The organism is Chlorobium sp. (assembly GCF_036528655.1).
Lineage (GTDB): Bacteria > Bacteroidota > Chlorobiia > Chlorobiales > Chlorobiaceae > Chlorobium.
The window spans coordinates 57,230-102,605 of sequence record NZ_JAIGND010000033.1; the positions used below are offsets into that span (position 1 = coordinate 57,230).

Below are 45,376 nucleotides of genomic sequence, written 5' to 3' on the forward strand. Positions count from 1 at the left end.
TTTCCAGAAACCGCTGATCGGGTAGACCAGTGAGGTCAGTACGGCAGAGTAGATCAGATATGACTTGAACTGCATCCTTCCAGCCACTGCGCCGGAGACGATCGTTGCGGCAGTTGCGGCAAAGGCTACCTGAAAGAGGAAGTCCACTGCAGGGTGCAGATTGCCACCGGCAATTTCAGGGGCGTCGGTGCCGATGCCGAAACCGCCGAAACCGAACCAACCTCCGCTGAAGGCTTCGCCGGGGTACATGAGGCCATAGCCGACGAAGTAGAACAGAATGGCACCTATCGAAAGGTCCATGAGATTCTTGAACAGGATGTTGACCGTGTTCTTTGCCGCATTGAGGCCGGTCTCCACCAGCGCGAAACCTGCCTGCATGAACAGGACAAGCACTGCGCAGATGAAGAGGAAGAAGTTGTCGATTGCATAGGCGTTGACGGCATCGGCCGTTGGTTCTGCTCCGAAAAGGGGCGGACTGAACATTGCGGCACCGAGCAGTACTCCCGGCAGGAGCATTCCCGGTTTCAGGTTGAGACGTTTCATACTGATGACGGTTTACTGTTAAGAAGTCTTTTATGTGTTGAAAATTCTTGTCGAATCCCGAAGTCAATATAAAATTATAATACAAAAATACAAATAAGTAATAAAAGTTAAATCATGTGTAACTATAAGACTTAAAAATTAAAGTCCTGATCGGAAACCTCTAATTGTTGTGAAGACTCTGGTATTGTGGTAAATTCACGGGTTGATCCGTGATTCATTCATCTGTTTATAAAAAATGGGAAGCCGCATCGTTGTGCTGAAAAGTCAGGACGCGGAATATGAGGCATTGCATCGGGAGATCGCCGATATCTGCCATGCATCAGGGTTCGGAGAGGATTTCCGGGCGATACTGGAGCTGACAGTGAAAGAGGCGTTCGTCAACGCTATAGTCCACGGCAATCGCAGACAGGCAGCGCTTCCGGTCGTCGTGACCTTTTTTGTCGATGCATCGGGCGGACTGCGGGTGAGTTTCAGAGATTGCGGCAACGGATTCAATCCGGAAGATATGCCCGACCCGACAGAAGCGGACTTCCTGCAAAGAACCTCGGGGCGGGGTGTCCATATCATTCGACGCTACGCCGAAATCATCGAAGCCCGCAGGGATGCGGACGGTTTTACCCTTACGCTTCGCTGTTCTCCTTGTTGATTTATAATTAATGTTAAACCGTTAGCCTGTACCTCTATGAATATTTCGAAAAGTGCCGCCTGGAACTCCCTGCAGCTTCACAACAAGGAAATTGCTTCTTTGTCGATGCGTCAGCTGTTTGCTGATGACCCGGCCAGATCCGAACGTTTTTCGCTTCAGGCAGCGGGAATTATGCTCGACTACTCGAAGAACCGGATTACGGATGCCACCATGCTGCTGCTTATGGATCTTGCGCGCACGGCAGAGGTCGAAGAAAAGAGAGAGAGGATGTTCGGGGGAGATCCGATCAATATAACCGAAAAACGGGCCGTGCTGCATACTGCACTGCGCAGGCCTTCGGGCTATAATCTTGTGGTGGAGGGGATCGATGTCTCTGCGGAGGTGGCAGACGTTCTCGATCAGATGAAGTCGTTTTGCGACAGGGTTGTTTCGGGAAACTGGACCGGGTATACCGGCAAACGGATCACCGATGTGGTCAATATCGGCATAGGTGGCTCCGATCTCGGTCCCTATATGGTTACCGAAGCGCTCAGGCCCTATGCGCATGGAGCGATAAGGGTGCATTTCGTCTCGAATATCGACGGAACGCATATTGCCGAAACCCTCAAGGCTCTCGATCCCGAAACATCGCTGTTTATCATCGCTTCTAAAACGTTTACAACCCAGGAGACCCTTACCAACGCCCTGAGCGCCCGGAAATGGTTTCTCGGCCATGCCGGAGAAGAGCGGCATATCGCCCGGCATTTCGCCGCAGTGTCGACAAATCGTGAAAAGGTCGCGGAGTTCGGTATCGATCTGTCGAACATGTTCCGTTTCTGGGACTGGGTCGGCGGCAGGTACTCCCTCTGGTCGTCGATAGGGCTTTCAATCGCGCTGTTTCTTGGTTTCGACCGGTTCTCGCAACTGCTTGCAGGCGCCTGCGCAATGGATCAGCACTTTCTGCATGCGCCGCTCGAAGAAAATATGCCGGTAATCATGGCTATGCTCGGAGTCTGGTACAACAACTTCTTTCAGACCGCTTCCCATGCGGTCATTCCCTATGACCAGTATCTGCACCGGTTTCCTGCCTATCTGCAGCAGCTCGATATGGAGAGTAACGGCAAAAGGGTGGACTGCAGCGGAAATATCGTCGATCATGCTACCGGTCCGGTGATCTGGGGAGAGCCGGGCACGAACTCCCAGCATGCTTTTTTCCAGCTTCTGCACCAGAGCCCCGCATTCATTCCTGCGGATTTCATTCTGCCGCTCAAGAGCCTCAATCCGCTTGGCGAGCACCATGACATGCTTGTTGCAAACTGTTTTGCGCAGACCGAGGCGTTGATGAAGGGAAAGAGCGAGGAAGAAGCGCGCCGGGAGCTTGAATCAGCCGGATACGATGCCGGAGCAATCGCCATGCTTGCGCCGCACAAGGTCTTTCCCGGAAACCGTCCCACGAACACGCTGGTGCTTGAGGAACTCAATCCCTTTACCCTCGGCAGCCTCATCGCGCTCTACGAGCACAAGGTGTTTGTTCAGGGTGTGGTCTGGCAGATCAACTCGTTCGATCAGTGGGGGGTGGAACTCGGCAAGCAGCTCGCAAAAGCCATTCTTCCCGAACTGCAGGGATCGCTGGATGTTACAGGTCATGACAGCTCGACCAACGCGCTGATAAACCGATACAGGAAAAGCCGTCAGAAACCGGTCTGATTGTCGAGGATTGCGATATACCGTCCGAGGTTCGGGCTTCGCAGGATCCGGTTATCCTTATCGATGAGAATGAAAGCCGCTTTGGAGTCCTTTCCGATAATTTCAAGCGCCTTGTCGTAGCCAAGGATGAAGAATGCGGTTGCGTAGGCATCGGCTTTCGCGGGATCGTCGGAAAACACCGTGGCGCTTTTGATCCCCTCCGCCGGATAACCGGTTGAGGGGTCGATGATGTGGTGGTAGCGCTTTCCCTGCCATACAAAGTAGTTTTCGTAGTTTCCGCTTGTCGCTATGCCGCAGGGTTTCAGTATCCGGAATGCGATGACGGGTTTGCCGCCTGTTTTATTGTCCGGGTCCGTAATTCCCGAACTCCAGGAGCTGCCGTTTTTGCTTCCGTGCACGTAGAGGTCGCCTCCCGCATTGATGATGAAATTGACGATGCCGCGATCCTTCAGCAGTTCGCCCGCCTTCCAGGCGGCATACCCTTTGGCGATGCCTCCGAATCCGATTTCCATTCCGGGTTTTTTCAGGAAGATGGTGCTGCGGAGGGTATCGAGTTCGATCAGCCGGTAATCGACAAGCCGGGCGATAACGGCGATGCTGTCCGCTGGTGGCGGCATTTTACGGCTCCTGATGTTCCAGAGTCTGCCGAGTGGCCTGAAGGTGACGTCGAATGCGCCATCGGAGATGAGTGCGATCTCCAGGGATTTGCGGGTGACCGTTACAACCGGTTCAGGGACGGCGACCGGATTTATGCCGGCATTCCTGTTGACCAGCGATACCGGACTGGCTTCCTGCCATTCGCTCAGGTCCGATTCGAGAGCGGCGATAAGCCTGAATGCATCGTCGAATGCTTCACGGGTTTTCATTTCATCCTGTTGAAGAGCTTCGGCCTTTATTTTCATCACCGTGCCCATCAGCACCTTTTCCTGTTCATAGATCCGATGGTCGAGGCCTTTTTGTTCGCATGCAAGCAGTAACAGGCAGAACAGGAAGATCGGGCAGCGTTGCAGTGAGCGGATAAGCATGTCTGAATGTATTTTATTGCCATGGCCGACGGCATTGAAAATAACAAATAAAACCGCTCATCGGCCGATTTGCATCGATTTGGAATGTATGTTATTATATTCAGGTAACTTCATGTTTATGTACCGAACTATAGGCTTGTCATTACGGGTGTTCCTCCCAGGGATCTTCTGACGCAATCAGGACGGTATTGCACGGGATCTTCAACGGAGCGCCGCCCATTCGACTATGGAGGAGATGCTTTTGTTTTATCTGCTGCTGACCGGGTTTGTCGTTTCTGCCGCCATGCCGTTCCTTTACGGGAGGATAAGGAGGTATTTCGGATTGGTTGCAGTGCTGCTTCCTCTTCTGCTTCTGTCCGGTTTTATTTCTTACTATCCTCGCATTGCCGCCGGAGAGATTGTCCGGGAAACCATTTTCTGGGTGCCTTCGCTCGGCGTCAACCTCTCTTTTCTGCTCGACGGGCTGAGCTTCACTTTCGCCCTGATCATCACTCTTGTCGGCGCAGCCGTTTTTCTCTATGCCGGCACCTACATGCAGCACTACAAACAGGCTCCGAGGTTTTTCTTTTCGATCTCTCTTTTCATGACCTCGATGCTCGGTCTCGTCCTCTCCGACAATATGGCGGCCATGTTCGTTTTCTGGGAGCTGACCAGCATCAGTTCGTTTCTTCTTATCGGATTCAGCCATCATGAAGGGCAGTCCAGAAAATCGGCGCTGCAGGCGCTGCTCGTCACCGGCGGCGGGGGACTGGCGCTTCTTGCAGGTCTGATCCTTCTTTCCGGCCTGTCCGGTACGATGGAGATCTCCGAACTCTACCTGCAGCACGATAGCATCGTCTCCTCTCCGCTCTATCCCGCGATTGCTCTTCTCTTCATGATCGGAGCGTTTACGAAATCCGCCCAGTTTCCATTCCATTTCTGGCTGCCGAACGCCATGGCGGCACCGACGCCGGTGAGCGCATACCTGCATTCCGCCACGATGGTCAAAGCGGGCATCTACCTGCTTGCCAGGATGAACCACGTGCTCGGCGGCACGGTGTTCTGGCAGGACACTCTGCTCGTCGTCGGCGCGCTGACGATGATCGGTTCGGCTGTCCTCTCATTCAGCCAGACCGACCTCAAGAAGCTGCTTGCTTATTCCACGGTGAGCGTTCTGGGAACTCTCTGCATGATGATCGGTATCGGGTCGGAGCATGCAATCAAGGCTTTTTTTATCTATCTGGTTGCGCATTCGCTCTATAAAGGCACGCTTTTTCTTGTTGCCGGCACCATCGATCATTCGGCCGGCACCAGGGATGTCGGTTTGCTTGGCGGATTGGGACGTGCGATGCCGTTTACCATGGCGACGGCAATGCTCGCCTCATTATCGATGATGGGAGTTATTCCTCTTGTCGGGTTCATCGGCAAGGAGACGCTCTATGCCTCGATCCTTGAACTCGAGGATTGGGGCCGGTATCTCGTTGTCGCGGCTGTCGCCGCAAACGGGCTTCTCGTCATGATTACCCTGCTTGCGGGCATACGCCCGTTCGCAGGAAAGATGCGTCAGCTGCCTTCGACACCTCACGAAGCGCCACTGACCATGCTTGCCGGTCCGGCATGCCTTGCCCTGTTTGGTCTTCTGGCAGGCCTTTTTCCCGATTATTTGATGGGTTCCATGCTCGACCGGTTCGCATCCGTCGTGCTCGCCGATACGCTCACCTTCAGGATAAAACTCTGGCACGGTTTCAACGAGGTGCTCCTCCTTAGTTTTGTGACGCTCTTGTGCGGTATGTTTTTCTATTTTCTGCGCGGCAGGATGCTTCCGTATCTGAAAGATCGCCATATTCTCCCGATCCTGAAACCCTCCGCGTGGTATGATGCTGCGCTCGATGGCCTGCAGCGATTCGCGAGGACGCAGACCCGTATCGTGCAGAACGGCAGCCTTCGCAATTACGTTATCGTCATCGTCGTCACTGCGGTGGCTCTCGGAGCTTCGGCCATTGCCGGAAACGTTTCCGTACTGCCGCCATTTCCTGCGGGTGAGGTCACCTTTTACGAAGTCGCAATCGTTTCGATCATCCTTGTCTCGATTCTGCTGCTGATTACCTCGACTTCAAGGCTGAAAGCCGTTATCGCTCTGGGCGTCATGGGCTTTTCGATAGGCATCATCTTCATTCTTTACGGTGCGCCGGATCTTGCCCTTACCACCTTCGCAATCGAAACGCTCAGCGTGATCCTTTTTGTTCTCGTGCTCTACCGGTTGCCACGCTTCTCCACCTATTCCTCGACACTCTCACGTATCAGGGATGCTGTCATTGCCGGTTCGGCAGGCATCTTCATGACGATCATGGTATTGCTGACGGCATCGGGAGAACTCGATTCCGGCCTGAAACGCTATTTTGCCGAAACAAGCCTGCCTGAAGGGAAAGGTCGCAATATCGTCAATGTCATACTCGTGGATTTCAGGGCTATCGACACGCTTGGTGAAATAACCGTGCTCGCAATTGCCGCAATCGGCGTGTTCGCCATGCTCAAGCTTGTCATAAAAGGAGAGCGTTCCTGATGTATTCTATTATTCTTGCAACGGCTTCGAAGTATCTGCTGCTGCTTTTGCAGATGTTTTCCGTTTTTCTTCTTTTCAGGGGCCACAACGAACCCGGGGGCGGTTTTGTGGGCGGGCTCGTCGCCGCAGCGGCATATGCCCTCTATTTCATCGCCAACGGTATCGGCAAAGCCGAGAAACTGCTTGCCATCGATCCGTTTCATCTGATTTCCGCGGGATTGCTGCTCGCGCTTTCAAGCACATTGCCCGGTCTTGCTTCAGGAGGCAGCGTTATGACAGGCATCTGGATCGACACGGGCATTCCCCTGCTGGGAAAGGTAGGCACACCGCTTGTTTTCGATACCGGGGTCTATTTTCTTGTTCTTGGTATAACCCTCAAAATCATTTTTTCACTTGCCGAGGAAGACCGCCAATGACGCTCTTGTTAGCTTTGGTTATAGGATGCCTGTATGCCGCCGGAATTTTTCTTATTCTGAGAAGGAGCATGGTCAAGGTGATTTTCGGCCTGATCCTGCTCGGTCATGCGGCCAATCTGCTCATATTCACGGTCGGCAGGCTGACGAAGGGGATTCCGGCATTCGTCCCCGAAGGATCCGCCTTGCTCGGCGGCGAGTTTGCCGACCCGTTGCCCCAGGCACTTATCCTGACGGCGATCGTTATCGGTTTCGGCGTGCAGGCTTTTACCATCGTGCTCTTCAAGCGTACCTGGCTCACGCTGGGAACCGAGGATCTCGATCTGATGAAAAAAACCGATGAACTGCCCAGGGAGTGAGCGTTGAACCAGATGAACCAGATAATCATTATTCCCGTACTGCTTCCGCTTGCAAGCGCGATCGCGATGCTGCTTTTCCGCCGCTCTGTGCCGATGCAGCGCATCATCGGTTTTGCATCTTCGCTCCTGCTGCTTGTATCGGCTATCCGGATTCTTGGAACCGTCATTTCCGGAGGCATGCTGACGCTGCAGGCCGGAGGTTGGCCAGCTCCATTCGGCATCACTCTGGTTGCCGATCCGCTTTCAGCCGTCATGATCGCGGCTTCCGCCCTGATAGGGCTCACCACCGTGATCTACTCGTTTGCCGTGATCGATCAGGAACGGGAGAAGTTCTTCTATTATCCGCTTCTCCAGCTGCTCATGATGGGCATCAACGGGGCATTTCTTACCGGTGACGTTTTCAATCTTTATGTCTGGTTCGAGGTCATGCTGATTTCATCCTTCGTACTGCTTGTGCTTGGCGGCACGCCGGCGCAGCTCGAGGGTGCCATAAAGTATGTTACCATCAACCTTCTCTCGTCGTCGGTTTTTCTTGCAGCAGCAGGTATTCTCTACGGTATTGCCGGTACCCTCAATATGGCGGATCTTGCACGGATCTCTCCGCAGCTTGAGCAGAAGGAACTTCTTGCCGTCGTATCCATACTGTTCATGGTCACGTTCGGCGTCAAGGCAGCCGTCTTTCCGTTTTTTTTCTGGCTTCCCGCTTCCTACCATACGCCACCGATTCCTGTATCGGCTATTTTTTCCGGCCTCCTGACCAAGGTGGGCGTTTATGCGCTGATCCGTTTCTTTACCACGGTTTTCCCGCACGAATCCGGTTTCATCAACGGCGTGCTGCTTGCCGCCTCGGCCCTGACCATGCTCATCGGCGTTCTCGGAGCCGTCGCGCAGTACGATATCCGCAAACTGCTCTCCTTTCATATCGTCAGTCAGATCGGCTATATGATTTTCGGGCTTGCCCTGCATTCGCCGCTTGCAATTGCCGGCGCTCTCTTTTATATCGTGCACAACATCATAGCCAAAACCAATCTGTTCTATATCAGCGGCATGGTCGAGCGCATTACCGGCACCTTTGACCTCAAAAAGTCAGGAGGAGTATATGCCCGTTATCCGTTTGTCGCTGTGCTTTTTCTTGTCTCAGCGCTCGCTCTTGCCGGAATTCCCCCTCTTTCGGGTTTCTGGGCGAAATTCGTCGTCATCAGGGCAGGTCTGGGGGCAGAAGAGTACATTGTTACCGGTGTCGCGATTTTCGTCAGCCTGCTGACTCTGTTTTCGATGATGAAAATATGGAACGAGGCGTTCTGGAAGGAACAGCCGCAGGCCCGGGAGGCAGATGCCCCGAACCGCTATGCATCGATGGGTACGGCCGGTAAAGTGATGCTTGTATTTCCTGTCGTCCTGCTCGCTCTTGCGAGTATTCTGTTCGGGATCTTTTTCGAACCGGTTTTCCGTATTGCCGAATCTGCAGCCGTCCGGTTGCTCGATCCGGAGTCATACATCACGCCGATACTCGGGAGGAAGGAATGAACCATCTGCTCTACAACATTCTTCTGGCCATGGGATGGACGCTGCTGACCGGTGACGCCTCCATTCCCTCATTTGCTGCCGGCATGGTCATCGGCTATTTTCTTCTGTGGATATCGCGTCCGGCATTGGGCGGCGATGCCTATTTCAGGAAAATTCCTCTTGTTTTCATGTTTCTTCTGTTTTTCATGAAGGAACTGATCATCGCCAATCTCAAGGTGGCTTATGATATTATTACGCCGAAGGATTATATGGAACCGGGAATCATCGCTTTTCCTCTCGATGCCCGGACGGATATGGAGATTACCCTTTTCGCCAATCTGCTTACCCTCACTCCGGGTACGCTCAGTCTCGATGTCTCGCGGGATAAAAAAACGCTCTATGTCCATGCGCTCTACGTCACCAATGCCGATGCATTCCGCAGGGAGCTGAAGGAAGGTCTTGAAAAACGATTGCTCGATCTGCTCAGATGACTATTATCGATTTCTCGGTAGACACGGCTGTGGCTCTGATCGGCCTGTCCATTCTTGTCATATTCGTCCGGCTGGTCATCGGCCCGTCCATTGCGGACAGGGTAGTGGCGCTTGACCTCCTGTCTGCCAACGCCATTGCCTTCATAGCAGTTTATTCCATAAAAAATAACTCGACAACATTTCTCGATGTGGGCATTATCGTTGCCATTCTGGCGTTTCTCGGAACGGTGGCGTTCGCATTTTATCTCGGTAAAGGAAAAAAACGATGAGAGAGATCCTCGGAGGCATACTGCTGCTGCTTGGTACGGTTTTCATTCTGCTTTCGGCAATAGGCATTTTCAGGATGCCCGACCTCTATACGAGGATGTCGGCCACGACCAAAGCCTCGACGCTCGGCATCGGTCTGGTGCTTGCCGGTACGGTGCTCTACTGGTTCGATATTGCCATAGCGGCGCGGGCAATATCGATTATCGTCTTTCTTTTCCTTACCGCACCCGTTGCCGCACATATTATCGGCAGGGCTGCCTACTACGATCGCGTTCCGCTATGGGAACACACCAAAATCGACGAGCTTGCCGATGATCCTGAAAAGATGAGGAGTGAGGATAAGTGAACCTGAGGTGCTCTCAGGTTCATATCTCTGCGGGACTTATTTGACGAGACCCGAAAATCCCATGAAGGCAAGCGAGAGAATAGCCGCCGAAATGAACCCGATCGGCACGTTTTTGAACGGTGCCGGTACGTCCGCCTCTTCGAGTTTGATGCGGATACCTGCGAACATGACGATGGCCAGAATAAAGCCCATGGCCGAGAAAAAAGCGAAGACTACCGAGGTAAGGAGATCGTAATCTTCCTGGATGGCTATGAGCGCCATGCCGAGGATCGCGCAGTTTGTGGTGATGAGCGGCAGATAGATGCCGAGCGAGCTGTAGAGTGACTTGCTGACCTTTTTGAGGACGATTTCCACGAGCTGTACCAGCGAGGCGATGACCAGAATGAACATGACGGTCTGCATGAACTCGATCCCGAAGGGAACGAGCACAGCCTTCTGCAGGACATACGTGATGGCTGTAGCAACAGTCATGACGAAGGTGACAGCAAAGCCCATGCCTATGGCAGTATCGAGGTTTTTCGAGACGCCGAGATAAGGGCAGATGCCGAGAAAGCGCGCGAATACCACATTGTTGACGAATACCGCGCTGATGATGACCAGAAACAATTCCTGCATTATTTACCCCCCTTTTTCTTTTCAAGTGCGTTGAGGCCGGCAATGATCAGTCCGAGGCCGGCAAAGGCTCCCGGAGGCAGCGCAAAGACCAGAATGGTGCTCGCATCCTCTCCAACCAGCGGCATGTTGAATATGGTGCCGGAACCGAGAACTTCCCTGAATGCCGAAAGTACGAAGAGGGCAAGCGTGAAGCCGATACCCATGCCGACAGCGTCGATGACGGAGTACCAGATGCCGTTCCGGCTGGCGAAAGCTTCGGCCCGTCCGAGTATCATGCAGTTGACCACGATCAGCGGGATAAAGATGCCGAGCGCCTGGTTGAGTTCGGGAGAGTATGCTTTGATCAGCAGATCGACGATTGTCACGAAGGTAGCGATCACAAGCACGAAAGCCGGGATCCTCACGGTATCCGGAATAACCTTTGCAGTAAGGGAGATGACGATGTTCGAGCCGAGCAGCACGAAGGTCGTCGCAAGACCCATGCCAAGCCCGTTGACCGCCGAAGTGGTAACGGCAAGCACGGGGCAGAGGCCGAGCAGCATTTTTGTGACCGGGTTTTCGCGGACAAATCCCCTGGTGAGAATATTGAGTGCTTCGTTCATTTTCCTTCGCTGTTTGGATATTGCTCGTTGATGTATTTCAGACCGCGCTCCACGGCATCGGTGACCGCTCTCGAAGAGATGGTTGCTGCTGTGAGTTCGTCGATCTCGCCGCCGTCTTTTTTCACTTTCCAGACGGTCCCCTCAAGAGCCCTTCCGCGGAACTGCTCCTTGTACTTCGGCTTGTCTATCTTGTCGCCGAGGCCCGGCGTTTCGAGGTGATAGACTACCTTATAGTCGAAAATCTTCTTTTCCGGCGAGACGCCGAGCAGGATTTCGATTTTTCCGCTGTAGCCGAGGGTCGTGGCCGATTCCACTGCTATACCTTTCAGTACCCCTTTTTTATCGTAGGCTTCGTAGAATTTCGTTTTCGGAGTCTCGACGTTCTTCAGGCTGTCGATGCCGAAAGGAAATATTTCCTCGATAGCCTTCCGCTTCATTTCGGCTTTTGCAAGCGCAATGGGTTCGCGGGTCAGATCCTCGACTGTTGCGAGCAGAGCCGCCGCGATCAGTCCGACTATCGTAAGTGTAATTATGGGCCTCATGTTGTTTGTAACTTCTTATGATGGATTGCCTTTCTGTCGTTGAGATCCCAGCTGTCGATGAGCGGCACGAAACCGTTCATGATGAGGATGGCAAACGAAATGCCCTCCGGGTAACCTCCCCAGAGGCGGATGACAGCCGTCAGGAGGCCGCAGCCGAGACCGAAAATAATCTGTCCGCGAACCGACAGGGGCGAGGTTACCATATCGGTAGCCATGAAGAAAGCTCCGAGAAGGAGTCCGCCGGTCACCATGTGAAAGAGAGGCGGAGCGTAGGCCGCAGGGTCGATCAGGTGAAAAATCGCGGTGAAGAGAAATACGGAACCGAGCAGGGTGAACGGTATATACACGGTGATGTAGCGTTTGTAGAAGAGCCATCCGGCGCCGACGAGCAGAGCGAGCGAGGATGTTTCGCCCATGCTGCCGTTCATGGTGCCGTAAAAACCGCTCATCAGATCGAGCGACTTCATTGCGGCTTCCACGCCGTCGGTTTTCAGGATGCCGAGCGGGGAAGCCGCGGTTTCCATATCGACAGCAAACGGAACGGGCCAGCTCGTCATCGCCGCGGGGAAAGAGACAAGCAGAAAAACCCGTGCTACGAGTGCCGGATTGAAAACGTTGTGTCCCAGTCCTCCGAAAACATGCTTGGCGGCGGCAATGGCTATGAAGGAGCCGACAACGAGCATCCAGAGCGGGAGATTCGAAGGCACGTTCAGGGCAAGCAGGAGTCCGGTAACGAATGCGCTGCCGTCAAGGCAGGAGGCCGGCTTTTTTCTGATGGTATCCATCAGCCATTCGAACCCGATGCAGCTTGCGATGCAGACGAGGTTCACCAGCAGCGCCCGCATGCCGAAAAGGTAGACTGACATGACGGTTGCCGGTGCAAGCGCAAGGGCGACGTTGTACATCACAGACTCGATCGAGTCTTTCGTGCGTACGAACGGCGCATAGGAAACTTTAAGTTTGACTGATTGCATGAGAGTGGACTGTGGTTTTACGCTGATTTTCTTTTCTGCCGGTTGGCGACGAGCGCTTTGGCATATTTTATCCAGTGGACGAGCTCGCGTCTCGACGGGCAGACATAGGTGCAGCTTCCGCACTCCGTGCAGTTTGCCAGGCCGAGAGTCTGTATTTCGTCAAAGTGACGGAGCTGCGCGACGTTGGCCAGCAGCCACGGCGCAAGTCCCTGGGGACAGACCTCGACGCACCGGCCGCACCTGATGCAGGTTCGTTCCATCGATTTGCCGAGAGCCAGGTTATTGATGAACAGGATGCCCGATGTCGTTTTTACGACCGGAACGTCGAGCGAGAAGACAGCCTTGCCCATCATCGGGCCGCCGGAGATGACCTGGTTGGTTTTATCCGACATGTTGCCGCAGAACGCTATGATGTCGCTGAAACTCGTGCCGATTCGTACGGTGATGTTTTTTTTGCGGGTAATCTCCATGCCTGAAACAGTAACCACCCGTTCGATCAGCGGTCTGTTTCTGCAGACCGCCTCACAGACGGCTACGGCGGTACCGATGTTCTGAACGATGCATCCCTTGTCGAACGGCAGTTCGCCTTCGCCGACGATCCGGCCGGTGATTGCGTTGATCAGCTGTTTTTCCGCTCCCTGGGGATATTTCGTTTTCAGCGACACAACATCGATCTGTTTGGGCAGCGCATACCGCTGGAGCGTCTCGATAGCATCCTGTTTGTTCGATTCGATCCCGATGGCAATTTTCAGCGGACCATCGAAAAGGGAAGCCATGATTTCAAGACCGGTCACGATGTCTTCAGGAGATTCGACCATCAGTCTGTGATCGGCGGTCAGGAACGGTTCGCATTCCGCTCCGTTAAGAATGAGGGTATCGATTTTTTTATCGGGAGGAGGGGAGAGCTTCACATTTGTGGGAAATCCGGCGCCCCCCATGCCGACGACGCCGGCATCCTTGATTTTTCTTAGGATTTCCTGTTTCGACAACCGTTTCCAGTCAGCCGGAGCGCACTCGAGACCTTCAGCCCATTCATCTTTGCCGTCAGGCGTGATGAATACGGTCATGGCATACTGTCCTCCCGGATGCGGGTGAGGTTTGATCGCCTTGATCTTGCCGCTCGTGCTTGCATGGACGTTAGCCGAGATGAATCCGTCCGCTTCGCCTATGAGCTGCCCTTTTTTAACCTCGTCGTTCATTTTAACGACAGGTTTTGCCGGTTTTCCGAGATGCTGGCTGAGCGGGATGGCCAGTTCTGAAGGCAGCGGCATGACCTCTATCGGGCTGTTTCCGGTTAGTTTGCTCTCCGGAGGATGAATCCCTCCTGTTCTGAACGTATTCATTTATGATGCCTGTTTTTGTTTCACGGCTTTCAGGTCGTTTTCGAGCCTGATGCAGTTGACCTTCGTGGGGCATACCTCGATGCATTTGCCGCACGCCGTACATTTATCCTGAACGATCCTTGCAAGGAACTCCTCGATGACGATTGCATTGTCTTCGCATACCTTGACGCATTTCTGGCAGGCGGTGCATCCTGCATCGCAGGCTTTTTTCGTCGCGGCGCCCCTGTCGCGGGAATTGCATGCAATGAAATAGCGTGAAGCTTTCTTGTCCTGCATGACAAGAACCCCTGTCGGACAGGCAGGAATGCAGGCCGCGCATCCCGTGCAGAGATCCTTGTCGATGACGATCAGGCCGTTCTCCAGGCGCATGGCTCCAAAATCGCACCATGCGATACAGCTTCCCAGACCGATACATGAGTAGCGGCACTGTTTCGGGCCGGCAAAGGCCTGGGTTGCGGCCCAGCAGTCCTGTATGCCGAGATATTCGGCCGTCTGGCGCGCAACATCATTGTTTCCCTGGCACAGAAGCACGGCAAGCTGCGGTTTGGGTTCCGCCATCGTCATGCCGAGTGCTTCGCCGAGTTTCGCAGCAAGATCGGCGCCGCCGACCGGGCAGGTCATTGTGGAATTTCTTGTTTCGACAAGTACTTCGGCAAACTGCCCGCAGCTCGGAAAACCGCAAGCACCGCAGTTCACTCCCGGCAGAATGCCGTTGACAAGCTTGACGGTCGGGTCCTCTTCGACATGAAATTTTTTCGAGACGAAGTGAATGATGAGCCCGAGGGCAAGGGCTACGGCTCCGAGACTCGATACTGCCGGTATGAATACGTCACTGATCATATGCGATTATTTGATTCCTGCAATGTAGTAATAGGTTTTGTGCTTCAGCATCATCTGCAGTACGAGAAACGTAGCTCCAAGCAGCGCAGTACCGGCAAGGAACGATTGCCACAAGCCGAGACCGGCCGAACCCGCAATGCCGAGTACGATAATGAACACCGTAAGCGGCAGGATGAACAGCAGGGCGGCCGCCTTGAGTTCGCCGTGCTCCCTGACGGCAAACTCCACCAGATCGCCAGCCTTGGCCCCGATGCTGTTTTCGGCAAGCACGGTCTCGGCCTTCACTGCCGGTTTTTTACCCATGCTGCAGGCTCCGCAATGCATTGCGGCAGGGGATGCATCGGTGCAGACGAGTTGAATTTCAGCTGTATTCTTACTGGTTGTCACGACACGGGCATACATAGGGCAAACGATCTCCCACGGTTATTAACATACGTAATAACTTGTAATTACAAACGTTATACGAGTGATTGCTGTTGCTGCGCAACGTGAGAGACGTCGCGCCGATCCGGATAGGGCCGGCAGGTTGACCCCCGGTAAAAAATGAACATTAATTTACAAAAAATCAGCACGACAAACAAACGACCGGGAGATCTCCCGGTCGTTTGTTTGTCGTGCTCACAGTCCGTTGCGTTTGAATATGATATCGACGCTTGTCCTGAGTTTTCCGAGAATGTTCTCGAAGCTGAAAAGGTCGTTGATCTCCTCGGCAGAGATATGCTGCATCAGCTCTTCGTCCTGCAGCACCAGATCACGCAGGTGGATTTTTCCGGCCCAGCTTTCCATGGCGTTACGTTGTACCAGCCGATAGGCTTCTTCGCGAGTCATCCCTTTTCCGGTAAGAGCGAGCAGCAGGGTTTGCGATGTCGTCAGACCGTAGGAGGAGTTGAAGTTCTCTTCCATGCGTTCGGGGTAGACCAGCAGGGTTTCGAGAGAATCGCTGAAGGTGCGCAGCATGTAGCAGAGCGCAATCGTGGAGTCGGGCATGATGACGCGCTCGACCGACGAGTGTGAAATGTCGCGTTCATGCCAGAGCGCAACGTTCTCCATTGCGGCAATAGAATTAGAACGTACGACGCGGGCGAGCCCGGTCAACCGTTCGAAGGTTATCGGGTTTCGCTTGTGCGGCATTGCCGAACTCCCTTTCTGCCCCTTGCTGAAGAACTCCTCGGCTTCGCGGACTTCGGTGCGCTGAAGATGGCGTAGTTCCACAGAGAATTTTTCAATGGATGAAGCGATTATCGCCAGTGTTGTCGCGAATTCCGCATGACGGTCGCGCTGCAGGATCTGCGTGGAGATCGGCGATGGTTCGAGTCCGAGTTTCCGGCAGACGGCTGCTTCGATATCCGGCGAGAGATGCTGATAGGTGCCGACCGCGCCTGAAATCTTTCCGACCGAAACCGTCCGGACGGCATTGTTCATGCGCTCGAGGTTTCGCAGCATCTCCTGGCGCCACAGGAGCAGTTTCAGCCCGAATGTGGTCGGTTCGGCATGAATGCCGTGGGTACGTCCCATTTCAAGCGTATACTTGAATTCGACGGCCCGACGGGCAAGCACATCGACAAGATTTTCGATATCGGCGACAAGGATGGTTCCGGCGTCGCGCATCTGCATGGCAAGGCAGGTATCGACAACGTCGGACGATGTCAGACCTTCATGGATATAGCGCGACGCCGGGCCGACATTGCCTGCGACATTGGTCAGAAAGGCTATGACGTCATGCTTGGTCTCTTTTTCGATTTCAAGGATTTCATCGACTTTGAAGGCGGCTTTCTCCCGTATGGTCAGGAGGGCATCTTCAGGAACGAGGCCGGCTTCCATCCGGGCTTCGACGGCGGCGATTTCAAGCTGGAGCCAGCGCTGGAATTTCGCTTCTTCGGTCCAGATAGCCGACATGTCTTTTGGTGAATAACGTTCAATCAACGTGGTATCGGTTTAGGTTATCGTACTCTTTGCAGCAATGTCCTGAATATAACGCACCGCGTCAAGAAAAACCAGATATCCTCATGCATCGGGACGGGCGGATGCCGGTCATGACCGGCATCCGCCCTGCAGTTCATCGTAGACCTGACGGATGTAGGCGAGGGCGGCATCGCGGTCGTAGGGGATGACGCCGTCGATCACGGCATTTTCCATCCGGCTTTTTATGATGCCGACCATCTTTCCTTCGCTGAGGCCCAGAGTGCGCATGATATCGGCGCCGTCGACAGGCGGCCGCCATCTGGCAAGCAGGTCCTTCTCGGCAACCTCGGCGATTTTTTCTTCGACATTTCCGAAATTTTTCATGATGCGCATCACCTTCCGGGGATTCTTGCTGGTTACGTCGGCGCGGCAAAGGCTCATCAGGTCGTCGAGATCCTCTCCGGCATCGAACATCAGCCGCCGGATGGCCGAATCGGTGATCTCCTCCTTCGACAGAGGGATCGGCCGGTGGTGCAGCCGCACCATTTTCTGCACGTAGTCGAGCGGTTCGAGCGGCCAGCGCATCGACTTGAAGATTTTCGATACGATTCTGATACCGACGGCTTCATGTCCGTGAAATGTCCAGCCGGTGGCCGGAGTGAATCGTTTTGTGGCCGGTTTTGCGATGTCGTGCAGCAGGGCGGATACTCTCAGCCAGAGTTTGTCGGAGTATCTGGCGACATTGTCCACCACCTGGAAGGTGTGGTAAAGCGTGTCTTTATGGCCGAGGCCATCGACCTGCTCGATGCCTGCCATGGCGGTCACTTCGGGAAGGATATCGCCGAGAATGCCTGTTTCATGGAGCAGTTTTAGGCCTGTGGACGGCGTCGGGCTCAGCATGATTTTGAAGAACTCCTGACTGATGCGTTCCCTCGATACGATCCTGATGCGTTCGTGCATGGCACTCATCGCCGCTACCATGTCCGGCTCCGGCCTGAAGCCGAGCTGTGCGGCAAAGCGGGCGGCGCGCATCATGCGCAGGGGATCGTCCGAAAAGGTCTGTTCGGCTTCGAGCGGAGTTCTCAGAATACCCTGCTCAAGGTCGTCGAGTCCGCCGTAGCGGTCGATAAGCGTTCCCCGGTCGAGGGCATTGAGGCTGACGGCAAGCGCATTGATGGTGAAATCCCGCCTGGAAAGGTCGTCTTCGAGTGTGCCGGTTTCGGTTATCGGCTTGCGGGAATCGGGATTGTACGACTCTTTTCTCGCGCCCACGATTTCGATCTTCAACGAGCCGGCAATACTGTCCGTTATTTCGAACTGAGCGGTGCGGAACCGTTCGAACAGCACGAAATTCCTGCCGTTCAGCCCGTTTCTGACACGTTTTGCAAAAGAGACCGGATCGCCCACGACCATGATGTCTATATCGGTACACGCCCGCCGCATAAGGATGTCGCGTACATATCCTCCCACGAGATAGCAGGGGAGGTTTTCGCTGTCGGCAAGATCTCCTATACGGAAGAGTACTTCCGGAATGTCGGAATCAGTATATCGCTTCATGGACTGCATGCTGTTTTTCCCCTCGAACCTTTCAGTCGCAAAGTGCGGCATTGGCGGCAATTTCATCGGCTATGCGATCGGCCACCATCACGGCCCTTCGTCCGTCTTTCGAGCTTACCGTCACAGGCCGGTCGTTGCGTATCGCATCGATGAAGTGTTCGAGTTCATCCCGCAGCGCATTGGTCTTCGGCACGTCGGGGGTGATGTAGTCGAGCACCATACCGTTCATGGCTTCCCTGATCTCCCCGAACTGCTCGAGAATCTTTCGGGCAGCATAGGTTCTGACGGGATTTTTCGAGGAGGCTTCAAGAGGGTGCACCAGCCGGAATACCTCCGATTTGCCGCTGGTCAGGTCGAGCGATGCGTAGCTTTTCGGGGCGTTGCAGAAAAAGCGCATCTTGCGGATCCTGTTGCGGCTGAGTCTGCTTGCGGTAACGTTGGCCGTAGCGCCGTTCACGAAGTCGATTCTTGCCGTCGCCATATCGAGTTCGTTCGAAAAGACACGGACGCCGGAGGCGGAAATATTTCTGATGTCTGATTTTATGAGGGAGAGCACGAGGTCGATATCGTGGATCATGAGATCGAGCACCACGGAGACGTCCGTTACCCTGAGCGAAAAACCGGTCAGCCGTTCTGCCTGGATATACATCGGTTCCCCGATCCAGGACTCGACGGCCCGGAGCGCCGGGTTGAACCGTTCGATGTGGCCGACCTGGATGCGGACGCCATTTTCCTCCTCAAGCCGGATCAGTTCGTCGGCCTCTTCGAGCGTCGCGGTTATCGGCTTTTCGATAAAGAGGTGTTTTTTCTCTGACAGCAGCCGTCGGGCAATATCGAAATGGGAGCTGGTGGTTGTGGCAATGATTGCCGCATCGCAGTTTGCCGACATCTCTTCAATGGAGCCGAATCGCCGGACTTCGTATTTCGATGCTATTTCGGCCGCCCGCAGGGCGTTCATGTCGAAGATGCCTGAAACGGTCAGGTCAGAGGAGGCCGCGGCGATCTCCCCGAGCAGTTTCGTATGGAATTCACCAAGCTTTCCGGTTCCTATGACTCCTATACGCATATAGCCTGTTTCCTCGTCAACTGGTTCGTTTCTTTTTCAGATGCTTTCGTTTTCGACAGCCGGATCAAGGGCCTCGATTTTATATTTGAACAGCCCGAGAGCTATAAACGTGCCGATGACGGTAAGGGCTCCGGCAACGATATAGGGGGCGTGAAAATCCATGCCGTACAGGATGCTGCCGCTGAACGGGCCCATGATGCGGGCGAAAGAGTTGACGGACTGCGAAAGACCGAGTATCTGTCCCTGCTTCTGTTTGTAGCTGTATAGAGAAATCATCGAAAGGTTGATCGGCGCCACGAGGCTTGTACCGATGGCGAAGCAGAGCAGGATGACAAGACCTGCCGAAAAGAGCGTGTCCTGGGGGATGAACGGCACGAAGAAAACACCTGCGAACGTGAAGATATGTCCCCAGAGAAAGAGCTTGTGTTCTCCGAGTTTTTTTATGAGACGGCTGATAAGCCCGCCCTGCACGATGACCGAGAAAAATCCCACATAGGCGAAGATATAGCCGATTTCCTGATCGGATGCGCCGAAATACTCCTTCCAGAGCAGAATGGAAGCTACCTGCATATTCACGATGGCGAAGGTGAAAATGTAGTTTGCGATCATCAGGAGGGCAAGCGGTTTCGAGCTGAAGGCGAGCTTCAGCCCTTCGATGTATTCGTCAGCCTTTGTCTTCAGGAAAGAGGCGGATTGTCCGGGTTCGGTCGCCGTCGCGCCTTTCCGGCCGAGCATGGCGAAATCGAATTTTCTGGCCTGCTTGTTGGATTCGGGCAGGAAGATGACGGCAAGGATGAAGTCGAGGAAAATGAGCCCGGATGCGACATAGCCCACCATTTCGATGCCGTAGTTGTGCATGAGCAGGCCCCCGATAAGCGGGCCGATGATGAACCCCACGCCGAAGGCAGCGCCGATCATGCCCATGGCTCCCGAACGGTTCTTGCTGTCGGTAACGTCGGTAATGTAGGCCTGGGCTGCCGCGATATTGGCCGAACCGATTCCTGAAAGCCCGCGAGCGAAAATCAGCAGAGGGATGTTGTCGGACTGGGAAAAGATCAGGTAGGAAAGCGAGGTGATGAATATGCTGATGAGCATGACCGGACGCCGCCCGATCCTGTCGCTCAGCTTTCCCCAGAGCGGAGAAAAGATGAACTGCATGATGGAGAAAATCGCCGCTATGAGGCCGATCATGAACGGGCTTGCGCCGAGTTCTTTGGCATAGGTCGGAAGCAGAGGCAGCACAATGCCGAACCCGATCAGGTCGAGCATGACCGTGAGGAGAAGGATGACCAGTGGCGATTTCTTCATGCAGGCGTGCTGTTATATTGCGGCTTCATCGAAGTCAAGGCCCCCAAGATAATCAATTCAACCGTTATCCGGGAACGTGTCGGAAAAAACAGGAGGCTCGGTCGCTTATTTTTTTTCAATCAGGCTTTTAAGCTGCGCTATTCCTTCGAGTACCCGCGGACCGGGACGAAGAAAAAGGCTGTTGTCGAAACCGTCGAACACCCTTTTCTGCTTTACAGCCGCGATGTGATGCCATCCCGGTCGCCGCAGCACCCCTTCGGCTGCAGGCGCCTCTTTGGACATATACATGCAGGCGATCACCTCGGGATTCTGTTCGATGACCCATTCCTGGGATATTTCGAAATACTCCTTTCTGACGGTGTCGCCGATGTTTCTGCCCCCGGCATATGCTATAAGAGCCGAGGTATAGCTCTCCTTTCCTCCGGTCCAGAACGGATCGTCCCAGATTTCAAGATAGACGAGCGGTTTTTCTTTTTGTTGGAGGTTGTCGTTTCTGAACGTCGCAAGCCCTTTTTCGATGACGGTGGCAAGACTGTCGGCTTTTCGTTCATGTCCGGTAAGTCTGCCGATCGTACGGAGCGCTCCGGGGATGTCGTCCGGGGTCCTGCAGTCGATCCGTTCCGTGCGGATGCCCAGATCCCGTATTTTATCGCTGTTGCGCTCGTCTTCGAGATCGACGTTGATGACGATGTCAGGGTGTATGGAGGCGAGCATCTCCATGGACGGTCTGCCGAACGCGCCGATGACCGGCACCTTTTCGGCTTCGGCAGGCCAGTCGCATGCCGACGTGCGGCCAGCGAGCTGATCGCCCGCACCGACAGCGAAGATCATTTCGGTAACGCTGGGGGCGAGGCTGACGATTTTCGGCCTGTTGTCGGTTTTATCCGATCCCGGATATTCTTTCCGGCATCCGGCAACGAGAAAAACAGCACATAAAAACAAAAAAAACAAAATCCGGTTTTCAGATCTCGAGCAGTGCGGCATAGCGTTTCAGAATCGATTCATGATTGAATGCAAGGGGCATCGAAAAAACATCTTCAAGCCTGAACCAGGCAGCTTCTTCGACTTCGTCCGGCATCAGGCGGAGAGTGCCGCATGCGGTTCCGTGAAAGGCAAGCGCGACGGCATGAAAATTCTCTGCCGGAAATATTTCATCGCTGTAGCAGAGGAACGCCGGGTTGACGAAATCGAGTCCCGTCTCTTCCTGAACTTCGCGCCTGACGGCCGTAACGGCGCTCTCTCCCGCATCGATATGCCCTCCCGGCAGGCACCAGCAGCCATTGAACGGGTTCACGGATCTTTTTGTCAGCACTATCGTCGAACGCTCTTCCGGCGAACGGGCGATGATTGCGGCAACGGTGGCTTTTATCAAGGGCCTTGTCATGTAAAGCTGATATTTCGGTTCTTTGCGCCTGATGTCGGCAAAATCGTAAAAAAAGATGACATCCCGACAGTGCAAGATGAAAAAAATGCCGCATTGAGCTATTCTTGCCAGCTACTTTTTAGACCTTCCTGCCGTTATATCTGAAAAAGATCATCGAACGTCAAATGTATACCCTGAAATATCTGCAGCGGATCCCGGTAACTATCGAAACAGCATGGGACTTTTTCTCTTCCCCGGAAAACCTTTCAAGGATCACCCCTCCTGAAATGTTTTTCAGAATCACCGACGGTTCACCAGGCCGGCAGATTTACGAGGGCATGCTCATCACCTATACGCTCTACCCGTTCATGATGCTGCCGGTCGAGTGGGAAACGGAAATAATCAGTGTTGAACGACCATTTCTGTTTGTCGATCGACAGAAGTCCGGGCCCTACGAAAGCTGGGTTCACCGTCACGAGTTTCGCGAAATCCCGGGGGGAGTTGAGATGATCGACCGGATAGACTATGTAATGCCTTTCGGCGCGTTCGGTGATATGGTCAACGCATTGATCGTCAGCCGTCGCCTCGACGAGGTTTTCGCATACAGAAAGAGAAGAACAGGCGAGATTCTTGGCGTGATGAACCCAGGGTAATCCCGAAAAGCCATGCAGAACGAGATCTCCTTTGTGCCTATAGCGCTTTCGTTCGCCGGAGGACTGGCGCTTTTCCTTTACGGTATCCGGGTGATGAGCGGTGGCCTGAAAAAGGCAGCCGGAAGACGCATGCGCGATTTTATAGCGCGTATCACCGACAATCGCTTTACGGGACTGCTTGCAGGCGCGCTTGCCACCATGATGGTGCAATCGAGCAGCACCATCATGGTGATGCTGGTGGGACTGGTGCAGTCGAATCTTTTGACCTACGTACAGGCGCTCTCCATCATTCTCGGAGCCGAAATCGGCACGACGGCCATGGCGCAGCTCATTGCGTTCCGCATCCATGAATACGCCCTTCCGGTATTTGCATCTGGTTTCGTACTGAACCTCTCGAGCCGGAGGGAAGGGCTTCGCAATGCGGGAGAGGCGATCTACGGGTTCGGTCTTTTTCTTTTCGGCATGAGCCTGATGTCGGGAGCCGTAGCGCCGCTCCGTTCGTACGAACCGTTCATCGACCTCCTTCGCTACATGGAAAATCCGCTCTACAGCGTTCTGGCCGGCATGCTGCTGACCGCGCTGATGCAGAGCAGCGGAGCGTTCATCGGCATCGTCATTACGCTTGCCCAGCAGGGCACGCTGACGCTCGAAGCAGGCATTCCGATGCTGCTCGGCGCCAACATCGGCACCTGCATCACGGCATCGCTGGCCAGTATAGGTATGCTCCGTCCGGCACGGCGCGTCGCTCTGGCGCAGGTGCTGTTCAATGTCACCGGAGTCGCGATTTTTCTGTTTGTTATCCCTTTGTATGCCGATTTTGTGCGCATGATTTCGCCCTCCGAGGGGTTGCCGGGAACAGTCATTCCCCGCCAGATCGCCAACGCTCATACGCTCTATAATGTTTTCATGGCGGTTATGTTTCTGCCGTTTATCGCCTTATGGGGTAAACTGCTGATCCGCCTCATACCCGACAATCCCGGGGAAACCCGGCTCCAGCCTTCGGTCTGGTATATCACCAACAGCGCGCTTTCTGCGCCGTCGCTTGCCCTGAGCTATGCCCGGGCCGAAACCGCACGCATGAACCGGATCCTCGAACGCATGGCAGGCGCCATGCTTCCGGTCTTTACCGGCAGCGAAGCGGCGAGGGACAAGGTTTTTCCGGAACTCTCGGTTGGCGGCGGGATAAGAATGAGGGAAGAAAAAGTGAATTATCTCGAATCGAGAGTTTCAGCGTACCTTATCGCAATCAGTCGTCACGAACTTGGAGAGCGGGAGTCGCTCGAGGCGTTCGCTCTCATGAACATCGTCAAGGATCAGGAAGCCATCGGCGACAGCATCGAATCGCTGCTGCAGAAACTGCCTGAAAAAACACGCGAACAGCCTTCCGGCATGACCGCGGAAGGCAAAGCCGATCTTTCCGCCCTGCATGCGTTTGTCTGCCGCGAGATCGCCACGCTTACCGTTGCCATCCAGGAGATGAACGTCCGGCAGGCATCGAACGTGCTTCACGGCGACCGCGATTTTCTGGTACTGTCGGCCGCCGCCGAATCCCGCCATCTGCACCGGCTCCGCACGCTTCCGGAATCGGCCATGACCCACGATATCCACATGGATCTCCTCCACGCCTTCGAAGAGATCCACCACTACTGCAAGAGCATAGCAAGAAGTATCGTTAATCAGGAGACAGGAGAAAGGAGTTAGGAGATGGGAAGGGTTGCGGGTTAAGCCATCCAGCTATCTCGCTGACAAGCTATCCAGCCATCCAGCCTCTTCTTTCTAATGGAAAACCGACAGATGGAGAGGAAAAAAAACATACAGGAGCATATCATGAGCGGATTTGACACAATGGCTTGCGAGGAGTCCCACAAAGGCGGTTCGCGGCTTTCGGCCGAGGAGATTTCGCAGCTTCTGCCGGAGCTTCCCGGTTGGGAGGTGGCGAGCGAAGATGGGGTGCCTCGTCTCGTGCGCACCTTCGCCTTTGCGGATTTCCGGCGCGCGCTCGATTTCACCCTCCGCGTTGGAGAGATTGCCGAGCGTGAAGGGCACCATCCGAAGCTCGTTACCGAATGGGGCAGGGTGCGGGTCGAGTGGTGGACCCATTCGGCAGGCGGCCTGCACCGCAACGACTTTATCATGGCAGCCCGTACGAGCGCCCTGCTTGCCTGAATGGCAAGGTCAGTTATTCGGGTTGCAAGTCGCCGGGTTGCCCCCGGATGTTACCGATATGTCGCTTTCGCCGTATGGGGGCCAGGAAACATCAGGAACGTACGGGATTCTCATGGACGTGGCAAAGATCTGCAAACAGACCCGGATTGAGCTGATTTCAGTGGATTGGGAGGTTACGATAACGTTAGCTATATGAAAAACAGAAAAAACAGAAAAAAAATACGCTGTAAACCTGAGCCGATGATTGAGGGAATGTCCATTTACGAGTTTATCCTTCAGAATGCAGATCCTGTATGGTTGCTTCAGGAAGAGATGTACCCTGAGCTTGATGCATGGCAGCGACGGCAGGACGCCTTTCTGATGAATGATACCGACAAATCCTCTGATGAGCCCGGCGATAAAGATTTGCCGTTCCGAGATGCAGGATATTCATTCCTGATCTGCATCAATTGCTTGCTTTGTGGGGTGGTTTCATAGCGCTCATCAGATCTTTCAGAGGTTCTCCATCAATGGCAGGCAGACCATCCGGTATTCCTTCTGGCGGTGCGAGACTCGCTCCTTTTGATGCCTGCCCCCGGACCGATATCGCAAAAAGCGACGGTTCAAGTGGAGCTTCTAATGCATGGGGAGGCACGAGGAGCAAACCTGTAGAGAAGAAAAGGCTTACTCGCATTTTTCTGTTCTGACGCACTGATGCAGAAGCGTTCCGATAATTGCGCTTCCGCGCGGTTTTTCGTGGAAGAGGACGTTATTTTGCAGCGTAACTATTCGCTTTTTGTACAGCATGGCGTGAGAGCCGGGGAGCGGTTGTTGTCAATGCCGGGATGGCGTATCAAACGATACAGGTTTACACGTTCAATAAGCTGTTGGAGATCGATCGGCGGAATGATTTCAGGCAATCTCGGACGGGTGTATCGAATGCGCAGCCAGGTGTTACCGGTTTGTGAGAGAATGAAAATATATAATGACCTTCAGGCCTGATAAGGCTCCATGAGATAGCCGAGGCAATCCTGCCGGATAATCTTCACATCACGGGTGAACATCGATGGCACGACCGGCACACGGGTGAGAATGCGGTTTTCGCTGAAAAGGAGGTATCGGTCGGTAACGGTTTCGTTCATGTTGTCGATGACCCTGATCGGCGGCAGTTCTTTGCTAAAGCGCCCCAGTTCCGTTCCTTCGGGCACCCGCTCGAAATTGAGGGTTTCGAGGTCCTCGCGAAAACAGATGTCGGCGCTGTCATCACACTGTCCGAATCCCGGACGGGTTCCTTCAGAGAGGAGTATCCGTGCGGTGGTATGGAAGAGGTCGTTGTGATGATTGGCCGGCGGAGCGAACAGGATCTCCTCGGGCAGTTCAAGGCAGTGCCGGAGATAATTTTCGACATGTTCTGTTCCGGTCGCATCGCCTGAAACCCCGCATTCAAGCGTAACCGCAGGGCATATGGCCGACAGGGCGACTGCAAGGACTTCGTGGGGTTCCGTAAACCAGACGATGGTTTTGCTGAACCGCCTTGCAAGCGAAAGGGATTTGTGTTCGAGCCGATTGACGCACCCATAGTGCGGGTTTTTGCCTGTGTTGTTGTGCAGATCGATGCCGGCAACCGGAGCCGCCCTGGCAATTTCGGCCAGAACATGCCGTGCCAGCAGGTGTTCCGGATAGCGTTCACCCTGCCATATGCGATTGTAGTCGGCCTGACCGTCGAGTTTTCGCACTCCCCTAACGGCCGCGGCCACGTTGCCGACAAAGAGCAGCATCGGTCTCGGCAGCAGACGGCGGGGAGCACCGAATCCCTCGAGGAGCTGCTGCATGGCTGAAAACCCCGTAGTTTCGTTGCCGTGCAGCAGTATCGAAACGAAGAGCGGAGCCCCTTTTTCGCCCTCGATACGGATGAGCGAAGGGCCCGGCAGGATCGAGCCGAGTTTTTCGATTGCGATTCCGGTGAAGCCGTCGGGAAGCCGATCGAACAGGCGCAGATCGGGGGGTTGATACTGGTTCAGATGCTCCATTCGTGTACGGGAAGGTTTCCGTTCTGGTTTTCAAGGTATGCCTGGGTCATCGCCCTGAAATCGGGGCCGTGCCGTCCGATGAAGGTTCGTTGCCACCAGGCCCCGTTCCGGCGTGTCTCTACGCGCCTTGCCAGAATATCGACAAGGTAGTATCTCAGATCGTGACTGTCGAATCCGCGTTCGGCAAGAGCCGTAATTGCCCCGGGGATCAACTGTTGCAGCAGCAGGGTCTCCACCGGCAGGGCGCTTCCCGAAGTCCAGGTGACCGTGGAGTCAAGCCCGAATCGAGCGGAGGCGTAAAAATTCGACCGGGCCTGTTCGAACGATATCGAAGTTTGCGGCGCTTCGGTTTGCAGGTGAAGCATTGCGCCATAAAAAAAGAGGATATTGGCTGTGATGTCCGGGATCGATGGTCCTGCGGGGGGTACGCGATGTTCGATTCGCAAATGAGGGCACCCATCCTCTCCGAATCCGATCAGTGGGCGGTTCCAGCGCCAGATGGTTCCGTTGTGCAGACGCAGATGGTTCAACTGGCTGAAGTCATCGTCGAACGTCACCGGAAGCAGCACCGGAAATCCGTCGAGATTTTCGAGGAAGACCTCTTTAAGCGAATTGCGGACGTAATCCCGTCCGAAGGTGACGCGCGAAACCATTCTTCCCGAGAGGTCAACGAATGCCGGTGATTTCACGGCCTGCTCGAACAGGGGGATGCGAGTCTCATCCCACAGCTCCCTGCCGAAGAGGAACGGGGAGTTTGCCGTGAGTGCGACCATCGGCGCCGACAGCACATGGGCGATGTTGTAAAACGAGGCCGCCTTGCCGGGCGGCACCTGAAAATGGATCTGCAGCGATGTCGCGGCAGCCTCGGCCATAACGTCATGATGAACGATCTCCAGCGAATCTTTCGTGCCCTCTATATGGATTTTAAGCGGGTTCGAGGATCTCAAGCGAAGGATTTCGCGGTTCAGCGCGTGAAACCGTTGCAGCGAAGAGATGTTCCGGAGCGTCAGCATCCCGTCCTGCAGGGTCGGCAGGATGCCGGTCATAAGGATATTGCACCCCATGTCGCGGGCATTGACTGTGCAGATATTCCAGAGCTTCTGCAGTTCGTTCTTCAGAAATTCCGGGAGATGGCTATCCAGCGGATGCGGTGCAATATTGAGTTCGAAGTTGTATTTTGACAGCTCGGGCACTACCAGAGGACTGTTGACCCTCTTGAGGAACTCCTCGTTTCTCGGGGTCGGAGTGCAATGCCGGTCGATGAGCCATGCTTCGAGTTCAAAGCCGCACATCTCCTGCTGGTTGTCGAAGAGATCCGAGGAAAACCATTCCATCAGAATCCGCGTTTCTTTTCTCAGATTCTGGTGAAACTGTCTGAAATCATCCTCGCTGAACTCGGTTTTTGCTATTTCACTGCCCATCGATGACTGTTTACGTTCGGTCTGACGGATAGGGTATCATAAGGAAATCTCTAAAAAGTGTGATGAGCGATCAAAGTGCAAGGCGGACGGAGCGGAGAAACCGGAGTGTACACCACAGTACATGAGGATTTCGAGCACCGACCAACGCAGCAATTTGAGTGCGCAGTAACTTTTAGAGGTTCCCATAAACAATCTGGATAATAGCATGCTGAGATGCAAATGATTTTCAGGTTTCATAATTTTCCGTACAGACATCCATGCGACATTTCTTTTTCACCGCTGCTTCGTGGGTTATATTGAGCGGTATCATTTCGGCATGTGCATCTCAAAACCATGAGCCGACGTCAGCAGTCCGTCAGGCGGCCGAACATGCTGTGCCGGAGCAGGCTCCGATGCAAGGAGAATCACGCGATACTGAAGCACAGGAACCGGCCGAAGCCGGTTTTGCGCTGATGCAGTCGGAACGACTCGGCCCTCTGAGGCTTGGATTACCTGCAGGCCAAGTGCTGAAGGCTCTTGGTAAACCTGATGAAAAGTCGGAATGCGAGGTCTGGGCGGCCGATGGTGCGGAGCATCAGCAATGGCGTTACCCTGCACAGGGAATAGTACTGGGCATGGTTGCTGAAGGCGCAGGCAACGTACAGCAAATCGACGCGATAACCATATCGGCTCCGTGCCGGTTCCGGACAACAAGGGATATGGGGATCGGGAGCGGCAGGGGGGCGGTTCTCGAAGCATATCGCAAGGAGATAGCGCAACCCTCCGGTGACAGTGCGGTCGGGATCAGTAACGACGCGGTTATCGCGGGATCTGTTTACGGAGGAGTCGTGTTCACCATCAAAGACAATAAGGTTACAGGTGTTTTTATCGGAGCCGGTGCGGAATAGAGGTGCACTGAAACGCAGCCGCGGACGATTATAACAGGGAACCTCAAAAAAGTGTCGTGAGCACCCGGAGTGCAAGGCGGACGGAGCGGAGAAACCGGAGTGTACACCACAGTACATGATGATTTCGAGCACCGACCAACGCGGCAATCCGGGTGCGGAATAACTTTTTCGAGGTACCCAACAATCTTCGGATACGGGGATTCTCAATGAAACAGACAATATCGGATCTGGAGCGCAGTCGTCTGGATGAGCGTATCGCCGAGACGGAAAAGCGCACCGACACCCAGATCGTGCTGAGCGTCATTCAGCGAAGCGATGCCTATGCGGAACTGCCGTGGAAAGCGTTCGCCCTCGGCGCGTCAGCCGCCGGATTGATCCTTTTTCTGCTCTCTGGGCGGTTGTTCGACTGGCATCCGGACGTGTCCGCGCTGATAATGGCGGTTGGCATACTCTCAAGCGGCGCCCTTTTGGCACTCTTGACTGTGATGATTCCGCAATTTGCACGATGCTTCTTACCCGACTGCAGCGCCGAAGTTGAAGTGCGGCAATATGCAAAATCGCTGTTTCTGGAACGGGAGCTGTTCGCTACCCAAAAAAGGAGAGGCATTCTGCTGCTGCTGAGTCTGTTCGAACGCCGGGTTGTTATTCTGCCGGACAGGGGGCTGAATGAGCGTTTCAGCGAAGAGGATGTGGAAAAGATGATTGCGGCAATGACTCCCTTTCTGAAGCGTAAACAGATCCCCCAGGCATTCGATGCCGGCCTGGACTGTCTTGCCCGAATACTGACTACAGCCTCCCGGGAGGTCCGTAACGACGAATTGCCGAATGAAATCATCGAGGAGAAAGGAATATGAAGACAAAAGCGATGTTCCTGCTGCTCCCGATTGCAATGCTCATCAGTTCGATACTTTTTGCTGCTGATGTTCCATATCTGACAGGGAGAATAACGGACAATGCGCAGCTTCTCTCGCCGGAGGTCAACCGGTCATTGTCGGATAGCCTGCAGGCGCATGAAAAGCGCACCGGCAACCAGATTGCCGTTCTGACGATTGCAACACTCGATGGCGAGAGCATCGAAGATTACGCCGTCAGGGTTTTCGAATCGTGGAAACTCGGCCGGAAAGACAAGGATAACGGTGTTCTGATCGTGGTGGTTCCCAACGACCGGCGGATGCGCATCGAAGTGGGTTACGGGCTTGAAGGAACGCTCACCGATGCCATGGCGGGGCGGATCGTTCAAAACGTTATGACCCCCAAGTTCAAAAACGGAGACTTTGACGGAGGTATCGCCGATGGAGTCGGGGCCGTGGTCGAGCTTCTTGAGGGCGGCGAACTGCAGGAGAGTGGCGTCGCAACCGGTTCGACGGAAAAGTCGGAATTCTTTGAAATGGACGGGCCTGAGCTTTCCCTCAGGGAGCGAATTCTTCTTGGAGCGTTTATTTTCGGAATCATCGGACTGTTTACTGTTATCGGGATACTGACGCCGGGAGTCGGTTGGTTTTTATACCTCTTTCTGATCCCCTTCTGGGCGGTTTTTCCAATCGTTGTACTTGGATCGGGCGGTGCTTTCTATTGTTTTCTTTCGTATGTGATCGGCTTTCCGATTACAAAACTGTTTTTAAGAAACACCGACTGGTATAAAAAGGCGCAAAAAGAATTACGCACAAAGGGGCAGACTTCCATCGGCGGTTTTTCGATCGGTTCCGGCAGTTCCGGTTCATCCTGGTCGTCGGGCGGATCAGGTTTTTCAGGCGGCGGCGGATCATCGGGCGGCGGCGGTTCGTCCGGCAGCTGGTAGTGCTTCCTGGCTGGCAGGTATCGATTGACGAATATTTTCAAGAACCCGGAATGAAAATGTATTACGAATAAGATTTCGGAGACGGATGGCTGCATGAGGTAGTGCTCGAAGGAATACTGCTTCGAGAGAAAGGTGTGAGATATCCGAAATGTATTGCCGGGGGTCGAACAACTCCTCCAGAAGATTGCGGAGGCCCTTTCGGCTATTACTCGTTGCTCGAAACGCTGGCAGACGTTGAATCGGAAGACTATAAGGAAACCGTCACGTGGTTGCGCCATCATGTCAGAAATTACCTGCCTTATGAGCCGGATGCCTTCGATATTGGTAAAGTTCGCTTCAGCAGCGCTGCAAGGCGCCTCGACAGATTGTTGAGCGATTAATCAGTATCCGTACCGATAGGGCACAATATTCCAGGAAAAAAAGAGTGGTTTTCATGCGGATTTCAGTGCCGCGTGAATGGTCGCTATCTCTGTAACGGCTGACCTCCTCAATACCCGCCAGCATACTGTTGCCAGAGATAAAGAAGATAGCCGTTATCGGACAACCTTGACGATTTATGCAAATTACAATGTTTTACAAGATTTTTATCCTGCTTTTCGCAGCGGCCTTCGGTTTCAGCGCGTACGGTCGCGATAAAGCGGCATTTGTTCTCTATGACAATGCCGGTAAAAAGGCGAGCTATCATAAGTTGCTGAAGAAAGCGAAGAAAAGCGATGTCGTATTGTTTGGGGAATTGCACGACAACCCCATCGCACATTGGATGCAGCTGGAGCTCACCAGGGACTTGCATAAAACAAACAGGCTGATTCTTGGCGCCGAAATGTTCGAAGCCGACAATCAGAAAGCGCTTGACGATTACCTGTCCGGCCGGATTGATTCGGCCGGGCTGGATTCCCTTGCCCGTCTCTGGCCTAACTACAAAACGGATTATGCTCCTCTGGTGGATTTTGCCAGGGATCATCGGGTAAGGTTTATCGCATCGAATATTCCAAAAAGATTTGCCCGTCTGGTTCACAAAAACGGAGGCTTTGCCGCTCTTGATTCGCTCGTCAATGAAGAAAAAAGCTGGATTGCGCCATTGCCGGTTCATTTCGATCCCGAACTGCCGGGTTACAGGAACATGCTGACGATGATGGGTGGACATGGTACTCCCGGGATGGTGAAGGCCCAGGCCATCAAAGACGCCACCATGGCCCATTTTATATTACTGAACCATAAGCCGGGCCATGTTTTTCTTCATTTCAACGGGGCATACCATTCGGACGATTATGAAGGTATTGTATTTTATCTGCGGCACAAGAACGACTCCTTGCGATATATGACCATCACCACGGTTGAGCAGGAAAATATCCGGCACCTGGAAAAGCAGCACAGAGGTCGCGCCGATTTCATCATTTGCGTGGACAGCGATATGACGAAAACTTACTGAATGATCGTATCACCTTCGGATATAACCACATAACCGCCAAGGGGCGAGCTGCCGGGCAATGTTCACGCTCTGAATCATGCCCGGCGGCAGGCTGCTACTGCTTGTTCCGATTCTGATTTCCTGTCAGTTTTTCAAGAGATTCCGAAACGGCATTGAGGATGGTCTCTGCCATTTTCAGGTGATTGACCCCCAGGTTTGCGATACTTTCGAAATAGTTCCGAATAGCTGCTTCAGTATCGACAGTGTCCGTCTTGTCGTTTTTTTCCTGGTTTGCAGCAGGAGCCGGTTTTGGGCGAAGAGCCGGCGCAGTTTCCGATTTTACGGGAGCCGCAGGGGTTGCAGGAGGTGCCGGTTTCGGTGCCGCCTCCGCCGCCGCTGCCTGCTGTTTTGAACCGTTATCGGCCGAAGGGGTTCCTGCCGTTTTGTTCTTTTTCATCCATGAAAACAAGCCACTCTGTTTTTTTTCGTCTGCCATGGTTTTTCCTGGTAAAATGGTTTTTAAGGGGTCTGCCGTCCTGGTTAAGATCAATTAAAACATAATATATAACAAAACCCCTTTTTTCATTTGCTCGGTTGAGAAGAGGAGGAAAAGAGTGCGGGCCGTGAGCCGTTGGCGGTGAGCAGAAAGAGAGGAGTATCGCTGTTTTGCAGCGCCAGGGGGTGATAAAAGGTGTTATGAGATACGCGCAAAGGGTGACGAGGGAAGAGGCTGGATAGCCCCCATGTTGATGAAACGCAGGTTCAGCAATACCGATCCGGAACCCGGCGCTCCCGGTTGAAAATGGTGAAGTCGGCTTGTATTTGCTTGTTAGAGAGCGATATATGTATAATCTTTAAATAGCTCATATGTTGATTGTCGAATCCCGATGCAAGCCGAAAAACACCTTTTTGCCACAACTCCGCTCCTCGGCGCGCTCCTCAGGAAGAGGGCGGTGGAGCGTCTGTTTTCGGGCCACAGCCGTGAGGCCGCCCTTGAACTGTCAAGCGCGGTAGAGAACGGGCATCCGGAATCGGATGCGATATTCCGCCGTCTGCTGCTCCTGCAGCACGGCAGCGAGCCGGTCATGCACGTCGCGATCTGGAACTACTGGAAATCGAGTCGCTTCGAGGAGCTGCTCAAGAGGACGCAAGCTTCCGAAACGCTTCAGCAGGAGCTGCTGCAGGCGATTGAGGCCATGCCGGAAACCGACTGGGGCAACGGCATGGTATTCACGCTCTGGAGTCTCTTCGACCGGGACGACATCGCCGAAAAGATCGAAGCGAAAGGCCGCCATGCGCCCGCGCTCGAGATGGACGCCCTTTTCGGGCTTGCGCGAGGCAATCCGGAGCGCTATCTCGCTCTTGAGGATCCCGATCACTCCATTTTCGAAAAAGCATGGCTTGCCGCGTCCGGCGTCCGGAGGCAGCGGATCAGCACAACAGTCCTGAAGAGTCAGAATCCCCGGCTTGTGGCGGCTTACGACCACGCCGTCAGGGAGGGGCACGACCCGCAACTGGTGATCGAGGCGCTCAAACTCTGCGGCGATCACGATGCGCTGCTCGACAGGCTGCACGGTTTGCCCTTCACCAGTGCGCTCGAGGTTGTCGCCTACTGGGAAGAGAGCGGCGGAAGGCCGAAAAACCCCTCCGGAAAAGCCGTCGTCGAGGCTGCGGTCGCCCTCTACCGGGAACTGCCGGGGCTTCTTCCGGAATCACGGCCCTCCCGACCGCCCGGCACGAGGGATATCTTCTCGTTCTGGACGGAACGGTATGGGTCCGGCGAGCTGCAGGAGCAGGATCTTTCGAGCCCGGATCCCTTCAGACGGGCCGGAGCGCTCTTTGCAGGTGCTCAGCGGGGATCGGTTCCCCGCAGCAGGCTGCAGGAGATCGCCCGGAACGGCGCCTGGCCCGAAAAACTCGCGCTGCACTACCTCGTCGTTGCCGTGCCGGAGGCGGGCTCCCGGCAGGAGCACGTCTGCTGGCTCCGGCCGCAGGACAATATCGTGGCCGGTATCCTCACGACACGCCTGCCCGGTTCGCCGGAAGAGAGCAGCATGCTGATGGACAGGCTGCATACCGGTGCCGGACCGGACGATCGGTCGGCAGAGCTGCAGCGGAAACTCCTGCAATTGCTCGGGCTCCTCGAGGGGTACTTTCTTCGCGGTCTGATCACCGTTGACGGCAGCGACGACGCTGCGGAAAAAACAGCCGTGGAGGCGGAAGATATGACGGATATGGAGTGGTAAAGCATGATAACCGGTTGACGTAATGGCTCTCGCTTTTGATTTCGGGACATGCAACAGCGTGGTTGCACGCTGGAACGAAGCCCTGCATGCCGTGGAAACTCCCGAACTGCCCAATCTCGGCATCAGGTTTCCGCAGCCGGGATCGGAACCCGCGCGGGTCATTCCCTCTGTCATTCATTTTACGGAAGATAACGGGCTGCTTGCCGGCAGCCAGGTCGGCGCTTCAGGCCTTGTAAACCATCCGGGAACCTTCAGGTGGCTGAAAATGGATATGCTCCGCACCGGCGGGGCCAATCGCGGACGGCGCGTCAACGGCAGGGTTATCTACCCCCGTCAGGCAGCGGACGCGCTCGTCGATCGCATCCTGATGTTCGTGCGCGGCTATTTCGGCGACATCGACGAGGAGATCGTGCTGACCGTCCCGGTGGAAGCCTTCGACCACTACATCGACTGGCTTCGCGAAGCGGCCATAAAACGGTTTCCGGGCGGCATCACCTTCATCGACGAGGCAACCGCCTGCATGCTCGGGTACAGCGACGGGGTGCTCGACGGCGAGCCCTACTGCATTGTGGATTTCGGCGGCGGCACCCTCGACGTTTCGATAGTCCGTACCGATCTGCTGCATGCCGGTCATACGAAATGCCGATTGCTTGGCCGGGCCGGCGAGGAGATCGGCGGCATCATGGTCGACAACTGGCTGCTGGAACATATCCAGGAACGGGAGGGGCTCACGGACGACGATATCGCCTCGATCGGCCCGTCCCTGCTCGAAGCGATTGAGGGGGCGAAAATAGCCATCTCCAGCGGCAGCGAAGCGTCATCGTTCACGCGCTATAACGATGTTACCGGCCGTCTTATCGAGGTCACCCTCACTCCCGGTACCCTGAAGGAGGTGCTCGAGAAAAAACGGGAGCCCGGCAGGAACAACCTCTACCAGTACATCATCCGCACGCTCGACCGCGCCCTCGATCAGGCGCGCGACCGGGCCGGTATGCGCAAGGAGGAGCTCAAGGGGGTTTTTCTCGTAGGGGGGAGCAGCCTGCTGCCGGGCATCGAGGAGAAAATCCGGGAGTTTTTTCCCCGCAGCGACGTTCATGCAGGCAATCCGTTCGAAGCCATTGCCCGTGGCGCATGCCGCTTCTCCGGCGGGATGTTCGACCAGACGCTGACCCACGATTACTGCCTGCGCAGCTGGAACCGGGAACTCCGGGATTTCGAACTGGTTCCCGTCGTTGCGCGCGGCACTCCCTACCCGACAGGCAAACCGGTGTGCAGCAAGTATATCAAGGCCGCCTCGGACAATCAGGAGACGCTCGGGCTGGTCATTTATGAGCGCTCTTCGATGATTCGCCCGCTGATAAACTACGTCAACGGGGCCGACGGCTTGCGTCCGGTACGGGAAGGGGAGCGCCAGGAGAGCCGGCATAAGCCGCTCAACCCCGAAGACAGCGAGTTCATCCATGCCGTGCCACCCTGCCGTTCGGGAGAGCGGCGCTTTATAGCCGGATTCGGGGTTGACAGCAACCGCCGCCTCACGCTCTGGCTGCGGGATACGGAGGAGAACAATAGTTCATACATCCTGTTACGCGACGGCTCGCGACTTCCGTTGCCGGTGAACGATCTGCCGGTGGTGAAACTGTGAGGGGCATCTATAAAATTTATTGCGCGATGCGATTGCTGCGTTGGGTGGTGCTCGAAATCCTCACGTACTGTCGTGTACGCTCCGGTTTCTGTGCTCCATCCGCCTTGCACTCGAATCGCTCATCACAATTTTATGGGATGCCCGGATGTCTAACTTATTAATACAATTTAATAACGCATGGCCTGGCTCGACGAACTCAAACTGAACGCTGACGCGCGGGTAGCCGTCATACACCTGGCAACCATCGACGAAGAGGATGCCATGCGCGCGCTTGCCGGCTGGTCGCAATCGGGCGAGTGGCCGAAAGGCATGGGGCTCATCACCTGGGATATCGGCGACCAGTTCCGCCACCTTCGCGAGCCTGCGGCGACCATCAGCAAACTGGCGGCCACCCCTGAAACCGTGCTCGATATCATCGATGACTACAAGGGCTCCGCAACATTCGTGCTCAAGGACTTTCACCATTTTCTGGAGCACAGCCGCAAGGTTTCGCGCATGCTGCGGAACCTCGCGTCGCGTCTTCCGTTCCGCACCGAAACGGTGAACATCATCATCACCACTCCCCGGTTTGCGCTTCCCGCCGAACTCGCTCACGACATTCCAACCATCGATGTCGGCAAGCCCGACGGCAAGCAGATGCTGGAACTGCTCGAACGGGAGACCCGCTCGACGCGTTCGCTCGACAACGCCACGCACGGCTTGCGCGAACGTCTGGTCGAAAGCGCGCTCGGCCTCTCCGTCGTCGAAGCGGGAAGGGCGTTCCGCAAAGCCATCGTGGTTGCCGGAGGCCAGGGGCTCGACGAGCGGAGCGTCCGGCAGGTGCTTAACGAAAAACGGCACATCATCCGTGAAAGCGGCGCTCTGGAACTCTACCCCTGTACCGGATCCATGAACAACGTCGGCGGACTCGGGGCCCTGAAGGGGTGGCTCGACGAGCGTCAGGAGGCGTTCAGCCAGGATGCGCGCGAGTATGGCCTCAGCATGCCCAAAGGGGTGGCCCTCATCGGGATTCCCGGAACCGGAAAAAGCCTCTGCGCAAAGGTGACCGCAGGCCACTGGGGGATGACGCTGCTGAGAATGGATGTGGGCGCAATCTTCAGCGGCCTGCTCGGTTCGAGCGAACAGAACATTCGCGAAGCTATCCGGATTGCCGAGGTGATCGCGCCCTGCGTGCTCTGGGTTGACGAAATAGAAAAAGCCTTTGCCGGTTCCATGGGCGACAGCGGCACGGCAAGCCGGGTGTTCGCCACCTTTCTGACCTGGATGCAGGAAAAAACCGCTCCGGTATTCGTTTTCGCCACGGCCAACAACGTCCGGCGGCTACCCCCCGAACTCCTGCGCAAAGGCCGGTTCGACGAGGTTTTTTTCCTCGATCTTCCCTCCCACGCCGAGCGGATAACAATACTCGAAGTCCATCTCAGGGAGCGCGGCTACAGTATGCTCTCGCAGCGCTTCAACCTTGCCGCCGTCGCATCGGCCACCGAGGGGTTCGTCGGCGCGGAGCTGCAGGCGCTGGTCAACGACGCCATGTTTCCCGCATTCCGCGACAACCGCCGTGAACTGGAAACGGAGGATCTGCTCAACGCAGCCGGAGCGATGGTTCCCCTTTCGGCATCGCATCAGGAGCATATCGAACAGCTGAGGACAATGGTCGTTAGCGGACAGGCGCGCAACGCCTCCGACGACCGGAATGCTTTGGCTTTGTCGCAGAAATAAATAGCGCTATGAATACTCCGACACATAACGAAATCCTTACCGAACTCAAGAGACTCGCGCTCCGCCAATCCGGCAGCGATCTGCCTCCGGTCGTCGTCAACGAACGGGACGGTTCCCCGATGGTGCTTGTTCCCGCAGGCAGTTTCACCATGGGCGACGGCCTCGACAGGGAGAGCCCGCAGCGCACCGTTTCTCTCGAAGCGTTCTACATTTCGGTTTACGCCGTCACCAATCGCCAGTACAGGGCTTTCGTGCAGGCTACGGGCCATCGGCCTCCCAACATCGGCGCAAGGATCGACTCGCTTTCGGTCTGGCACGACGACGGCTGTCCCGAAGAGTTCGACGATTACCCGGTGGTGCTGATCAACTGGGACGACGCGGAAGCCTACGCCCGCTGGGCGGGATGCCGTTTGCCCACGGAAGTCGAGTGGGAAAAGGCCGCACGGGGGCCGGAAGGACATATCTACCCGTGGGGAGACCGGTGGGACGAAAACAACTGCCGGCACCGGAACAACCGGGGAGCGGATTCTGTCGCCCCGGTCTACGCCTATCCCGAAGGGGTTTCGGGTTACGGCACCTGGAACCAGAGCGGCAACGTCATGGAGTGGTGCAGCGTCCGGCACGAAGATACCGAATCCGCAAACACCGCCTCCGGTGAAGAATCTCTCCGCCAGGAACGGGGCGGCTGCTGGCGTTACCCCGACAAGTTCGCCTTCCGCTGTTCGCAGCGCTCGTTCGTAGTTTCCAAAGCCGTCAACGATTTCCGGGGATTCCGGCTGGTGTTGCCGGTGCAGGCGGAGGCGTAATAACTTTTTATAGGTTCCCTTTCGTATATGCCAGGCGAAACGGATCGGTAATCGGTGCTCACCTGAGCCAGCATAAGCGGGAGATTGAGATACATATTATTGAAATATATCTGTACTTTACAGATTGAAAAGTTGGCACCAGCTTGCAAAAAGTGTTAAAACATGCACTTGATCATGCAAAAATCCATAAAACCAGTAACGCTTCATTGGTTGCGGCACTCCTATGCAACACATTTACTGGAAGCAGGAACTGATTTGCGTTACATACAAGAACTATCTATAACCACGTATGCGAGCAGAGTTTACTGAAAATCTCCAGCCCCTTTGATAATCTGTAAAAATATTGTGCACCTCAAAGGTGTATAAAGAATGCCAGAATAGCTGGCTATATGCACCTTTGGGTGGGGTATGGTGCATAGATAAAGGAGTTATGGGCAAGTGTAAGACAAAACCAGACACAGCGGACTATTTGCTAAATAAAGACAGAATTGAAAAATGAAAAATGCCAACGCACAAAACAACACATTTCCAAGCCCCGACACACAAGCCGATGCTTCAGCTTGCAAAATAGTTGTTTTCTTGCAGACGCACCCAAGCCCACCCACCACCCTTGATAACTCGTTGACAAGAATTAAATAAATAGAAAGATTAACGGAGTTAAATTGGTATTTTAGCGACTTAAATTTTTGAGGAATTAAATGATGACAAAAACAGAAACAAAACAGTTTCAATATGAAATACAAGCCTACCAAGAGGACTGCGTAAATAATATTATCAGCCTTTTTGAAAGCCTACGCCAAAAAGAAAAATTTGACGAAGTGCTGACGGCACATCATAATAAAAACAAATACAAATTTCCAGTTCAAGACAACAATAACATTGATGTAATGATGGAAACGGGAACAGGAAAAACGTTCACGTATATCAAGACCATTTTTGAACTGAGCAAAAATTTTGGTTACAAAAAATTTATCGTTCTTATTCCAACCGTTCCAATTCGCGAGGGAACAAAAACAAACTTAGTTGACACCAAAGATTACTTTAAGAGTTTCTACGCCAACGAAAGAGAAAAGGAAATTGAAACTTTTGTTTATGAAGGGGGTAACATTTCAGCGGTAAAGCAATTTATCGGCACTTCGCATTTATCGGTTTTGGTAATAACCCCCGATGCATTTAATCGAGGTAACAATATACTTAATCGTCCTTTAGAACGAGAGATAAACGCACCTGAATTATTTGTAAATAACGAAGAACCACCAAAATCTTATTTGGAATGTTTGAAACGCTTACATCCGATTGTGATAATGGACGAACCTCACCGTTTTGAAGGCAATGCCTTCAAAACTTATTTTGAGGGTTTTGACAATTACTATTTGCGTTTTGGAGCCACGTTTCCAAAAAAGAAAAACGGTTTGCCTTTATCAAATGTGGCTTATGTATTAGACAGTATTTCTTCTTTCCGACAAAACTTGGTAAAGAAAATTGTGGTTTATACGCAAGACGTAATTGAAAATACAGATACACTTATTGGGATTGAAAAAGTTGGGTCAGTTAATAAAGCCATTGTAAGCACATTAACCAACGGAATTATAGTCAGACGAGAATTAGGTGTTGGGGCAATTTTTAACGGTAAAACCATAAAGAAAATTAACAAAGACACCATTGTTTTAGCGGACGACACTATTGAAAAAGTTGATTATTCTTTGTCGGACGAATCATTGCGAGCAATGATTAAGGAAACAATCAAAATTCATTTTGAAAAAGAAAAGGGGTTGTTTGAACAAGGCATAAAAGCATTGACCTTGTTTTTTATGGAGAGCGACACCAGTTTATTTCGTGGAAGCAATCCCAAAATCAAGAACTTTTTTGAAGAAGAATACAAAAAGCAATACACAGAAATTGTAAGCAAACTTGACCAATCAAGCGACTATTACAAATTCTTGCAGAACGATTTTGATAGCGACAATACTCTGCAAGTTCACAAAGGATATTTTTCAGGCGACAAAGGAAACGCAGACGAAAAAGTAAAAGCAGGAGTTGACGAAATTTTGAAAGACAAAAAGAAATTGCTTTCGTTTGAAAGTCCTACTCGTTTTATTTTCTCCATTTGGGCATTGCAAGAAGGTTGGGACAATCCGAATGTTTTCACAATCTGTAAACTTTCCAATCAAGGAAGCGAAATATCAAAATTGCAACAAATTGGAAGGGGTTTACGCATTTGCGTAAATCAAAACTTACAGCGTAACACGCTTAAAAATCTGAATGACGACCAAGAGCAATTTTGGAAAATCAATAACCTTGATGTAGTTGTATCAAGCAAAGAACACGGTTTTGTTGAGGCAATTCAAAATGAAATTTTAAGCAACTCATTCCTCATTTCTGAAACATTCACCGAACAAGAACTCATTAAAACACTCAAAGAAAAATCAGGCTTTGATGATGATACGGTAGTTACTTTGGTGGATGATATTTTGAAAGCCAAGAAAATGATTGTTCGTAAGGCAATTGTTGACGGACAAAAGATTTACGAAAAATCGCCTGAATTTTCAGCTATTCTAAAAGAACAAAACTTGCCCGAAGAGCAAGTGAAAGCCATTGAAAGCTTGTTTGCAACCGACACAAACACTTACGTTCAGAAAGCCGAGAAGAAAAAAGAGAAAAAGAAAGTTTTCATTAAGGCAACGCACTTGCAAGAATTTCAAACCCTTTGGAACGCTATCAATAAAAATGCTTTCTATGTTTTAGAAACTTTGACAGCAGAACAGGAAAGCCAACTGATACAAAACATAAAAACGCAAATTGAAGCCGTAAACATTGAGGAAATTCTATTGCAAACCATTCGTGCAGAACTAAACGTGAACAAAATTGGCGAACAAGGAGCAATTACAGAAAAGCTAACCGACACCGTTTCATACAAAAGCAAAGTTGATTATTTGGAATTAGTTCGCACTTTATCAAACAATACCAAAACCCCTATTTCATTTGTGGTTAAGGTTTTCAATGCTTTGAGCGATGATTTCAAAACCAAAATGCTCTGCAACAATCCTGAACAGGCACAAAGGGAAATTTCCGAAATAATCAACAAGAACTTAATTGCAATGCTCAAAGCAAACATTAAGTATGACGGAATTAATGGAACAGGTTTGCCCAATGTGTTCAAGACCGAAAAAGGGAAAACCTATTTAGACACAGGAAGTGTTGGTAAATTTCAAAAAGACATTGCAGGCGATTTCAATTTAAAAACCAAATGGGTATTTGAAGAGGTGATTGAATATGACAGTGATTTTGAATTGGAAATTGTGGAGCAAGACCCCGACATTGACAGCATTGAAATTTTCGGGAAACTTCCACGCCTGAAAATCAAAACACCATTGGGAGATTATAACCCCGATTTTTGCTATGCTAATAAAAGCACCGAAGGCAACAAAGTTTTTTTGGTAGTGGAAGCCAAAGGCTATAAATCGTCAACTGCAATTCCAGTAGATGAAAAAGGAAAGATTGACTTTGCTAAAAAGTATTTTGAGGCATTAGGCGAACACTACAAAGACCAAAACATTAAAATTTCATTTAAAGAACGTATCAATAAAACGCAATTAGCGGCATTGATAAACAACGCATAAGACAATGGCAGAACAAGATTTTATAAAAGCAGGATTTACGGTTGTTGGCACAGGAAACAACGAAAACAAATTGTTGAGTTTTCTTAAAGAGAACTACCCCAATGTAATCCGAGACACCGAGATAAATTTAGAAGAATTAAAAACCGTTTTGGGTTTGCCCATTGACGAAAAGGTAAATGGTTACGGTTTAAACTTTGTAGGCAGAAACTTTGCCAGGGCTAAATATGCTCAAAAGACAGATAAGGAATTACGCCTGAATAGCACATTAAGTAAAAATATTGACACAACAGAAAATTTGGTGCTAAAAGGCGACAACCTTGACAGTTTAAAAATTCTAAAAAATCACTACAGCGGTCAAATCAAATGTATTTATATAGACCCACCTTACAATACAGATAAAGACGAGTTTGTTTACCCTGACATATTCGATAAAGAAGAAGCCGAAGTATTAGGACTGGCAAACTTGAGTGAAAGCGATTTTGCACGAATGGATTTTAGTTTCAAAACCAAAAAGAGCCACAACGGATGGTTGGCTTTTTTGTATCCTCGATTATTATTGGCAAGAGATTTATTGAGTAAAGACGGAGCAATTTTTATAAGCATTGACGACAACGAGCAAGCAAACCTAAAACTACTTTGTGACGATGTTTTTGGCGAAGAAAATTTTATTTCTCAAATTGTTGTTCAATCAAATAAAAGAGGACAAACATATAAGCAGATAGCAAAGACTCACGAATATTTGCTGGTTTACATCAAATCAGAAAAAGCTGTATTAAATGAACTTGAAAAAGAATTTACGGGTGGAATAAAAACTGATGATGTAGGAGAATATACAGAAAGGGAACTAAGAAATAGAAATCCTAAATACGGTAGATTTAATCGTCCTAATTTATATTATCCTATTTATGTCAATCCGCACAAAATTGATAGAAATGGATACTCTCCTGTCTCTTTAGAAAGAACTAAGGATTTTAGCATTGAGGTTTTGCCTTTGAACAGTGAAAAACAAGAAAGCTGTTGGAGATGGGGTACAAAGAAACTTAAAAACAACGTTGGGGAAACTACTTTACTTAGCAATATAGTTGCACGAGTAAAGACAACAGGTGAATATGGTGTTTACGAAAAATACAGAAAAGGCACTTTTAAAGCAAAAACCATATGGTTTGATGAACTAGAAATGTTCTATGAAGATGAGGAAGAAGAAGATGGCATTTGGGATGAGACAGGTGTGATTACAGAGCAAGGTTCAACTGAACTTAGAAAGTATGGAATGGGGGATGTATTCGATTTTCCAAAGCCCACATTTCTATTAAAGAAAATATTGAATATTGGTACAGATTTGGATTCAATTTGCTTAGATTTTTTTGCAGGTAGTGGAACTACTGGGCAAGCAGTTATGGAGTTAAACAAAAACGGTGGCAATCGAAAATTTATTTTATGCCAAAAAGATGAGAAAATAGATAAAGACAAACCAGCCTATAAATTTTGTATTGACAATAATCTACCACTAGTTATTTCAAGTATTACCATAGAACGTTTAAAACGTTCTGGTGAGAAAATCGCCAAAGAAATTGAGGCAGAGAACAGCACAAGCGGAATGTTTGAGGAGCATTTAAAACAAGTTCCTGACATTGGTTTTAAAGTTTTTGACAGCGTTGAAGCACCAACATTAAAAGTAGATGATACAGGACAAATTTCAATAACTGAAAATGATACTGATGCTTTAAGCCGTATTTATAATATGATTTTCACCGTTGGTTTAGACGAGCCTACACAAGTTCCTGAAGAAGTTGTAAAAGATTGCATTTACAAAATCGGCAATCATTACTACATAACCAACAGCGAGAAAATCACAAGTGACGATTATTCAAACGCCATTAAAAACGGCAAAGTATTCATTGACGGTTGGACAGCCAGCCTCAACGGAACTTTGCAGAACTACAAAGAAGATGTGAAGATTGTGTTTTAACGAAAGACAATGAACAAACAAGCCCACGCTCGTAGTCAAGCACATTGGCTGGTCACACAAAAAGCCAACACACGACCAAAACTAGCCAAAGGGAGGGGTGGGGACGTTCCGAAAGCGCCGATTAAAACCGGCAAAGAGTAGAGAATGCAAGAGTCTTACATGAAAGGCATAGCCAACCATCATGGCCCCGAGTCATGCCTCGACCTACAGCAATGGGGGTGAATTCAAATTGCAAGTGCACCACGAGCCATAGGCCAGAAAACTTCATGAGGCGTCCGGTAACTGAGACACTTCCGTGGTCGATGGTTTAACCTTCTTACGGCTTCAGCAATATCGTCGTCATCCGCGTTACGAAAGTCGTATCCTTTGGGAAAATATTGACGCAGCAAGCCGTTGCTGTTTTCGTTAGCACCCCGCTGCCAAGCGGCATAAGGATCGGCAAAATAGACGGTCAGACGCGTCTTTTTTTCCAGTTTTTTGAAATTTGCAAACTCCGATCCGTTATCCAATGTCAACGTCTGACGCATCCGGCGGGGGATAGGCCCGAAGGCCTTAATGCCTCTTTTGCTGAGATGTTCAGCCTTCTTGCTTTCCAGCTTGGCGGCTACAAGGTAGCGGCTCTTGCGCTCCACCAGGGTGAGAATGCCTCCTGTTCCCGGCTTTCCTTGAACGGTGTCGCCTTCCCAGTCGCCGAACCGTTGCCTGCTTGCAACGACGGCAGGACGCTGATCAATGCCGATGCGGTCATCTCGAAAACGCTGCCCAGTGCCGTATCGACGCTGTTTTCTCCGCTTTTGGAATGCGGGAATAGGGGACGCAGTGCAATAGCGTAGAAGAATGTATTTGGCTGAGTATACCGGGGAATGTGTACCACCTATTCCGGGGCAAACTGTGCAGGAGGGATAGGGGACGCAGTGCAATAGCGTAGAAAATTGTATTTTCAGTGATAATACAATCGTTGAGTGCAGGCAGCTTTTGAAAAGCAAAAGACAAGAGAGCCATATGCCACGAGGAGCGAGACTTGACACACCGGGAACGCTGCATCATGTAATGGTGCGGGGAATTGAACAGGGTAGTATCGTTCGCGACGATAGCGACA

The 45,376-nt window shown here is 52.5% G+C and carries 43 protein-coding genes and 2 pseudogenes (1 of these 45 only partly in view); 26 read left to right on the forward strand and 19 right to left on the reverse strand.

Annotated elements, in window-relative coordinates; all coding sequences use genetic code 11:
• Positions 1–543, reverse strand: partial view of an ammonium transporter gene (locus K4305_RS09990; RefSeq protein ID WP_331562283.1) — the start only. The gene continues 783 nt to the left of window position 1, outside the view; the window shows 543 of its 1,326 coding nt (coding positions 1–543); it begins with the start codon at positions 541–543; the stop codon falls past the left edge of the window.
• Between the two features lie 235 nt (positions 544–778).
• On the opposite strand from K4305_RS09990, the gene K4305_RS09995 reads away from it, so the two are divergent.
• Both K4305_RS09995 and pgi read left to right on the forward strand, forming a co-directional pair.
• Positions 779–1,189: an ATP-binding protein gene (locus K4305_RS09995; RefSeq protein ID WP_331562285.1), complete on the forward strand. Its 411-nt coding sequence runs from the start codon at positions 779–781 to the stop codon at positions 1,187–1,189.
• 36 nt (positions 1,190–1,225) lie between these two features.
• Positions 1,226–2,875, forward strand: a complete 1,650-nt coding sequence (gene pgi, locus K4305_RS10000) for a glucose-6-phosphate isomerase (RefSeq protein WP_331562286.1) — start codon at positions 1,226–1,228, stop codon at positions 2,873–2,875.
• On the opposite strand, the gene K4305_RS10005 is transcribed toward pgi, so the two are convergent.
• Positions 2,860–3,900, reverse strand: coding sequence for an FAD:protein FMN transferase (locus tag K4305_RS10005; RefSeq protein WP_331562287.1), 1,041 nt, complete (start codon positions 3,898–3,900; stop codon positions 2,860–2,862). The two genes, pgi and K4305_RS10005, sit on opposite strands and share 16 nt — an antisense overlap.
• Before the next feature lie 226 nt (positions 3,901–4,126).
• Here K4305_RS10005 and K4305_RS10010 point away from each other — a divergent pair, with 226 nt between their 5' ends.
• From K4305_RS10010 to mnhG, 7 genes are read left to right on the forward strand one after another with little or no spacing between them, the layout of a single operon-like run.
• On the forward strand, positions 4,127–6,442 hold the full coding sequence (locus K4305_RS10010; protein WP_331562288.1) for a putative monovalent cation/H+ antiporter subunit A: 2,316 nt from the start codon (positions 4,127–4,129) through the stop codon (positions 6,440–6,442).
• Positions 6,442–6,858 (forward strand): Na+/H+ antiporter subunit B, encoded by a 417-nt coding sequence (locus K4305_RS10015; RefSeq protein ID WP_331562289.1) that lies wholly within the window; start codon positions 6,442–6,444, stop codon positions 6,856–6,858. Before K4305_RS10010 ends, K4305_RS10015 begins: the two co-directional genes overlap by 1 nt.
• Positions 6,855–7,214, forward strand: a complete 360-nt coding sequence (locus K4305_RS10020) for a Na+/H+ antiporter subunit C (RefSeq protein ID WP_331562290.1) — start codon at positions 6,855–6,857, stop codon at positions 7,212–7,214. Before K4305_RS10015 ends, K4305_RS10020 begins: the two co-directional genes overlap by 4 nt.
• A 12-nt stretch (positions 7,215–7,226) precedes the next feature.
• Complete coding sequence (locus K4305_RS10025; RefSeq protein ID WP_331562291.1) at positions 7,227–8,741, forward strand: Na+/H+ antiporter subunit D; 1,515 nt, start codon at positions 7,227–7,229, stop codon at positions 8,739–8,741.
• The gene (locus K4305_RS10030) at positions 8,738–9,211 is read left to right on the forward strand and encodes a Na+/H+ antiporter subunit E (protein ID WP_331562292.1); all 474 of its coding nucleotides are present in this window, start codon (positions 8,738–8,740) and stop codon (positions 9,209–9,211) included. The genes K4305_RS10025 and K4305_RS10030 overlap by 4 nt, the downstream gene beginning before the upstream one ends.
• A complete protein-coding gene (locus K4305_RS10035; RefSeq protein ID WP_331562293.1) occupies positions 9,208–9,480 on the forward strand; it encodes a monovalent cation/H+ antiporter complex subunit F in 273 nt (90 codons plus the stop codon). Before K4305_RS10030 ends, K4305_RS10035 begins: the two co-directional genes overlap by 4 nt.
• Positions 9,477–9,824 carry a monovalent cation/H(+) antiporter subunit G gene (gene mnhG, locus K4305_RS10040; protein WP_331562294.1) on the forward strand — a complete coding sequence of 116 codons (348 nt, stop codon included), beginning with the start codon at positions 9,477–9,479 and terminating at the stop codon, positions 9,822–9,824. Before K4305_RS10035 ends, mnhG begins: the two co-directional genes overlap by 4 nt.
• 36 nt (positions 9,825–9,860) lie before the next feature.
• Here the strand turns inward: mnhG and rsxA are convergent, their stop codons facing one another.
• The 13 genes from rsxA to K4305_RS10105 all read right to left on the reverse strand — a co-directional run bounded on the left by rsxA (position 9,861) and on the right by K4305_RS10105 (position 21,957).
• Complete coding sequence (gene rsxA, locus K4305_RS10045) at positions 9,861–10,439, reverse strand: electron transport complex subunit RsxA (RefSeq protein WP_331562295.1); 579 nt, start codon at positions 10,437–10,439, stop codon at positions 9,861–9,863.
• A complete protein-coding gene (locus tag K4305_RS10050) occupies positions 10,439–11,041 on the reverse strand; it encodes an electron transport complex subunit E (protein WP_331562296.1) in 603 nt (200 codons plus the stop codon). The genes rsxA and K4305_RS10050 overlap by 1 nt, the downstream gene beginning before the upstream one ends.
• Positions 11,038–11,583, reverse strand: a complete 546-nt coding sequence (locus tag K4305_RS10055; protein WP_331562297.1) for an RnfABCDGE type electron transport complex subunit G — start codon at positions 11,581–11,583, stop codon at positions 11,038–11,040. Before K4305_RS10055 ends, K4305_RS10050 begins: the two co-directional genes overlap by 4 nt.
• Positions 11,580–12,557 carry an RnfABCDGE type electron transport complex subunit D gene (locus K4305_RS10060; protein WP_331562298.1) on the reverse strand — a complete coding sequence of 326 codons (978 nt, stop codon included), beginning with the start codon at positions 12,555–12,557 and terminating at the stop codon, positions 11,580–11,582. Before K4305_RS10060 ends, K4305_RS10055 begins: the two co-directional genes overlap by 4 nt.
• 17 nt (positions 12,558–12,574) lie before the next feature.
• Positions 12,575–13,900, reverse strand: a complete 1,326-nt coding sequence (gene rsxC, locus K4305_RS10065) for an electron transport complex subunit RsxC (protein WP_331562299.1) — start codon at positions 13,898–13,900, stop codon at positions 12,575–12,577.
• Positions 13,901–14,740 carry a Fe-S cluster domain-containing protein gene (locus K4305_RS10070; protein ID WP_331562300.1) on the reverse strand — a complete coding sequence of 280 codons (840 nt, stop codon included), beginning with the start codon at positions 14,738–14,740 and terminating at the stop codon, positions 13,901–13,903. It lies immediately after the preceding gene.
• A 6-nt stretch (positions 14,741–14,746) separates the two neighbouring features.
• A complete protein-coding gene (locus K4305_RS10075) occupies positions 14,747–15,142 on the reverse strand; it encodes a SoxR reducing system RseC family protein (RefSeq protein WP_331562301.1) in 396 nt (131 codons plus the stop codon).
• 216 nt (positions 15,143–15,358) lie between these two features.
• Positions 15,359–16,663 carry an adenylosuccinate lyase gene (gene purB, locus K4305_RS10080; protein WP_331562302.1) on the reverse strand — a complete coding sequence of 435 codons (1,305 nt, stop codon included), beginning with the start codon at positions 16,661–16,663 and terminating at the stop codon, positions 15,359–15,361.
• Between the two features lie 108 nt (positions 16,664–16,771).
• Positions 16,772–18,199 (reverse strand): CCA tRNA nucleotidyltransferase, encoded by a 1,428-nt coding sequence (locus K4305_RS10085; protein WP_331562303.1) that lies wholly within the window; start codon positions 18,197–18,199, stop codon positions 16,772–16,774.
• A gap of 31 nt (positions 18,200–18,230) precedes the next feature.
• On the reverse strand, positions 18,231–19,265 hold the full coding sequence (locus K4305_RS10090) for a Gfo/Idh/MocA family oxidoreductase (protein WP_331562304.1): 1,035 nt from the start codon (positions 19,263–19,265) through the stop codon (positions 18,231–18,233).
• 36 nt (positions 19,266–19,301) lie between these two features.
• The gene (locus tag K4305_RS10095) at positions 19,302–20,573 is read right to left on the reverse strand and encodes an MFS transporter (RefSeq protein ID WP_331562305.1); all 1,272 of its coding nucleotides are present in this window, start codon (positions 20,571–20,573) and stop codon (positions 19,302–19,304) included.
• 105 nt (positions 20,574–20,678) lie between these two features.
• The gene (locus tag K4305_RS10100; RefSeq protein ID WP_442880462.1) at positions 20,679–21,557 is read right to left on the reverse strand and encodes a cobalamin-binding protein; all 879 of its coding nucleotides are present in this window, start codon (positions 21,555–21,557) and stop codon (positions 20,679–20,681) included.
• The gene (locus K4305_RS10105; RefSeq protein ID WP_331562307.1) at positions 21,535–21,957 is read right to left on the reverse strand and encodes an NUDIX hydrolase; all 423 of its coding nucleotides are present in this window, start codon (positions 21,955–21,957) and stop codon (positions 21,535–21,537) included. Before K4305_RS10105 ends, K4305_RS10100 begins: the two co-directional genes overlap by 23 nt.
• 164 nt (positions 21,958–22,121) lie before the next feature.
• Between K4305_RS10105 and K4305_RS10110 the strand changes: the two genes are divergently transcribed.
• The 4 genes from K4305_RS10110 to K4305_RS10125 all read left to right on the forward strand — a co-directional run bounded on the left by K4305_RS10110 (position 22,122) and on the right by K4305_RS10125 (position 25,232).
• Positions 22,122–22,589: an SRPBCC family protein gene (locus tag K4305_RS10110; RefSeq protein WP_331562308.1), complete on the forward strand. Its 468-nt coding sequence runs from the start codon at positions 22,122–22,124 to the stop codon at positions 22,587–22,589.
• A gap of 12 nt (positions 22,590–22,601) precedes the next feature.
• Positions 22,602–24,290 (forward strand): Na/Pi cotransporter family protein, encoded by a 1,689-nt coding sequence (locus tag K4305_RS10115; RefSeq protein ID WP_331562309.1) that lies wholly within the window; start codon positions 22,602–22,604, stop codon positions 24,288–24,290.
• Positions 24,291–24,416: 126 nt separating this feature from the next.
• Entirely contained in the window at positions 24,417–24,755 is a 339-nt protein-coding gene (locus tag K4305_RS10120) for a 4a-hydroxytetrahydrobiopterin dehydratase (RefSeq protein ID WP_331562310.1), read from the forward strand.
• A gap of 192 nt (positions 24,756–24,947) precedes the next feature.
• Entirely contained in the window at positions 24,948–25,232 is a 285-nt protein-coding gene (locus K4305_RS10125) for a hypothetical protein (protein ID WP_331562311.1), read from the forward strand.
• A gap of 494 nt (positions 25,233–25,726) precedes the next feature.
• Here the strand turns inward: K4305_RS10125 and K4305_RS10130 are convergent, their stop codons facing one another.
• Together K4305_RS10130 and K4305_RS10135 are read right to left on the reverse strand one after the other, a co-directional pair.
• A complete protein-coding gene (locus tag K4305_RS10130; RefSeq protein WP_331562312.1) occupies positions 25,727–26,764 on the reverse strand; it encodes a M14 family metallopeptidase in 1,038 nt (345 codons plus the stop codon).
• Positions 26,752–28,185, reverse strand: coding sequence for a hypothetical protein (locus tag K4305_RS10135; RefSeq protein ID WP_331562313.1), 1,434 nt, complete (start codon positions 28,183–28,185; stop codon positions 26,752–26,754). The genes K4305_RS10130 and K4305_RS10135 overlap by 13 nt, the downstream gene beginning before the upstream one ends.
• Before the next feature lie 392 nt (positions 28,186–28,577).
• On the opposite strand from K4305_RS10135, the gene K4305_RS10140 reads away from it, so the two are divergent.
• The 5 genes and pseudogenes from K4305_RS10140 to K4305_RS10160 all read left to right on the forward strand — a co-directional run bounded on the left by K4305_RS10140 (position 28,578) and on the right by K4305_RS10160 (position 32,299).
• Positions 28,578–29,072, forward strand: coding sequence for a hypothetical protein (locus tag K4305_RS10140; protein WP_331562314.1), 495 nt, complete (start codon positions 28,578–28,580; stop codon positions 29,070–29,072).
• 206 nt (positions 29,073–29,278) lie between these two features.
• Entirely contained in the window at positions 29,279–29,926 is a 648-nt protein-coding gene (locus K4305_RS10145; protein ID WP_331562315.1) for a TPM domain-containing protein, read from the forward strand.
• Positions 29,923–30,870, forward strand: coding sequence for a TPM domain-containing protein (locus tag K4305_RS10150; RefSeq protein ID WP_331562316.1), 948 nt, complete (start codon positions 29,923–29,925; stop codon positions 30,868–30,870). The genes K4305_RS10145 and K4305_RS10150 overlap by 4 nt, the downstream gene beginning before the upstream one ends.
• A gap of 83 nt (positions 30,871–30,953) precedes the next feature.
• A pseudogene (locus tag K4305_RS10155) lies at positions 30,954–31,250 on the forward strand (plasmid pRiA4b ORF-3 family protein); the annotation flags it as partial.
• A 176-nt stretch (positions 31,251–31,426) separates the two neighbouring features.
• Positions 31,427–32,299 carry a ChaN family lipoprotein gene (locus K4305_RS10160; protein ID WP_331562317.1) on the forward strand — a complete coding sequence of 291 codons (873 nt, stop codon included), beginning with the start codon at positions 31,427–31,429 and terminating at the stop codon, positions 32,297–32,299.
• 94 nt (positions 32,300–32,393) lie between these two features.
• On the opposite strand, the gene K4305_RS10165 is transcribed toward K4305_RS10160, so the two are convergent.
• A complete protein-coding gene (locus tag K4305_RS10165; RefSeq protein ID WP_331562318.1) occupies positions 32,394–32,774 on the reverse strand; it encodes a hypothetical protein in 381 nt (126 codons plus the stop codon).
• 391 nt (positions 32,775–33,165) lie between these two features.
• Between K4305_RS10165 and K4305_RS10170 the strand changes: the two genes are divergently transcribed.
• The 7 genes from K4305_RS10170 to K4305_RS10200 all read left to right on the forward strand — a co-directional run bounded on the left by K4305_RS10170 (position 33,166) and on the right by K4305_RS10200 (position 44,277).
• On the forward strand, positions 33,166–34,524 hold the full coding sequence (locus tag K4305_RS10170) for a hypothetical protein (RefSeq protein WP_331562319.1): 1,359 nt from the start codon (positions 33,166–33,168) through the stop codon (positions 34,522–34,524).
• A 22-nt stretch (positions 34,525–34,546) separates the two neighbouring features.
• Entirely contained in the window at positions 34,547–36,166 is a 1,620-nt protein-coding gene (locus K4305_RS10175) for an Hsp70 family protein (RefSeq protein ID WP_331562320.1), read from the forward strand.
• Positions 36,167–36,343: 177 nt separating this feature from the next.
• Positions 36,344–37,882, forward strand: a complete 1,539-nt coding sequence (locus tag K4305_RS10180) for an AAA family ATPase (protein WP_331562321.1) — start codon at positions 36,344–36,346, stop codon at positions 37,880–37,882.
• Between the two features lie 8 nt (positions 37,883–37,890).
• Entirely contained in the window at positions 37,891–38,688 is a 798-nt protein-coding gene (locus K4305_RS10185; protein WP_331562322.1) for a formylglycine-generating enzyme family protein, read from the forward strand.
• A gap of 174 nt (positions 38,689–38,862) precedes the next feature.
• On the forward strand, positions 38,863–38,997 hold the full coding sequence (locus K4305_RS10190) for a tyrosine-type recombinase/integrase (protein ID WP_331562323.1): 135 nt from the start codon (positions 38,863–38,865) through the stop codon (positions 38,995–38,997).
• 392 nt (positions 38,998–39,389) lie between these two features.
• Positions 39,390–42,308 (forward strand): restriction endonuclease, encoded by a 2,919-nt coding sequence (locus K4305_RS10195; RefSeq protein WP_442880465.1) that lies wholly within the window; start codon positions 39,390–39,392, stop codon positions 42,306–42,308.
• A gap of 4 nt (positions 42,309–42,312) precedes the next feature.
• Entirely contained in the window at positions 42,313–44,277 is a 1,965-nt protein-coding gene (locus K4305_RS10200; RefSeq protein ID WP_331562325.1) for a site-specific DNA-methyltransferase, read from the forward strand.
• A 224-nt stretch (positions 44,278–44,501) separates the two neighbouring features.
• Here the strand turns inward: K4305_RS10200 and K4305_RS10205 are convergent, their stop codons facing one another.
• Positions 44,502–45,305, reverse strand: a complete 804-nt coding sequence (locus K4305_RS10205; RefSeq protein ID WP_331562326.1) for an IS30 family transposase — start codon at positions 45,303–45,305, stop codon at positions 44,502–44,504.
• On the opposite strand from K4305_RS10205, the pseudogene K4305_RS10210 reads away from it, so the two are divergent.
• Positions 45,280–45,376: pseudogene (locus K4305_RS10210) on the forward strand (transposase); the annotation flags it as partial. The gene K4305_RS10205 and the pseudogene K4305_RS10210 overlap by 26 nt on opposite strands.

Coding starts and splice junctions, on each gene's coding strand:
- K4305_RS10115 (WP_331562309.1), top strand. CDS start 22,602: ATGCAGAACGAGATCTCCTTTGTGCCTATAGCGCTTTCGTTCGCCGGA.
- K4305_RS10075 (WP_331562301.1), bottom strand. CDS start 15,142: ATGTATGCCCGTGTCGTGACAACCAGTAAGAATACAGCTGAAATTCAA.
- K4305_RS10035 (WP_331562293.1), top strand. CDS start 9,208: ATGACTATTATCGATTTCTCGGTAGACACGGCTGTGGCTCTGATCGGC.
- K4305_RS10105 (WP_331562307.1), bottom strand. CDS start 21,957: ATGACAAGGCCCTTGATAAAAGCCACCGTTGCCGCAATCATCGCCCGT.
- K4305_RS10180 (WP_331562321.1), top strand. CDS start 36,344: ATGGCCTGGCTCGACGAACTCAAACTGAACGCTGACGCGCGGGTAGCC.
- K4305_RS10165 (WP_331562318.1), bottom strand. CDS start 32,774: ATGGCAGACGAAAAAAAACAGAGTGGCTTGTTTTCATGGATGAAAAAG.
- K4305_RS10005 (WP_331562287.1), bottom strand. CDS start 3,900: ATGCTTATCCGCTCACTGCAACGCTGCCCGATCTTCCTGTTCTGCCTG.
- K4305_RS10085 (WP_331562303.1), bottom strand. CDS start 18,199: ATGAAGCGATATACTGATTCCGACATTCCGGAAGTACTCTTCCGTATA.
- K4305_RS10010 (WP_331562288.1), top strand. CDS start 4,127: ATGGAGGAGATGCTTTTGTTTTATCTGCTGCTGACCGGGTTTGTCGTT.
- K4305_RS10120 (WP_331562310.1), top strand. CDS start 24,417: ATGAGCGGATTTGACACAATGGCTTGCGAGGAGTCCCACAAAGGCGGT.
- K4305_RS10050 (WP_331562296.1), bottom strand. CDS start 11,041: ATGAACGAAGCACTCAATATTCTCACCAGGGGATTTGTCCGCGAAAAC.
- K4305_RS10020 (WP_331562290.1), top strand. CDS start 6,855: ATGACGCTCTTGTTAGCTTTGGTTATAGGATGCCTGTATGCCGCCGGA.
- K4305_RS10095 (WP_331562305.1), bottom strand. CDS start 20,573: ATGAAGAAATCGCCACTGGTCATCCTTCTCCTCACGGTCATGCTCGAC.
- mnhG (WP_331562294.1), top strand. CDS start 9,477: ATGAGAGAGATCCTCGGAGGCATACTGCTGCTGCTTGGTACGGTTTTC.
- K4305_RS10145 (WP_331562315.1), top strand. CDS start 29,279: ATGAAACAGACAATATCGGATCTGGAGCGCAGTCGTCTGGATGAGCGT.
- K4305_RS10175 (WP_331562320.1), top strand. CDS start 34,547: ATGGCTCTCGCTTTTGATTTCGGGACATGCAACAGCGTGGTTGCACGC.
- K4305_RS10030 (WP_331562292.1), top strand. CDS start 8,738: ATGAACCATCTGCTCTACAACATTCTTCTGGCCATGGGATGGACGCTG.
- K4305_RS10125 (WP_331562311.1), top strand. CDS start 24,948: ATGAAAAACAGAAAAAACAGAAAAAAAATACGCTGTAAACCTGAGCCG.
- K4305_RS10150 (WP_331562316.1), top strand. CDS start 29,923: ATGAAGACAAAAGCGATGTTCCTGCTGCTCCCGATTGCAATGCTCATC.
- K4305_RS10090 (WP_331562304.1), bottom strand. CDS start 19,265: ATGCGTATAGGAGTCATAGGAACCGGAAAGCTTGGTGAATTCCATACG.
- K4305_RS10015 (WP_331562289.1), top strand. CDS start 6,442: ATGTATTCTATTATTCTTGCAACGGCTTCGAAGTATCTGCTGCTGCTT.
- K4305_RS10070 (WP_331562300.1), bottom strand. CDS start 14,740: ATGATCAGTGACGTATTCATACCGGCAGTATCGAGTCTCGGAGCCGTA.
- rsxC (WP_331562299.1), bottom strand. CDS start 13,900: ATGAATACGTTCAGAACAGGAGGGATTCATCCTCCGGAGAGCAAACTA.
- K4305_RS10135 (WP_331562313.1), bottom strand. CDS start 28,185: ATGGGCAGTGAAATAGCAAAAACCGAGTTCAGCGAGGATGATTTCAGA.
- K4305_RS10055 (WP_331562297.1), bottom strand. CDS start 11,583: ATGAGGCCCATAATTACACTTACGATAGTCGGACTGATCGCGGCGGCT.
- rsxA (WP_331562295.1), bottom strand. CDS start 10,439: ATGCAGGAATTGTTTCTGGTCATCATCAGCGCGGTATTCGTCAACAAT.
- K4305_RS10025 (WP_331562291.1), top strand. CDS start 7,227: ATGAACCAGATAATCATTATTCCCGTACTGCTTCCGCTTGCAAGCGCG.
- K4305_RS10185 (WP_331562322.1), top strand. CDS start 37,891: ATGAATACTCCGACACATAACGAAATCCTTACCGAACTCAAGAGACTC.
- K4305_RS10190 (WP_331562323.1), top strand. CDS start 38,863: ATGCAAAAATCCATAAAACCAGTAACGCTTCATTGGTTGCGGCACTCC.
- pgi (WP_331562286.1), top strand. CDS start 1,226: ATGAATATTTCGAAAAGTGCCGCCTGGAACTCCCTGCAGCTTCACAAC.
- K4305_RS10130 (WP_331562312.1), bottom strand. CDS start 26,764: ATGGAGCATCTGAACCAGTATCAACCCCCCGATCTGCGCCTGTTCGAT.
- K4305_RS10200 (WP_331562325.1), top strand. CDS start 42,313: ATGGCAGAACAAGATTTTATAAAAGCAGGATTTACGGTTGTTGGCACA.
- K4305_RS10100 (WP_442880462.1), bottom strand. CDS start 21,557: ATGCCGCACTGCTCGAGATCTGAAAACCGGATTTTGTTTTTTTTGTTT.
- K4305_RS10160 (WP_331562317.1), top strand. CDS start 31,427: ATGCAAATTACAATGTTTTACAAGATTTTTATCCTGCTTTTCGCAGCG.
- K4305_RS10060 (WP_331562298.1), bottom strand. CDS start 12,557: ATGCAATCAGTCAAACTTAAAGTTTCCTATGCGCCGTTCGTACGCACG.
- K4305_RS10140 (WP_331562314.1), top strand. CDS start 28,578: ATGCAAGGAGAATCACGCGATACTGAAGCACAGGAACCGGCCGAAGCC.
- K4305_RS10170 (WP_331562319.1), top strand. CDS start 33,166: ATGCAAGCCGAAAAACACCTTTTTGCCACAACTCCGCTCCTCGGCGCG.
- K4305_RS09995 (WP_331562285.1), top strand. CDS start 779: ATGGGAAGCCGCATCGTTGTGCTGAAAAGTCAGGACGCGGAATATGAG.
- K4305_RS10195 (WP_442880465.1), top strand. CDS start 39,390: ATGACAAAAACAGAAACAAAACAGTTTCAATATGAAATACAAGCCTAC.
- K4305_RS10110 (WP_331562308.1), top strand. CDS start 22,122: ATGTATACCCTGAAATATCTGCAGCGGATCCCGGTAACTATCGAAACA.